The sequence below is a fragment of the Undibacterium sp. TC4M20W genome, assembly GCF_049340245.1.
Taxonomy (GTDB): Bacteria; Pseudomonadota; Gammaproteobacteria; order Burkholderiales; family Burkholderiaceae_D; genus Undibacterium.
Window position 1 is genome coordinate 1 of sequence record NZ_JBMPPI010000044.1, and the last position, 41,572, is coordinate 41,572.

At 50.2% G+C, this 41,572-nt stretch carries 35 protein-coding genes and 1 pseudogene; 16 read left to right on the top strand and 20 right to left on the bottom strand.

Going from position 1 to position 41,572, the window contains the following annotated elements:
* Nucleotides 1–620 precede the first annotated feature (620 nt).
* Nucleotides 621–2,252, top strand: coding sequence for an NAD(P)/FAD-dependent oxidoreductase (locus ACO0LL_RS28650; RefSeq protein ID WP_422954236.1), 1,632 nt, complete (start codon nucleotides 621–623; stop codon nucleotides 2,250–2,252).
* A gap of 68 nt (nucleotides 2,253–2,320) precedes the next feature.
* Here the strand turns inward: ACO0LL_RS28650 and ACO0LL_RS28655 are convergent, their stop codons facing one another.
* A complete protein-coding gene (locus tag ACO0LL_RS28655; protein ID WP_422954237.1) occupies nucleotides 2,321–3,148 on the bottom strand; it encodes an HDOD domain-containing protein in 828 nt (275 codons plus the stop codon).
* A 394-nt stretch (nucleotides 3,149–3,542) separates the two neighbouring features.
* Between ACO0LL_RS28655 and ACO0LL_RS28660 the strand changes: the two genes are divergently transcribed.
* The 4 genes from ACO0LL_RS28660 to ACO0LL_RS28675 all read left to right on the top strand — a co-directional run bounded on the left by ACO0LL_RS28660 (nucleotide 3,543) and on the right by ACO0LL_RS28675 (nucleotide 6,808).
* A complete protein-coding gene (locus ACO0LL_RS28660) occupies nucleotides 3,543–4,028 on the top strand; it encodes a CinA family protein (protein WP_422954238.1) in 486 nt (161 codons plus the stop codon).
* Nucleotides 4,029–4,030: 2 nt separating this feature from the next.
* Complete coding sequence (locus ACO0LL_RS28665) at nucleotides 4,031–4,828, top strand: response regulator (RefSeq protein ID WP_422954239.1); 798 nt, start codon at nucleotides 4,031–4,033, stop codon at nucleotides 4,826–4,828.
* A complete protein-coding gene (locus ACO0LL_RS28670; RefSeq protein WP_422954240.1) occupies nucleotides 4,825–5,844 on the top strand; it encodes an ATP-binding protein in 1,020 nt (339 codons plus the stop codon). Before ACO0LL_RS28665 ends, ACO0LL_RS28670 begins: the two co-directional genes overlap by 4 nt.
* 100 nt (nucleotides 5,845–5,944) lie before the next feature.
* Complete coding sequence (locus ACO0LL_RS28675) at nucleotides 5,945–6,808, top strand: EF-hand domain-containing protein (RefSeq protein ID WP_422954241.1); 864 nt, start codon at nucleotides 5,945–5,947, stop codon at nucleotides 6,806–6,808.
* Nucleotides 6,809–6,875: 67 nt separating this feature from the next.
* Here the strand turns inward: ACO0LL_RS28675 and ACO0LL_RS28680 are convergent, their stop codons facing one another.
* Complete coding sequence (locus tag ACO0LL_RS28680; RefSeq protein WP_422954242.1) at nucleotides 6,876–7,529, bottom strand: flagellar basal body-associated FliL family protein; 654 nt, start codon at nucleotides 7,527–7,529, stop codon at nucleotides 6,876–6,878.
* A gap of 328 nt (nucleotides 7,530–7,857) precedes the next feature.
* On the opposite strand from ACO0LL_RS28680, the gene ACO0LL_RS28685 reads away from it, so the two are divergent.
* Nucleotides 7,858–8,943 carry an acyltransferase family protein gene (locus tag ACO0LL_RS28685; RefSeq protein WP_422954243.1) on the top strand — a complete coding sequence of 362 codons (1,086 nt, stop codon included), beginning with the start codon at nucleotides 7,858–7,860 and terminating at the stop codon, nucleotides 8,941–8,943.
* Between the two features lie 42 nt (nucleotides 8,944–8,985).
* Here ACO0LL_RS28685 and ACO0LL_RS28690 read toward each other — a convergent pair whose 3' ends face one another.
* The 10 genes from ACO0LL_RS28690 to ACO0LL_RS28735 form a co-directional block, all read right to left on the bottom strand.
* Nucleotides 8,986–9,594 (bottom strand): lysophospholipid acyltransferase family protein, encoded by a 609-nt coding sequence (locus ACO0LL_RS28690; RefSeq protein WP_422954244.1) that lies wholly within the window; start codon nucleotides 9,592–9,594, stop codon nucleotides 8,986–8,988.
* A 137-nt stretch (nucleotides 9,595–9,731) separates the two neighbouring features.
* Nucleotides 9,732–10,346, bottom strand: a complete 615-nt coding sequence (locus tag ACO0LL_RS28695; RefSeq protein WP_422954245.1) for a ParA family protein — start codon at nucleotides 10,344–10,346, stop codon at nucleotides 9,732–9,734.
* Nucleotides 10,347–10,479: 133 nt separating this feature from the next.
* Entirely contained in the window at nucleotides 10,480–11,196 is a 717-nt protein-coding gene (locus ACO0LL_RS28700; protein WP_422954246.1) for a pseudouridine synthase, read from the bottom strand.
* 48 nt (nucleotides 11,197–11,244) lie between these two features.
* Nucleotides 11,245–13,239, bottom strand: coding sequence for an ATP-binding protein (locus ACO0LL_RS28705; protein ID WP_422954247.1), 1,995 nt, complete (start codon nucleotides 13,237–13,239; stop codon nucleotides 11,245–11,247).
* A 24-nt stretch (nucleotides 13,240–13,263) separates the two neighbouring features.
* Complete coding sequence (locus tag ACO0LL_RS28710; protein WP_422954248.1) at nucleotides 13,264–14,100, bottom strand: substrate-binding periplasmic protein; 837 nt, start codon at nucleotides 14,098–14,100, stop codon at nucleotides 13,264–13,266.
* A gap of 217 nt (nucleotides 14,101–14,317) precedes the next feature.
* Nucleotides 14,318–14,932 (bottom strand): glycine zipper 2TM domain-containing protein, encoded by a 615-nt coding sequence (locus ACO0LL_RS28715; protein ID WP_422954249.1) that lies wholly within the window; start codon nucleotides 14,930–14,932, stop codon nucleotides 14,318–14,320.
* Nucleotides 14,933–15,152: 220 nt separating this feature from the next.
* Nucleotides 15,153–16,346 carry a PLP-dependent aminotransferase family protein gene (locus ACO0LL_RS28720; protein WP_422954250.1) on the bottom strand — a complete coding sequence of 398 codons (1,194 nt, stop codon included), beginning with the start codon at nucleotides 16,344–16,346 and terminating at the stop codon, nucleotides 15,153–15,155.
* Between the two features lie 62 nt (nucleotides 16,347–16,408).
* The gene (locus ACO0LL_RS28725) at nucleotides 16,409–16,867 is read right to left on the bottom strand and encodes a RidA family protein (protein WP_422954251.1); all 459 of its coding nucleotides are present in this window, start codon (nucleotides 16,865–16,867) and stop codon (nucleotides 16,409–16,411) included.
* A gap of 253 nt (nucleotides 16,868–17,120) precedes the next feature.
* Nucleotides 17,121–17,993: a DMT family transporter gene (locus ACO0LL_RS28730; RefSeq protein ID WP_422954252.1), complete on the bottom strand. Its 873-nt coding sequence runs from the start codon at nucleotides 17,991–17,993 to the stop codon at nucleotides 17,121–17,123.
* Nucleotides 17,994–18,028: 35 nt separating this feature from the next.
* Complete coding sequence (locus ACO0LL_RS28735; RefSeq protein WP_422954253.1) at nucleotides 18,029–18,643, bottom strand: LysE family translocator; 615 nt, start codon at nucleotides 18,641–18,643, stop codon at nucleotides 18,029–18,031.
* A 183-nt stretch (nucleotides 18,644–18,826) separates the two neighbouring features.
* On the opposite strand from ACO0LL_RS28735, the gene ACO0LL_RS28740 reads away from it, so the two are divergent.
* Nucleotides 18,827–20,248 (top strand): PLP-dependent aminotransferase family protein, encoded by a 1,422-nt coding sequence (locus ACO0LL_RS28740; RefSeq protein WP_232063771.1) that lies wholly within the window; start codon nucleotides 18,827–18,829, stop codon nucleotides 20,246–20,248.
* A 32-nt stretch (nucleotides 20,249–20,280) separates the two neighbouring features.
* Here ACO0LL_RS28740 and leuE read toward each other — a convergent pair whose 3' ends face one another.
* Both leuE and ACO0LL_RS28750 read right to left on the bottom strand, forming a co-directional pair.
* A complete protein-coding gene (gene leuE, locus ACO0LL_RS28745; protein ID WP_422954254.1) occupies nucleotides 20,281–20,937 on the bottom strand; it encodes a leucine efflux protein LeuE in 657 nt (218 codons plus the stop codon).
* A 62-nt stretch (nucleotides 20,938–20,999) separates the two neighbouring features.
* Nucleotides 21,000–22,085 (bottom strand): GGDEF domain-containing protein, encoded by a 1,086-nt coding sequence (locus ACO0LL_RS28750; protein WP_422954255.1) that lies wholly within the window; start codon nucleotides 22,083–22,085, stop codon nucleotides 21,000–21,002.
* 371 nt (nucleotides 22,086–22,456) lie between these two features.
* Between ACO0LL_RS28750 and cysS the strand changes: the two genes are divergently transcribed.
* Complete coding sequence (gene cysS / locus ACO0LL_RS28755; protein ID WP_422954256.1) at nucleotides 22,457–23,830, top strand: cysteine--tRNA ligase; 1,374 nt, start codon at nucleotides 22,457–22,459, stop codon at nucleotides 23,828–23,830.
* A gap of 107 nt (nucleotides 23,831–23,937) precedes the next feature.
* On the top strand, nucleotides 23,938–24,558 hold the full coding sequence (locus ACO0LL_RS28760; RefSeq protein ID WP_422954257.1) for a hypothetical protein: 621 nt from the start codon (nucleotides 23,938–23,940) through the stop codon (nucleotides 24,556–24,558).
* A 79-nt stretch (nucleotides 24,559–24,637) separates the two neighbouring features.
* On the opposite strand, the gene ACO0LL_RS28765 is transcribed toward ACO0LL_RS28760, so the two are convergent.
* Both ACO0LL_RS28765 and ACO0LL_RS28770 read right to left on the bottom strand, forming a co-directional pair.
* Complete coding sequence (locus ACO0LL_RS28765; protein ID WP_422954258.1) at nucleotides 24,638–26,770, bottom strand: TonB-dependent receptor plug domain-containing protein; 2,133 nt, start codon at nucleotides 26,768–26,770, stop codon at nucleotides 24,638–24,640.
* 246 nt (nucleotides 26,771–27,016) lie between these two features.
* Nucleotides 27,017–27,778: a hypothetical protein gene (locus ACO0LL_RS28770; RefSeq protein WP_422954259.1), complete on the bottom strand. Its 762-nt coding sequence runs from the start codon at nucleotides 27,776–27,778 to the stop codon at nucleotides 27,017–27,019.
* 255 nt (nucleotides 27,779–28,033) lie between these two features.
* Here ACO0LL_RS28770 and htpG point away from each other — a divergent pair, with 255 nt between their 5' ends.
* Entirely contained in the window at nucleotides 28,034–29,941 is a 1,908-nt protein-coding gene (gene htpG / locus ACO0LL_RS28775) for a molecular chaperone HtpG (RefSeq protein ID WP_422954260.1), read from the top strand.
* A gap of 74 nt (nucleotides 29,942–30,015) precedes the next feature.
* Here the strand turns inward: htpG and ACO0LL_RS28780 are convergent, their stop codons facing one another.
* The gene (locus ACO0LL_RS28780; RefSeq protein WP_422954261.1) at nucleotides 30,016–30,528 is read right to left on the bottom strand and encodes a DUF3016 domain-containing protein; all 513 of its coding nucleotides are present in this window, start codon (nucleotides 30,526–30,528) and stop codon (nucleotides 30,016–30,018) included.
* 223 nt (nucleotides 30,529–30,751) lie between these two features.
* Between ACO0LL_RS28780 and ACO0LL_RS28785 the strand changes: the two genes are divergently transcribed.
* Nucleotides 30,752–31,339: a DNA-deoxyinosine glycosylase gene (locus ACO0LL_RS28785; RefSeq protein WP_422954262.1), complete on the top strand. Its 588-nt coding sequence runs from the start codon at nucleotides 30,752–30,754 to the stop codon at nucleotides 31,337–31,339.
* Between the two features lie 56 nt (nucleotides 31,340–31,395).
* On the opposite strand, the gene ACO0LL_RS28790 is transcribed toward ACO0LL_RS28785, so the two are convergent.
* Nucleotides 31,396–32,331 carry a hypothetical protein gene (locus ACO0LL_RS28790; RefSeq protein ID WP_422954263.1) on the bottom strand — a complete coding sequence of 312 codons (936 nt, stop codon included), beginning with the start codon at nucleotides 32,329–32,331 and terminating at the stop codon, nucleotides 31,396–31,398.
* 269 nt (nucleotides 32,332–32,600) lie between these two features.
* Here ACO0LL_RS28790 and ACO0LL_RS28795 point away from each other — a divergent pair, with 269 nt between their 5' ends.
* Genes ACO0LL_RS28795 through ACO0LL_RS28805 form a run of 3 tightly spaced genes read left to right on the top strand, consistent with a single transcriptional unit; the run spans nucleotide 32,601 to nucleotide 38,000 of the window.
* The gene (locus tag ACO0LL_RS28795) at nucleotides 32,601–33,419 is read left to right on the top strand and encodes a spermidine synthase (protein WP_422954264.1); all 819 of its coding nucleotides are present in this window, start codon (nucleotides 32,601–32,603) and stop codon (nucleotides 33,417–33,419) included.
* A 34-nt stretch (nucleotides 33,420–33,453) separates the two neighbouring features.
* Nucleotides 33,454–35,235 (top strand): GspE/PulE family protein, encoded by a 1,782-nt coding sequence (locus ACO0LL_RS28800; RefSeq protein WP_422954265.1) that lies wholly within the window; start codon nucleotides 33,454–33,456, stop codon nucleotides 35,233–35,235.
* A 23-nt stretch (nucleotides 35,236–35,258) separates the two neighbouring features.
* The gene (locus ACO0LL_RS28805; protein WP_422954266.1) at nucleotides 35,259–38,000 is read left to right on the top strand and encodes a CHASE domain-containing protein; all 2,742 of its coding nucleotides are present in this window, start codon (nucleotides 35,259–35,261) and stop codon (nucleotides 37,998–38,000) included.
* Here the strand turns inward: ACO0LL_RS28805 and ACO0LL_RS28810 are convergent.
* Complete coding sequence (locus ACO0LL_RS28810) at nucleotides 37,925–38,842, bottom strand: SDR family oxidoreductase (protein WP_422954267.1); 918 nt, start codon at nucleotides 38,840–38,842, stop codon at nucleotides 37,925–37,927. The genes ACO0LL_RS28805 and ACO0LL_RS28810 overlap by 76 nt on opposite strands.
* Before the next feature lie 12 nt (nucleotides 38,843–38,854).
* Here ACO0LL_RS28810 and ACO0LL_RS28815 point away from each other — a divergent pair, with 12 nt between their 5' ends.
* The gene (locus ACO0LL_RS28815) at nucleotides 38,855–39,880 is read left to right on the top strand and encodes a CDP-6-deoxy-delta-3,4-glucoseen reductase (RefSeq protein WP_422954268.1); all 1,026 of its coding nucleotides are present in this window, start codon (nucleotides 38,855–38,857) and stop codon (nucleotides 39,878–39,880) included.
* Between the two features lie 273 nt (nucleotides 39,881–40,153).
* Nucleotides 40,154–41,344, top strand: a complete 1,191-nt coding sequence (locus ACO0LL_RS28820; RefSeq protein WP_422954269.1) for an acetylornithine transaminase — start codon at nucleotides 40,154–40,156, stop codon at nucleotides 41,342–41,344.
* 110 nt (nucleotides 41,345–41,454) lie between these two features.
* On the opposite strand, the pseudogene ACO0LL_RS28825 reads toward ACO0LL_RS28820, so the two are convergent.
* Nucleotides 41,455–41,572 (bottom strand): annotated as a pseudogene (locus tag ACO0LL_RS28825) (IS701 family transposase); the annotation flags it as partial.

Genomic DNA, 41,572 nt, shown 5'->3' on the forward strand with positions numbered 1-41,572 from the left:
AACTATAGCAAACTTCCTCACCCCTTTGCAAGACCTCAGCGTAAATTATTTAGGGAATTGTTGGAGGATGCTGATTTTATAGGGGGAGCAGTGTGCTACTTCTTAGTGCTTATAGGGTCAAGGCTATCTCTGTATATATAAGAGATAGGGCAACGGTGCGCATGGCGCACCCTACTGCCCCTGGTGTTTGGCGTATGTCCTGGTTACCAGCTTCGCCGTTCATCACCGGACGACGCTGGGCTCCTGCCTGCGCAGGAGCGACGAGTTCGGGGGGCTATCTATATAGTGCTGATTTCGCTGATCGGCCGAAACCCATCCCCTTCCCGGCCATTTCACTGAGCCGCTCACAGGCGGCTTAGATTCTGTCGGCACAAAGCATGCTTTGTGAAACCCCGACGCCATCCCCTTGAAGGGGAAGGTGTTTGCAGGGCTTTGCGAAATTCTCTCAGTGATACAAAATTGATTTCGCATACCTGGTTAACATCGGCTTTCCTCACAAGGAAATCCATATATCAAGGCACATGCGGGTAAAATAGCGGATTCATCAAACCACTAATAGAACATCTGCCTATGTATATATATGCAGATCATTCGTCATTAGTGTTATCCGGACCGAATTTATGTTGCGCATTACCGATTTACAACTCCCGCTGGACCATGCCGAAGACGAGCTGAAAGCCGCCGTGCTGAAGGAATTGGGGATAACAGAAAAAGAATTGATTAATTTTACGGTGTTCCGCCGTAGCTATGATGCGCGCAAAAAGACGGCGATCATTTTGATTTACACGATAGATGTAGAAACGACGAATGAAGCTGCCTTGCTGGCCAGCCACAGAAACCGCACGAAATTATCCGAGACGCCGGATACGTCCTATAAATTTGTCACGCATGCGGATGGCAAGTCATTTAAACGCCCGGTTGTGATTGGCTTTGGACCTTGTGGTTTGTTTGTTGCACTGCTGCTGGCGGAGATGGGGTTTAACCCTATCGTGCTGGAGCGTGGCAAGACTGTGCGTGAGCGCACCAAGGATACCTGGGGCCTGTGGCGCAAACGTGAATTGAAGCCAGAATCGAATGTGCAGTTTGGTGAAGGTGGAGCCGGTACTTTTTCTGATGGCAAGTTATATAGCCAGATCAAAGACCCAAAACATTATGGCCGCAAGGTGCTGACTGAGTTCGTCAAGGCTGGTGCGCCAGAAGAGATCATGTATGTCAGCAAACCGCACATAGGCACCTTCCGTCTGGTGAAGATGATAGAAGAGATGCGTCACAATATAGAAGCGCTGGGTGGCGAGATACGCTTCGAGCAAAAAGTGACGGACATCGATATCGTTGATGGCAAGGTTCAGGGTGTGCAACTGAATGACGGTGAATATATAGAGACTGCCCATGTTGTGCTGGCGATAGGGCACAGCGCGCGCGATACCTTCCAGATGATTGCTGATCGTGGCGTGTATGTAGAAGCAAAACCGTTTTCCATCGGTTTTCGTGTAGAACATCCACAATCTGTCATCGACAAGGCACGTTTTGGCCCTAACGCAGGCAATAAGATATTGGGGGCGGCAGATTACAAGCTGGTGCATCACGCTAAAAATGGGCGCTCTGTGTATAGCTTCTGTATGTGTCCTGGAGGCACAGTCGTGGCAGCGACATCTGAACCTGGCCGTGTTGTGACGAATGGCATGAGCCAGTATTCACGCAATGAACGCAATGCAAATTCGGCTATCGTTGTTGGCATTACGCCTGCAGATTACCCTGGCAATCCATTGGCGGGCATAGATTTGCAAAGGGCGCTCGAAGAGAAGGCTTATGAAGTTGGTGGTGGTAACTATAATGCGCCTGGCCAGCTGGTTGGTGACTTTTTGGCGGCGCGCGCATCCACCGAATTGGGTACGGTAGAACCATCTTATAAACCCGGCATTACCTTGTGTGACCTGGCAACGGTATTACCTGAATTTGCGATCACAGCAATACGCGAAGCCTTGCCTGAATTTGAGAAAAAAATCAAAGGCTTTGCAATGAAGGATGCGATTTTGACTGGCGTGGAAACCCGTACATCTTCCCCTATCCGTATCAAACGTAATGACGACGACTTGCAAAGCTTGAATACCAGAGGCCTGTTTCCCGCCGGTGAAGGTGCTGGTTATGCAGGTGGCATCTTGTCTGCGGCAGTAGATGGCATCCGGGTTGCGGAAGCAGTTGCGCTTGATATGCAAGAAAAAATACAAGCAAAAATACAAGCAAACACTTAAAAGAAGGAAGCAAATATAAAAAATGGCAAAAACGAATTCGTTTTTGCCATTTTTCTTTTGCAGAGGCGTTAACCTAAAAGATCTTCCAGCCCCGCGCTCAACTCTGCCAACGGCGGCATTTCTTCAAGAATAAGCTCTGGCTTGATACCCAGTTTTTTTGCCACTTCTGTTGGGAAGGTGGCTTCGCGCTCTTCTTGCGAATAATGACTTTCCTCTCCTCTTGCACACCAGGAGGCAATGTGGACCACCGCACCTATCTGATCAAACTCTGATTGCTGCAGTGGTTCGCCACAGGCCTTGATGGCAGTGGCAAAAGTGTCAGGGAAGCGCCAGCGCTTGGACAACTCAGCACCCACATCAAAAAAATCATAACCAAAGGATGTGCGCTCGACATCTGGCCGGCGTGGGTCCAAAGGACCGGCAGTTTTATCGACTTGCAGCATTTGCTCTGGCATGCCTGCATGCATGACCAATTGGCCTATCGCATGCATCAAACCAACGGTAAAGGCAAAGTCCGAATTACAGTGGGCTTTTTTGGCCAGCCATTTTGATACGACAGCAGTATGCAGGCTGTAGCGCCAGAACTGCTTCAGGTCCACCCCAGGCATCGACTTGAAACCGCTGGTTAAACCGCTGCTGACCACCAAAGTACGTACGGTCATGAAACCCAGCATCAGCACAGCATCATCGACCGAACCAACCGTCCTTGAAGCATGGTAATAGGAGGAATTGGCCAGGCGCAGCAGTTTTGCGCTGAGGACCTGGTCTGCAGACAGCTTGCGGGCAATCTCGTCTATGGAAACATCGTCATTATTAAAACTATCGATGACTTCCTGGACGACTTTGGGTATCGATGGCAAAGCATTTTGCTGCTGAAACAGATTCTCGATTTTCATAGGGCATCTCCTTTGGGGATGTAGATACAAGAGGTCTATGTCTCTTATTATTTCCGGAAATTGATACACCTTCAGCAAATTCCCTTAACAAACAGGAAGAATGCGCATTGCTATCAAAAATCATACTCTGATATTGGTTTTTCAGAAATGCTTTTTTGTTGCTTGCAGCTCTTAACTCAAGATTGCTAACAATTGGCGTGTCAAACAATATTTGACTTGGCACTTTTCTACATGAGCAAATGTAATTTGTTACTTTCCTGTCAGCTTACTTTTTGACTTGTTTCTTTACTTCACTTCAGTGGGTACATGGTGGTAAAGTAGTTTAGAAGTAATGTAGGACAGGTTTTGGAACAGTTCATCCAGTCAGAGCCAGCAGCCAGCCAGGAGACGCATCATGCAAAATGCCATAGAACTCGCAACACAAGTCGGTGAAGAACTCAAATCCAGGAAGTTGATACTCAGCATTGCCGAATCCTGCACGGGTGGTGGGGTTGCCCATGCCATTACAGAAATTGCCGGATCGTCAGAATGGTTTGATTGCGGCTTTGTGACCTATTCCAATTCGTCCAAGACGGAATTGCTCGACATACCAGCAGCGCTGATAGCCCAGCATGGTGCAGTCAGCGAAGAAATTGCCGCCGCCATGGCGCAAGGAGCCCTGGCTAATTCTGAAGCCCATTTATCCTTATCCACCACTGGCATTGCCGGGCCTACTGGAGCTGTTCCTGGCAAGCCTGTAGGAACCATTTGCTTTGGCTGGGTGGTCGGTGGCATCCCCCATACCGAAAGGCTGGTATTTGCCGGTGACAGAAAATCAGTCAGGGAGCAAACTGTCGTTCATGCCCTGGATAAATTACTCAGGTATATCAAGGAGTTATAAAATTGCTGACTGCATTGCCGGCAACTATGGATGCGCCTCAGCATCAGTCATCAGGATCAGGATCAGGTTTGGCCGCGCATGGTAGTCGCCTGCATATCTTGCTGGTCGATGACGATGTAGAAATTGCAGCCTTGCTCAGCAACTACTTGGGGAAATTTGATATCAGTTGTGTTGCAGTGCAAGACGGCGTGGCAATGCGCGCAGCACTGCAGTCACATAATTTTGATGTGATTTTACTGGACTTGATGCTGCCAGGTGAAGATGGCCTGAGCCTGTTACGCCAGCTGCGCCGCCATGCCAGTACGCCAGTCATCATGCTGACTGCCCGCGGTGAATTTGCCGACAAGATACAGGGTCTGGAATCAGGCGCTGACGACTACCTGATCAAACCCATCGATACCCGTGAACTGGTCGCGCGCATACAAAGCGTCACCAGACGCGCCCATACATCAGCAAAACAAACGCAAGAAGCTACCGAGAGCAGAGCAACAGAAATACGCTTTGATGCCTGGGTATTGAATTTGCCAGCGCGACAATTGTGCAGCCCGGATAAACTGATTATTCCACTGTCAAATGCGGAATTCAGGCTGTTGCTGGCCTTTCTTAAAAGACCGGGGCAGATACTCAGCCGTGACCAGCTGATCGACTTTGCGCACAACAAATCGACTGAAGTCTTTGACAGGAGCATAGACTTGCTGGTATCGCGCCTGCGTCAAAAACTCGGTGATGATCCCCGCCACCCTACCCTATTAAAAACCATACGTGGCGAAGGCTATTTGTTTAACGCCAGCGTGCCATGAACAAGCTGCTGCGCGATACCATCTTCAGCCGTCTGTTTGGTCTGGCCATGGCTGCGGTAGTCATAAGTCACATCATCACCTTTATCCTGCTATTTGTTTTTCTGGGTGATCACCGTCCACCGCCTCCTCCTGCACATATGCCGCAACATCACCCGCACGGCATCTTGCATGGCCCTTTCCTGGGTTTTTGCCTGAGCATGGGCATACAATTGCTCTTGCTGGCGGTGGCGGCCTGGGCAGGCTCGCGCAGTCTGGCGCGCCCCATGCAACAACTGGCAGAAGCAGCAAGCAAGCTGGGCAAGCATAAAGAACCTCTGGCGATTCCAGAAACAGGCCCAGAAGAAGCACGCCAGAGCGCACGAGTCTTTAATCAGATGCAAGAGCGTCTGTTCCAGCAAATGGAAGAGAGAGAACGCTTCCTGGCAGCGGTGTCCCACGATTTGCGCACGCCATTGACGCGCATAAAGCTGCGCATAGAGCAACTACACAATGAAGCAGATGAAAAACTGCTCGACGATGTAGAAGAAATGCGCCTGATGCTGGACGCTACCCTGAATTACCTGCGTGGCAGCGAAGAGTCTTCGCAAATGCTGGATGTCACATCATTGGTGGCCGCCATTGTCGACAATATGCAGGATGAAGGCAAAGCTGTCAGCATGCATGGAGAGGCACGCCCTCTGATGGCTCTGCCAAATGAACTGAGACGCTGTATCAGCAATTTGCTGGAAAATGCGATTGCCTATGGCAAAACTGCACAGATCGGTTTGCATGATAGCCAACATGAATTGTTAATCATTATTGAGGATCAGGGTCCTGGCATACCGGAAGCAGAACTGGAAAAGGTATTCGCTCCGTTCGTCCGCCGGGCTGTTTCCAGAAATAAAAATACTGGTGGTGTTGGCCTGGGGCTCAGCATAGCCAGGGAAATCGCCAGACGTCACCAGGCTAGTCTGATACTAAAAAACCGCCCTGGCAATCAGGGCTTGCTGGTGGAATTGCGCCTGCCTAGGAACTGAGCGCCTCTTTGTGTCAAAGTCGATACAAAGCAGACACAAGCGGGCAACATGTGGATGCGACACTTCAGATCACAACAACGCATGACTGAAGGAGAGCGCGATGAGCAGCATCAGTGGAGTAAGTGGAAGTTCCGGCAGCTATTTCCCGCAAACTGGCGGCACCCAAAGACGCGAACGTGATACCAGCAAGATAGCGGAAAATGTATTTTCCAAGCTTGATACCAAGAACCAAGGCTATCTTGAAGTCTCGGATCTGGAAAGTGCATTTGGCAATATTGCATCATCCTCATCCACCAGCACCGCCAGCACTAGCAGCAGTGGCAGCAGCACAAATTCTACCAATGCCAGCATCAATGACTTGTTCAAAAAACTCGATAGTGATGGCGATGGCAAGGTCACCAAAAGCGAGTTTAGCGATGGCATCAAAAAACTCGGCGATGCCCTGGAAACACAATTCAATGCCAAACGCACCCGTGGCGCAGAGGGATCGAGACCGCCTCCACCTCCGCCACCAGGAGGTGGTGAAGGTGGCGATCAGGGCCTGGATAAAACCCAGTTGACGGATTTATCGACAGAAGTGGGCAAAACCAATAGCAGCGCCGGTGCGGCACTGAGCCAGGTGGCGCAGAATTTTGACGCTGCCGATACTAATCAGGATGGCAAGGTCAGCTTGCAAGAAACCCTGGCCTACCTGGAAAAAGCCAGTACTACACAGACGAGCAGCACATCCACGGCGACCAGTACAACCGCCACTGCCAGTACAAGCAACTCCAGCACAAGCAGCAGTTCTGGCAGCACTGGCAGCGCATCGGATGGAACGACCAGCTCGGTGACAGGTAGCATTAACAATAGTAGCAGTACGAATACCGACGCAGCCCTGTTCAAAAAAGCGCTGCAGTTATTGCGTGCCTACAGTTCGCCGCCAACCAGTTCCAGCAGTCAAAGTATTTCGGTCAGCGCATAAAGACAAAAGGCACATGTAGATCATGTGCCTTGTTTTTATGCGTCAGGGAGTTCTCACTACTCGCGAATCACTGCTCCCTGTTTTGCATCAATAATTCATTGATGAGCACAGACTCTATTTTGTCGGTCTGCAAGGCTGAATTCAAGCCGGATTTGAGTTGCGCCCTGACCGTGTCAAAGCCTTCTTCACTATGCAAATCGTCAGGGTCAATTTTGGCGAATTCGATTTGAAATATATTCGTCAATATTTTCTTGTTTTCAAATAGCCATTCCTTATCCTCAGTGCGGACTTGTATTGTGACTTGCATACGCACCACTTGCCCATTCAGATTGGCAACTTGCTGCGGCAAGACATAATAGCTAAGTCCAGCTGCATTGCTGCCTACACTACGGATATAGAAAAAAATCGTCAGCAAGATGGCAAAGCCAAACAGCACTATGATGGCCGCATAGAGGCCAAAACGATCTTTGGTCGCGCCAGGCTTTTTCGCTGACTTTTTGGCAAGTGCTGCTGTGCGGGAGCTGGATGCAGACGCAGCATTGATCGTAGAACTGGAGCCGGTACTAATTTTAGCCGCGCCCCCCTTCGCCTGGACGGCAGAGGTAGCTTGTCCTGCCTCAAAATCCAGAGCACTGCCTGTTTTTTGGGGTTCACTGCCATCTATCGCTTCAAAATCCAGCTGTGCGCTGAGCAAGCTGGCCTTTGACCTATCTTTAGACATAACTACCTCTTAGCTTGCAGATGTCCATACATTCAACACACTGATAGTGCATTTAATTTCCAAGTGGAAATTTTAAAGAATGGAAAGCATAGCCCATATTTTACCCAAATTCATCAAATTCCAAGGCAAGCTGGCGAAAAAAATGCAGCTTCAAGTTTTGTTTTTATGGCATGTTGAAGCTGGTTTTCTGCAATCAGCTTTCTACTGGCCGCATTGCGTTCATGTAACCCGGATACTGGAATTTAAATGCTTCGTTACAAACTAAGGGTGTAAATCGCCAGCCAACTTCGCTATCATGACGGCATTCCCCCGCATTAGCTTGACAGGCATGACCAATCCCACAACTCCCAAAATCAGAAACACCAGCATAGACAATATCAAGGCTGTCTTGATATTTTTAGTCGTGTTTGGCCATCTGATAGAAATTTACGTGGGCGAAGATCATGTTTTGCGTTCCATCTGGATTTTTGTTTACTCCTTCCACATGCCCATGTTTGCCCTGATGTCAGGCATGTTTTCGAAGGCCAGCTGGGATGATAAAAATGCCACACAACTGATATCGACCGTGCTGGTGCCTTTGATAGGCTTTGAAATTATTTATGAAGCAACCGAATTCGCCCTGAAGGGCACAGGCAGCGTATATGCTGGACTGGTCGCACCTTACTGGATGCTGTGGTATCTCCTGAGTTTATTGTGCTGGCGCCTGTTACTGCCCTTGTTTTCGCGCATGCAGTTTGGTGTCATGCTCGCGCTTGCCCTGTCTCTGGCAGGCAGTTATTCTGAGCATGCGGGGTATTTCCTTGGTATTTCACGCACCCTGGTCTTCTTCCCCTACTTTTTGTTAGGTTGGAAACTCGGCCCTGAAATATTCAATGTGAAGAAAAAAGAAAGACTGGTGATCAGTGCGGTAATAGTGATCGCTGCATTCATTGCTGCTTTTATGCTCAAGAGTGATTTTGACTACCGCTGGTTTTATGGCAGTTACTCATTGCACAGACTGGAAATGGCCAACCTGACGGGTAGCATGTATCAGTTATTGCAATATGCCGCCTCAACGGTCATCGGTTTGTCTGTCCTGTATTTGCTGGCGCAAAAAGACCTGCGTCTGGCACAGATAGGTAAACGTTCTATTTATGTGCTGGTCTGGCATGGGATGGCATTAATCATATTACAAGAAACTGGTGTATTGCGCGCCATTTTCAAGCATGAAAATACTGTAGCCCTGGCAGTTTCAGTTGTGGTTTCCATGGCTATCACATGGGTATGCGCGCATGAAAAAACTGAAACCCTGACCAAGCGCCTGATCCTTGATCCACTCGCTTGGCTGCTGATCCCTCAAACGTCCAACAAGCCAGCGGGGCTGGCAATAGACGCTCAGGATGCCCAGAAAAACCCTGTACAGCAAGAGCTTTGATCTGTATTGATACGCTAATCCGTGTCAGTGCTGCCCCCTTGCTCAGTCCTGCGATCTTGCCTGTGTTTTGCCCTCATCGAACTGTTGTGGATTCTTGCCTGAGATGCCGCAGTAGAACTCGCGTATCTGCACCATATCGGCTTCAATATCACCGCTCACGGCAAACATCTTGCCTATACCACCGGCCTTGCGTTTGAAATCAAGATAACCAAGCGCGATCGGTACACCAGCACCAAGCGCAATGTAGTAAAACCCTGTTTTCCAGTGAGTCACCTTACCCCGGGTACCCTCGGGTGGCACGATGACAGTCAGTCTTTGATTTGCATGGAAGGCATCAACCGTGCCCTGCACCAGATTGCCAGATTTACTACGATCAACCGGAATACCACCGAGCCAGCGCATGATATGCCCCAATACCGGCGGAAACAGGCTGGACTTACCCATCCAATAGACGCGCAAACGCAAGGCAAAACACACCATCAGGGTCACAGGAAAATCCCAGTTGCTGGTATGCGGAGCGGCGATCAGGACGTATTTTTGCTCGGCAGGAACGATACCTTCGACCTTCCATCCAGCCAGCTTGAGTCCTATGATGGACAACCAGCGCATAAAGGTATTAATGATGGGAGTTTCAAAAATGGTAAGATGCATGCCGTAAGTCTTTGATAAGAAAAGAGAATTCTGCCTTCTCTTCAAGCAAGCGGCATTATAGTGAGCAGTAGCAACTATAGGAAATAAATATCGGTTTTTTTTAGATTAATTAACGAAAGCGATATCAAAACGAGTTATCAAGTCTTGACCCAATTCACGATGTGCTCCCATTGCGGCAAGTCTTTTTCCACCCTCGATGGAGCGACATCCCACAAGGTAGCGCCATGGGCCGCCAGTTGTATGTAGTTTTGTGTATCCCGCAAAAAACCCAGGACGGGCAAGCCCAGTTGACCCACATAGTGTTCAAGCTGCTCGGCTGCCTTGCTGCGGGTATTCACGCGCATGCCGAGTATGCCGATCTGGTAGCCATTTTTTTTATGCTGGGACAGGCTTTTCAAGAATTCTTCAGTAGCCAGGATATCAAAAATAGACGCCTGCAAGGGCACGATGATCTTGTCGGCGGATTTCAACACCATGTCGAGCTTGCTGCCTACCAGTCCGGCGGGAGTATCCAGCACGACATGGGTAGTGCCTTTGGGCGGTTTCAAGACATTGCCATCAGCAATATCCCAGGGCTGGATTAGCGGCAAATTTTGTGGCCGTAATGTCAACCAGGTGCGGGAAGACTGCTGCACATCGGTATCGCCCAGCATGACTTTGTGACCATGCGCTGCGAAATAGCCAGCCAGGTTGGTAGCTACCGTGCTTTTACCGACGCCCCCTTTGGGATTGACAATTGCAATGACAGGCATGTCCGCTCCTTTTGACAGTGTAAGAACTACAGCATCTGATCAGATTATCCATATTAACCAGAAGATAGCAAGACTTCATCTGATACAGAGCATACACAACACCATCTGAAACCTGTCAACACCGTCAAAATATTCAGGCAGGCACCAATAAAGCCAGCTGCTCAGGAGTCAGATAACACCACTCACCCTCTTCCAGTTCCAACGAAGCCAGTGTCAATTTACCTATGGCAGTGCGTTGTAAGGCAGCACAATGATTGCCTGCGGCAGCCAGCATGCGTTTGACTTGGTGGTATTTGCCCTGCTCCAGTACGATTTCGAGCAGATGCTCCCCCAGCTTTTGGCAGTGTATGGCAGCCAATGGTTCTGGTTCATCGTGCAGCTTGACGCCCTTTAGTAACAAATTTACCAGCTCTTCAGTCAACGGTTCAGCGGTGGTGGCCTGATAGACTTTTGGCACATGACGTTTGGGTGAAGATTGCGCATGGATAAATGGACCATCGTCAGACATCAGCAACATGCCGGTCGTGTCATGGTCAAGCCGCCCTACGGGTTGCACATCGCGCCAGCTGAATTGCTCAGGCAAAAGTGTCAATACACCAGGATGATGGCTGGGCTTGCGCGAACATTCAAAGTTGGACGGTTTGTTGAGGACGATATATACGCGCTCGCGGTATTCCCAGTCTTCTTCAAAGATATGAAATTGCAAATCCTGGGTTTCAAAACTTGTTTTGACGTTGCGTATCACTTCGCCATTGATGGTAACTTCGCCATCTTCTACCAGATCGCGGCAATATTTGCGGGTTCCGAATCCTTGCGACTGAAGGATTTTATCTAAGCTTAATTTTGTCATGCCGCGACTTTATCAGATGTAGTACTAGCCCCGCTAGTGTCCGTGCTGTCAATGAACCTCGGCGACATCTTCATCGGCCATCTTTGGTTCCAGCGGCAAGCTGATTTTAAAGCAGGTTCCCTTGCCGACATCGCTCTCAACCACGACATTACCGCCCAGGATACCCGTCACCAGGTTATAGACAATATTGAGACCCAGACCACTGCCTCCCAGACCCAGACGAGTCGTGAAGAAGGGATCAAAAATGCGCCCCAGATTGCTTTCTGGTATGCCTTTACCATTGTCGCGCACGGTTATTTCGACGAAATTTTCATCAAAAATACGCGCCGTGATGCTGACCGTACCGCGATAATCACCATCAAAACCATGGATAAAGGCATTGTTGATCAAATTGGTCATGACCTGGCCCAATGGCCCCGGATAACTATCCATCATCAGCTTGGGTGGGACACTATGAACGACATCATGACGGGTCTTGCGTATGGTAGGCCCCATGGTCAGGATCAGCTCAGACAACATTTCATCCAGCGCAAAGACGCGGCGGTTGGCACTGGTTCTATCGACGGCAACCTGCTTGAAGCTGATCACCAGTTCAGATGCCTTGCTCAGATTACGCAAGAGTAAATCGGCACCGGTCTTGGCATTTCTTAAATATTCTTCCAGCACAGAGCGGCGCAAGCCTTTGTCAAATTCAACCAATACAGCATCTGTGTGCTGGGCCAGCGTGCTGGCCACGGTGACACTGGTGCCTATGGGCGTATTGAGCTCATGTGCAACACCTGCGACCAGAGAACCAAGTGCTGCCATTTTTTCAGTCCTGAGCAATTCGCGCTGGGCGCGTTGCAGATTTTCTAACACGATGGTCAGTTCACTGTTGGCCGCTTCCAGCGCCTGGGTACGCTCAGAAACCCGCCTTTCCAGCGTGGTATTCATATTGCGGATTTCCTGCTCATTCTGGCGTTTTTCGGTAATGTCTTCCTGCACCAGGATAATCAGGGGTTCATTACCGAGCCGTATCATGCGCCCGGATACCTGACAGAGGATGATTTTTTCTTGCTGGCCGCAAGTCAGCCAGGCTTCATAATCATGGATTTCACCATCGCGTTCTATGATGCGCAATATCTCCGCGAAATCAGCTTCGTTGCGCCACAGCGCTTTCTGCGTTTCGTTGTCCCCGAGAATTTCATCATGTGACCAGTAAAATTGCCTGACCCAGGCATCATTGACGTCGATCATGCTGTAGTGCTGGCTTTTGCGCAGCACCGTCATGGCGACGGGTGAGGCCTGAAAAATACCAATAAACTTCTCTTCAGTCACCTTCAGGGCCTGCTCGGCGCGCAAGCGCTCGTTGAGTTCTTGCTGCAGGGTGATATTTTGCGCTTCGCGCTCCGTAATCAAACGCCCCAGATTCAGACGCATCTTGTCCAGGCCTTGCGCCAGATTACCGATTTCGTCCTGTCTTTCCCATTCCAGCGGCTGATCCAGTTTGCCCCGCGCCAGCCGCCCGGTCGCCAACTGCAATTCCATGATGGGCCTGACGATCCGGCGCTCAAACAATAGCCAGATCAGGATAAAAGAAAACACAACCTGCACCAGCAAGGCCAAACCCAGCTTCAGGAAGTCTGCCCACAGTTCTTTTTCTATATGTTCAGTAGTCAGTTCCAGCATGACGCTGCCGATGACCTTGGTCTCCAGCAGAATAGGACGTTCTTCGCGCAGGAATTTAGCGCCCTCCTTCTTGAATTTACTACTGTGAGCAAAAATGGATTTGGATTCATCCAGCACTTCGACGCTGACCACTTCGGGGTTGCGCATGACGGCTTGTATGAATTGATTGGCGACTGCCTTGTCCAGCGTCCAGACCGGCACTGCCATGCCGCGCGACAGCATATCGGCATATTGCGACATGGGATTGCGTACGCGCAGTTGCAATTCCCGCTCATACCTGTCCTGCACCAGAAAGCGCCCCAAAACAATCGCAGGCAATACGATGCCAACTACAACGCCGATAATAAGAATTTGTCGGAGGGAGAGTGTACGCAATGGTTTACCTGTTATTTGCAGCGGTTACTTCGATTGTTGCTTGCGCCACAATTGTATATTTACCGCGATGAGTTTATTCATCACGTTTTGCTTGTCCAGTTTGTATACTGCCTTGGCAATGCGGCCACGCATTTCCGGCGTATTGCAGGCTGACTTATGGGACAGGGTCAAATATAAATTTTCGTTTGTAATCGGTGGCGTGACGGTTTTCAAGCCAGTGATATTCAGCTTGGCGACATATGCCAGACCTGGATCTTCTTCATAAATCAGGTAATCAGCACGAGACAGGCTGAGCATCTTCAAAGCCTGCTCAAGGCTGGGTACCATGGAAATCTTCAGTGACTCTTTGGCATAACGGTCAAAGTCTTCACCAAAGCTGTTGTTAATCACAGTAACACCCTGCTTGCCCGCCAGGTCAGCCCATTTCTTGTACGGCAGATTATAATTATTTCGGGTCCAGATGACCGTGCGTGTTTCACGAAAAGCCGGGTAGAAATAATCCATGTATTCCAGCCTGGGCAGGGTAAAAAATGCACCTGCCAGCAAATCTACACGTCCCAGCTTGGCCTCTTCCTGCACTCTTCCCCATGGGCCTACATATTTAATGTCTATAGGTATGCCAATTTCTTTGGACAACAACTGCATCCACTCTGCATTTGCCCCTATCAGACGGTTTTCATCTTCAGGATCACGCCACAGATAAGGTGGATATTCAGGGTTGCCAGTTGCCAGCAGGCTCTTGCAAGACTCATTGGCATGCGCTGCTGAACTGAACGTTGCCATCAACAACAATGCCGCACAGCAGAACAACTGCAACAGGACATTATTTGAAGGACTGGCTTCGCAAGTATCAAGCTTCATGGCACGACCTTCTCGGCAAGAACGTGGGGGGATAGATGCCTAAGTCTAACTGCTGGAATTAGGCTTGGCAAGAAAGTAGTTGTGAAGGAGGAACGGTTTCCAAAAAGAAAATAATTCCTCCAAATCCTGACCATAAGTGCAAGATTTTTACCACTTTGCAATCAGCCAGAATAAGGACTGCCCGGACACGGCAATCCTTTTCTATATGATATGGAGTTTAGCGCCTGACGACAGAATTACCACTACTTCTGACTGCATCGCCAGACAACAAGCCAGGGTCATGGTCAAAAGAATAGGTCTGCTTGTTGCCATTATCAAAAGCGACCGTTACATTCCATACCTTGGTTGTTTTCACTTTTTGTTCTATCTTGTGCCCGGCTAGCGCGCCACCAGCAGCACCGGCCAGCGTCGCCAGATCACGGCCAGTACCGTTACCGACCTGATTACCGAGCAAGGCACCGGCAACGCCGCCTGCAATCACACCGAGAGCACCGCCCTCACCTTCCTTGTCTTCCACAGATACGGCAAGCACCTTGCCGCAATCAGGGCAAACTGGCTCATTCCTGGCATTGGCTGGCGCAGCTACAGGTTTGCTACTCATATTTTGTTTGGCAACAGCCAGCGCCGTATTGTATTCAGTCTTGGCGTCACGCAGACACTGCATTCTGGCCGAGGAACTGCCAGCATCAGCACACAGCCTTTTATCGTCATTGTATCTTTGCGTGGCGCGCTTGCTGTCTGCAGCGTATTGCTGTTTGGTCGTCATGTTCTGTGCAAATGCACCTGTCACGGCAGTCAACATCAGGCTGGCCAGGAACAATTTTGTATTCATTTACTACTCCTCAATTGATCAAAGTTCAGTATCGCATTGCGAAACATACATGCATTAACGGTTCACACCCAAAATTGATGACGTAAATCACAATAGTTGACAGTTACATATTAGATGAGGTTGATTCGATAAGATTAATTCGATGAGACTGATTTTGGCTTGGCGCCATAAAAAAACCCGCCAGTGGCGGGTCTTGATTATTGCAATGTTAAGTATTTGATCAAATTCTGGCTTTGATCAGTTTGCCCAGTTTCTCTATACCTTCATTGATGCGCTCAGGCGACACCGTCACGAATGACAGGCGCAGGGTATTTTTCTCTGGATTGTTGGCATAGAAAGGGCCGCCAGGAACAAAGGCGACATTTTGCTGAATTGCTTCATCCAGCAATTGCTTGCTGTCCATGTGTTCTGGCAGGGTGACCCAAATGAACATGCCGCCTTCAGGCTTGGTCCATTGCACACCTTCAGGGAAATGCCTGCTCATGGCATCCAGCATGGCATTACATTGTTTTGCGTAAAGAGTACGTATGGTCGGGATGTGTTCACTCAGGAAACCATCTTTGATGACTTCATACACCACCATCTGCGTCAACTGCGCTGTGTGCAAATCAGCTGCCTGCTTGGCTTGCTCAAGCTTGCGTATCAGCGGTGTAGGGCCAACAACATAACCGAGGCGTATGCCTGGCGTCAGCACCTTCGAGAAAGAACCCATGTAGATCACGCCACCGGGGTTCATGTTCAGCATTTTTGGCAAAGGCTCGCCGCTGTAGCACAGATCGCCATAAGGATTATCTTCGACCAGCGGGATGCCCATGCGGGCGCAGGTTTCTACCAGTTCATAACGGCGCTCTACCGACAAGGTACGTCCGGTAGGGTTCTGGAAGTTAGGCAAGGCATACATCAAACGTGCACCTGCGCCTTTGGCGGCAACAGAAGCAGGGATCAAGCCATGATCATCAGTGTCCACCGATTCAAACTCTGGGCGATACACAGAAAAAGCCTGCAAGGCGCCGAGGTAGCTTGGTGTTTCCACCAATACCTTACTACCTTCATCCACCAGGACTTTGCCCAGCAAATCCAGGCCTTGCTGTGAGCCGGAGACCATCATGATCTGGTCAGGCAGGATTTTTGAATCATTGGTAGATAAAGAGTCGGCCAGAAATTCACGCAAAGGGGCATAGCCATCAGTGGGGCCGTATTGCAGTGCTGACTTGCCTTGTTGTGTCAGTACCTTGTCAAAGGCAGCGCGCATGCGCTCTACCGGGAAAGTTTCTGGAGATGGCAAACCGCCAGCGAAAGAAATCACTTCAGGACGCATGGTCACTTTTAAAATTTCCCTGATGGCAGAGCTTTGCAACTGCTCGGCGCGGTCAGAAAATTTCCACTCTATGGGGCTGGGATTCTCAAGTTTCATGCTGGTCTCACTATCTCTCGGTTGGGATTGCCATCTCGGGCAAGTTTATTGTTTTATAAAATTCAGGCGATCTCGACGATCATTTCAATTTCTACGCAAGCACCCATAGGGATTTGGGCCACGCCAAAGGCGGAACGCGCATGCTTGCCTTGCTCACCAAAGATTTCACCGATGAGTTCAGAAGCACCATTCGTCACCAGATGCTGCTCAATAAAATCAGGCGTGGAATTAACCAGGCTCATTAGTTTGACGATACGTTTGACACGGTTCAAATCACCGCCACAGGCAGCTTGCAAAGTGGCGATCAGATCAATCGCGACTGCGCGTGCTGCCAGTTTGCCTTCTTCAGTAGAGATATTCTTACCCAGTTGACCCACCCATGGCTTGCCATCTTTTTTGGCAATATGGCCAGACAGGAATACAGTATTACCAGTTTGTGCATACATGACGTAGGCAGCAGCAGGTGTCGCCACGGCTGGCAATTCAATATTTAATGCTTGAAGCTTTTCGTAAAATGACATGTCTATTTTCCAGGAAAAAGCGCAGCAGCCCTCACTGATGCACTAGAGATAATTGAATTTTTATTATTATTTTCTGCAAGTTTTAAAAGTTTGCAGAAATCAAAACTTTGTTCTGGCCGCTGCTTTTCACATCACGTGAATTTCAAGCGCAGATACCAGTCCTCTATTGTAAGCCCGCACCGATGCGATTAACACCCCCTAGTACGCAGCCAATGACAGATTAAATTTGGTCGGTCAGTGTTTTGCAAGAAAATCACCGTTGAATATTCATACGCCGCCCTAGCGCAACGACAATGATGACAGCCAGCGCAAAAAAGACTTCACGGCCAGTCAACACTTCACCCAATATCACAGCAGCACCCAGCAAACTCAAAAATGGCTGCAGCAATTGCACCTGGCCGACGCGGGCAACACCACCAATAGCCAGGGCCTTGTACCAAAAGAAAAAGCCTATGAACATGGAAAACACTGACACATAGGCAAACCCGGCCCAGGCGCGGCCAGAAGCCTGCATCCCATAATGCCAGCCCAGCCAGGTAGTAACAGGCAATAAAACCGGCAAAGCCAGCAACAAAGCCCAGGAGATTACCTGCTGCCCACCCATGCTTTGCGACAAGCGCCCACCTTCGGCATAACCCATGGCAGCAGCAATCACTGCAATGAACAAGGTCAGGTCGGCAAACTGGAAGGAGCCACCACCCTGCATCAGTGCAAAGACGATGACCAGACCGCTGCCTAGCACGGCCATCACCCAAAAACCAACAGACGGCTTTTCATTAAAGCGCAAGGCGGCGAACAAGGCGGTTGCCAGTGGCAAGATACCAAGCACAATAGCGCCATGAGAAGCGGGCACATAAGCCATGGCAACAGAGCTGAACAAGGGGAAACCGACCACGACTCCCAGTGACGTAATCAGCAAAGGTTTCATTTGTGCACGCTTGGGCAGGCTGGCACCCTGCATCCATAGCAGCAGACCAGAGCAGCATGCTGCGACCACAGCACGCCCCAGTGCAACAAAAACTGGATTGAGTTCCGCCACTGCCATGCGGGTAAATGGCAGTGTCAGGCTGAAAATCATGACACCAACCAGCCCAAGGGCCATACCCTTGTTTTCTTGTACCGGCATGACAGACCTGCCTGTTTTAATTTGCGTGCTCGTTGTCATTGTGAACTCACTAGCATAGGATAAAGCGACAAGACCAGCAGCAGGGCCATGCCATAATTAAAAATGCGCAGATTACGTTCCACCTTCAGCAAATGCCTGACTTTGGCCCCAAACAATGCCCATAAGCCTACGCTGGGCAAATTGATGACTGCAAAAACACCCGCTGCCAGGGCAACGATCCAGAAACCGCTGGTTGCGGGGATATAGGTACTGAAGGCACCAAGCGCCATGACCCAGGCCTTGGGATTGATCCATTGAAAAGCAGCAGCACTCAAGAAACTCATGGGACCAGCTTTATGCACACCATCTTGCGCTTTGCTTTCTATAGGCCCGGCATTGGCAATATTCCAGGCCAGGTAGAGCAGATATGCAGCTCCTGCCCATTTCAATACGGCATATAACCAGGGGAAAACCGCAAACAGGCCAGCCAGACCCACACCGACTGCCAGTACCAGTATCATGAAGCCTATGCTGATGCCCAGCATATGAGGCAAAGTGGCACGAAAACCAAAGTTGACACCAGAAGCCAGCAACATCAGGTTATTCGGGCCTGGTGTGATCGAAGACACCAGCGCAAACAGCGCAAAGGCCATGAGGGTATCAATTGCCATGTTGCCCTCCCCGTCGGTCAAGACTGGAATTCTGTCGTCCATCCATGTTGTTTCTCCCGTTTTTGCTTTAGTGTTGTGCTATCCTAAACGCAAAAACCGATACAGTACCAATACACTGCAAGCGATAATATTCATACTGTAATGGTCAACTATCCATTACAGGATACAGTCCGGAGACATGCAATGCTGACACCCACCTTTTTTATCTCGCGCGATTCTGGCGGCTCACTGGTAGAGCAAATCGTCAATGCCGTGGCCAATCGCATCGATGACAAATTGCTGCGTACAGGTGCACGCATGCCATCGATACGCCAGTTTGCCGACGAGCAGGAAGTGTCGCGTTTTACCGTGGTAGAAGCCTATGACAGGCTAGTTGCAAAAGGCTATCTGGAGTCGCGCCGGGGGGCCGGATTTTTTGTCCGTGAACGTGCGTCAATGCTGAACAATGTCCCGACCACGGCACAAATCGCCCCAATCACTCAAAACCTCGATGTGGTGTGGCTGGTACGCAATATGTTCCGCCAATTGCCACCGCAAAAAATGCCAGGCTCGGGCGTCTTGCCACATGACTGGCTCGATGGGGAACTGGTGGCGAATGGCTTGCGTTCCATCAGCAGGTTGAACCAGAACCTATTGCTGCATTACGGTACCCAACAAGGGTTTTTGCCACTACGCCAGCAATTGCAGTTGAAATTGGCGGAACTGGAAATTGCCGCCTCACCTGAACAACTTGTCATGACCAGTGGCGTGACGCAGGCACTGGATCTGGTGGCACGAGAATTTACTCAACCCGGCGACACCATCTTTGTCGATGACCCGGCGTGGTTCTTGATGTTTGGCTCTTTCGCTATCCTGGGTACCAAGGTGATAGGCATACCACGCCTGCATGACGGCCCGGACGTGGCCAAACTCGCTGAACTGGCAGCAGTACACAAACCCAAGCTGTATATCATCAACTCGGTCTTGCATAATCCAACCTCGACTTCGCTGTCTGCAGCCAAGGCTTTCCAGGTTTTGAAGGCGGCAGAAGAACATGACTTCATGATCGTTGAAGATGATGTGTATTGCGACATGCACCCCGGCCCGGCAGTACAGGCGGCCACCCGCATTGCTGCGCTGGATCAGTTGAACCGGGTGATCTATCTTGGTGGCTTTTCCAAATCGCTGGCAGCAAATTTACGGGTCGGTTTTATCGCGACATCACCTGAACTGGCGATACGCCTGGCCGACCGTAAGATGTTATCTACTCTGACGACCACAGAAATTGGCGAACGCGTGGTGTATAAAATCCTGTCGGAAGGTCATTACCGCAAGCATGTCGATCGCATAAGGGTAAAGCTCGATGGGGTGCGCGATGACATCACCAAACGTCTTGAGCAAATGGGCATGAAGGTTGATTACCGCACGCCTGCCGGCATGTTCCTGTGGACAGAGACGGGCTGTGACACTAACAAGCTGACCGAGAAAGCCATGGAACAGGGTTACTTACTGGCACCTGGCAGTTTATTCTCACCGAGCCAGCTTCCCTCCACCAAGATGCGCATCAACATAGCGGCGATGTCTGATCCTGGTGTCTGGGAATTTTTGAAACGTGAGATCAAGTAATCGCAGCATGCTTAGTACAAGCTAGTGCAACCTTAGTGCAGGCTGGCATTGGCCAGCTTGACGCCAAACCAGACAAACATGCTACCCACGCCACTCGACAAACTGGCAGACAGGCGACGACGCTTGCTGAAGTTGCGTGCCAGACGAGAGCCCAGGAAAATCAATACCGAAAGATAAGTGGTGCTGAACACCATCACGACGCTACTGAGTATCAGGAAAGGAATTGCCGGTGTCGGATAATTCGGATTGATGAATTGCACGAAGAAAGACAGCAAGAACAGGATAGCCTTGGGATTCAGCAAGCTGATCACCAGCGCACGCTTGAACGGATTTTTCATATTGACAGCTGTCGCCTGCGTTTCTGCAACCGTCACTGTCTTGTTACGCCATTTTTGTATGGCAGCCCAGATCAGATTGACGCCCACCCAGGCCAGATAAGCAGCACCCGCATATTTCACCACCATGAACAAAGCCGGATAAGTACGCAAGATACTGGCGGCACCAAGAGCCGTCAGCAACAGCAAAATACTGTCACCGACAAAAATACCCGCTGCCCCCTTATAGCCTTCACGCACGCCGCGTGTCGTGGCAACTGCCAATACATATAAAGAATTGGGGCCAGGCAGCAAGACTATGCCCAGTGCACCTAATACATAAGTCCATAAATCGGTGACGCCGTAAAACTCCATTTTCTACATCCTTAGCATTACTATTTAATCGTCGCTATCAAATTTGCCATCTGAATGGCAATTTACACTGGCACGAGATTAACATTTTGTGGAATTTCTTGCTCGCGCCCGTCTGCCCCCTCACCCGCACGGCGCAACAAGCTCAATGCAGTATCCCCTTCACGCAAGGTGGCGGTACGGACAGTGGCACTGACTTTCATTTCCTTGCCAGAGACAGAAATCGGCATGGCAACTACCGTAGCACGGGCACGGTCAGCAATTTTGACAGCGTCCTCGGCGGAGGCCTCAGGTAACAGCACAAAAAACTCTTCACCACTGAAACGGGCAACACAATCATAAGCACGCATCGCCCGTTTTACGCGGCGGCTGACTTCGACCAGGATCACATCGCCGACCTGTGGCCCATGCATATCGTTGATATGTTTGAAGTCACTCAAATCAAGTATCAGCATGGACAATTGCTTGCCCAGGCGCTGGTGACGCTGCAGCTCGGTATCTGATATGCGCATGAATTCTTTCCAGTTGGCGACGCCAGTGACAGGGTCGGTATTTGCCTGTCTTTCCAGTTCATGCTCGGCGCTCAAGAGCTTGCGCCTGTATCTATGCACATAGGCAGCAATGGCGTGACCGGTAATGGCTACCGCAGGCATGATCAGCAAAACACTGGCGGCCTGCGAAAAAGTGCCTGATTGCTTATACAACAGCAGCAAACAGGAAGCTGCGACAAACAGGAACAGCGGTATGCGCAATATGTTCAAAGCCAAAGGCAGGGAAATAAATGCCATCAGCACCAGCCATGCATCGACCATGTAATGGCCCAGATAATCGCGTGGCAAACAGACATTGCTGACGAATTGTATCGACAACACCAGAACTATCCAGTGCATGGCATAGCGGTCCAGCCTGGGTACATTCTCTTCCATGCCGTACTGCTTGATCAGCCACAGGGAATAAGAGAATCCGGCAAGCCGCATCAGCAGCAAGACAGCCAGGGGAATATCAAACTCATGGAAGAGTATATCGATCAGTGCCAGCGGCAAAAATGCCCACAGCATGATGCGGACAACACGGCGGACTTGTGCCCTGTCTTGTTTGGTGTAATGAGAGCGGTAATTTTCTTCGCTGACGTCTTTATAATTCGTTTGCATTTTTGCACCGTTTTATTTTTCAGCTGCACCTGGCTTTGCCAGTCTGGGGCCTGGTCAGGCAGTTCAATTTTGATCAAAAGTGCATATCTATGCTACATTCTCTCCCTGAACTTTTTAAATTCAGTCCTAACGGAACCAGTCAGACTTAATTATATGCCCCACTTGTACCTGCAAGATGTTAAAGATTGCATAGGCGACACATCAGTGTCAGGCATGTCTGCATCTATACAAATACAAGACTTCCACTCAGACTGTTGTTGTTGAGTCTGTAAGCTGCGCGCAGCAAGGGATGCCCTTGCCAGTCCGCCCACGCCGAAAAAATACCCACTTTCACGATCCACTACATTCACACTTAGCTATTTTCACAACAAATGGACATACTTCTCTACGATAACTGGGAACGCCGCCTGCGCCCCTTCAGCCCACTGAATAAAGACTGGGTGGGCTTGTATTGCTGCGGACCTACCGTGTATGACTATGCCCATATCGGCAACCTTCGTACTTATCTGTTTGAAGACCTGTTGCGTCGCGCCCTTGAATGGAATGGCTATACCGTGCGCCATGTCATCAACATCACCGATGTTGGCCATCTGGTGTCCGATGGTGATGATGGTGAAGACAAGATGGAAAAAGGCAGTCGCAAAGCCGGTGAATCTGCCTGGCAGATTGCTGACCGTTTCACGACAGCCTTCAAGGATGATTTGCAAAAACTGCATATCCTCGAACCCGCTATCTGGTGCAAGGCCACTGACCATATCGTTGAGCAAATCGATTTCATCGCTGCCATAGAAAAAAATGGTTATACCTACCGCACCAGCGATGGCATTTATTTTGATACCAGCAAGCAGGACGACTACGGTTTCCTGGCGCGTATCAAGCGTGATGCGATCAAGGCTGGCAGCCGTGTTGAGCTTGGTGAAAAACTGCATGCGACTGACTTCGCGCTGTGGAAATTCAGCCCGCCAGATGAACACCGTCAAATGGAATGGGACAGCCCATGGGGCCGCGGCTTCCCTGGCTGGCATATAGAATGCTCGGCCATGTCAGCCAAATACCTGACGCCATGGTTTGATATCCATTGCGGTGGCGAAGACCATATCGCCATCCACCATAGCAATGAGATTGCGCAAAACCAGGCTTGCCATGGCACCCGCCTGGCCAACTTCTGGATGCATGGCTATTTCCTGCAAATCGATTCGGGCAAGATGTCCAAATCCACGGGAGAATTCCTGCGACTGCAAACTTTGCTGGATCAGAATATTGATCCGCTGGCCTATCGCTACCTGTGCCTGACTGCGCATTACCGCAGCCAGATGCAGTTCAGCTTTGAGGCCCTGTTGTCCGCACAGACAGCCTTGCAACGCCTGCGTGAGACTTATCATGCATGGTCAGAAGGCGGTAATGTCAGTGCAGAATACCGCGAAAAATTCACCACTTTCATCAATGAAGACCTGAACGTACCGCGTGCCCTGGCACTGGTATGGGAAATGCTGAAAGCTGATTTATCTGATGCCGACAAAAAAGCCACGCTGACAGAATTCGACAAGGTATTTGGCCTCGGTCTGGCACAATGGCAACCTGCTGTGCTGGCTATCCCGGCAGAAGTGCAAAGTCTGGCTGAACAGCGTCAGGCTGCACGCAAGTCGAAGAACTGGGCTGAGGCAGACCGTTTGCGTGGCGAATTGCATGCGCTGGGCTATGAAGTGGAAGACAAGGCCGAAGGCATGCAAATCAAAAAGCTGTAATCAATTATCCTAGTGAGCAGCACAAGATTATTCAGAACTATTCAGGACTATTCAAGACAACTCAGGGGAAACTATGGTTTCCCCTGTTTTATTTTAAAAGGATCGCCATGCAAAGTATCAAGCTGTTCAAAAAAATCTCTGTCGTCGCCAGCGTGATGATATTACCCGGCCTCAGCCTGGCGGGTACTTACATAGAGGGTAAGGATGTTCCCGCAGATTTGCGCCCCTTCATCACCGCCAATACCAAATTACTGGCCTTTGTCAGTGCAGACCTGAATGGCGACGACAAGGCTGATTATGTCTTCATCCTCGAAAAACAAAAGAAAAACGCCACAGATGAAGATATGGAACAAGGACAACGTCCCCTGCATATCGCCATACGCCAGGCAGACGGCAAATTAAAACTGGTCAAGACCAATGAAAAAATCGTGCTGTGCTCAACTTGTGGCGGCATGATGGGTGATCCATTTGCTGACCTGACAGCCAGCAAGAAAAGTTTCACCGTATCCCACTACGGCGGCAGTGCCTGGCGCTGGGCGAATGAATATCAATTCAACTATTCGCGCAAGGACGATTCCTGGCAATTGGTGAAAGTGTCTGAATCATCCTTCCATGCAAGTGACCCGGAAAAAGCCAAGGAAAAAATTTATACACCACCCAAACATTTTGGCAAAATCGACATCGCTGATTTTGACCCGGAAAAATTTAAGGGTGTGGGTGCGAAATAATAAGCAAATAGTACAAATATAGTGAGCAAATAGTGAGTTAATAGCGACTAAAAAATGGGAGATTTTTTTCTCCCATTTTTTATAAACTCTTTTCAAGCTGCAGGCGTATCGTGGCACTACCCGGTGTTACAGAGCTACGTGATTTGCGCCCTTCCTGATCACTGAATTGCGAAGACTGTAGCACATCCTGATGCAAGAGATTGCTGACAGACAGGCGCAGTTGCATCTTGTTTCCCAGCTTCCATAATCCATACACATCAAGAATACGACTGACGCCCGTATAGTTGCGCAGACCAGGCGTGACCTGCACATTGCCACCTGTCTGCAGATTGAAATTAAAGCCAAATGACTGCTGCTCACTGCGCTTGTAATCCATGCCAAGATTGGCTGTCAATGGCACCTGATCGGTCAGGCGATTATCAGGCCCTGGTATTGCATTCAGTCTTGACCAGTTGCGCGCAGCATTCAGACGTATTTCTACCGGTATTGCGGCAGGCAGCAAATCCTGCAGGCTAAATTTGCCATCAAATTCCACCCCCATCACTCTGGCCCTACCGTTATTAAAAGGTGTCGTAATCCATACGCCATTTTTTTCATAAAGGTTTTGCACCGTCACATCTTGTACCCGCTTGACGTAGGCGGACAGGCTGAACATGCTGTTCCTGGCGAAATAAGATTCATACGCCAGATCAGCACCCCAGGCCAGTTCTGGCAAGAGTTGCGGGTTGCCCTGGAAGTCCGGGTTGTTCGGACCATTATCATTGTTTGCTGTGTAACGACGGGGTACCAGGCTACGCGTGGTGGGAGCTTTGTACGTACGGGACAAAGCGAAGCGCAACTGGTCCTTCTCCTGCTCAGGCAATTTCCATAATAATTGCATGACCGGGCTCCATACGCTGGACCGGGTTTGCACAGATGACATCAGCCTGCCCGTCGTTTCCGTATTCAGCCCCTCCCAGCGCATGCCCAGATAAGCTTGCAGGCGGTTCGTTACATCCCATTCATCCTGGGCAAACACAGCCACGCGGCGTACATTGGCTTTGTAGTCTTCAAACAGTGTGTCTATCTTTGTATCATGCGGCTGCATGTCATACTGCGAACGGGTCTCGCTGCGCTGTGTCTGAGTGAGATCCCAACCCAGTGCAAGACTATGATCATCACGGAAGCGGCTCAGGTATTTGCCACTGCTGCTGACACTGCTGTCTATGGCGTTCGACACAACATGGCGGTTGAAAGCCTGGTTCTCCGCCAGGGGATAGCCATAGAAGTTATAGTCAGTCTCGCGCTTGTTGTAGTTCAGGCCCAGCTTCGCATTCAGTTTGCTGTCTGCATCTATTCTGTGCGCCCAGCTCAGGTCTGAGCGCAACAAACCCGTATGTGAAGAGGCGCGATAATTATTATCAGGATATTGACTGGCATCTTCCGGTGCCGCTGTTTCATGGTCATGCCCCCAGTTCACGTTGCGGTAAAAATCAATCAGACTCTGCCAGCTCAGTGTGTCGCCATTCTCCAGGCTCCAGTTCAGACGGGGTGTCAGCGCCAGGCGCCAGAAGTCAGCCAGATTTTTTTGCTGTATTGATCTCAGTAACCTGGATTTGCCGGCAGGGCTCTCTACACTCTCGGTGACCGCGGGAGAATTTTCATAACCGGTTTTTGATAAAGTGCCAGTGACAGAGTAAGAAAAACCTGCGTGCTTGTCGGCCACTTCCAGAGATAGCGTGGGGTTCCAGTTATTTTCACTATGGGCGATTGCAAGCTTCAATTCTTTTCTGGCACTGCCTGCACCCTTTTTGAGAATGATATTGATGGTGCCCGCCACTGCCTGCGCGCTAAATTCTGCGGTTGTGGTGCGTAGAATTTCCACACGTTCTATCAGTGCGGGATCAATGCTGTCGATGGAAAATCCCGGTGCCACCGGATCACCATTCAATAATATCTGCGTATAGCCTGCGCCCAGACCACGCATGCGCAATTCATTTCCCACGACAGAAATGCCAGGTTGGCGTTTTAATACCGCAGACAATTGCGTGTCACCATATTGCATCAGCTCAGTGGTATTGACGATGATTTTTGCAGCAGTGTCATTCTTTCTTTGCGCTGTCGCTCCCGGCCCGGCTACCTCCACGGTTTGTATCGTATCTGCATTCTTCGTGGTTTCAACTTTGACCTCGCTTTTGACTACGTCAGCAGCTCGCAATGCGGTGCTACACATAAGTAACGAGGCTCCGATCCCGGCGATGCTGGTTTTCATGCATGCCTGGCGCACAAAGCCAGGCGAGAGGGATTTATTTTTTAAGGCGAACTTGGACATGTGATGGCAGAATTTTAGCGAGACAGTGAGCTGCCGTGCGCGGCAGGCAGGATTAGCAGAATTGAACAACAGGATGGATTTTAAGGAGGGCAGGACTCAGGCAATACAGGCTTGTGATAAAAGCCCGAAATCAGGGGATAGCAGGAATTATTTTGCGGCCGACAATCCAGCCTTGGGGTCTTTTAAAAAATCATCGAGTATGCGCGCGATGCTGCCATCATTTTTCATGGCCAGCAAAGTCGCACTAATGGTTTTTGAATTTGCACTCGCAGCGAACTCTGGCCGCACACGCATGACATGTGAACCATATGAAATAATCAGGCCAGGGCCCAGCAAATGTGGTGAAGCATTTTTTTCTGCCGCCGCCAGGATAGCCGGCTGGCTGCCAACAATACCCGAGATGCGTCCCGCCTCCAGCATGCGTATGCCGTTCTCCAGGGTATTGATTTCTACCTTCCTGACGCGCTCATCCTGGCCAAACGTGCCATAGCTGAGCCTGCGCATCATGCCTATGCCTTTTTCCATGGACAGGGCAATCAGGTCATCATAGTTTTTCAGCACGGCACCGCGCGGCGCAATCACCATGATCGCGAACTGGCTAACTTCGCTCAACAAAACACCGTCCTGGTCACTGAAATTCTCTGCCTGGGAAATACTGTAAGCCTCTTTATCCGCAGGGAACATCAGCACATGGCGGGCGCTGGGCACCACCACAAGTTCCAGCGCGACGCCAGATCGTCTGCGCAATTCATTGACTATGCGTACATTGATACCGTCATAAGCACCCTTCGTATCTTTGACGAAGGCGAAAGGAGCGACCTCAGTCAGATAGAGGTTGGCAGCCCGCAAGTCGGGTGCATACCCGTAAAAGAAAATGAAAGATAGCAAACCCGCTACTTTAAGCAACATGACGGCGACTCCATGTCCATGAAAAGATCAGAGAAACAGACACTACTGCAGTGAAGTCTAGTGAAATTTTGTAAAAACTACAAATATTCATGCCCGCTGGCACCTGCTGGCATGCTCTTTAAACAATCATCTTGAAATATGTCAAAGCGGCCTCACCTTCCCTGCTCAAGCAATGCTGCAAACAATGTTAAAAAACAGCAGCAGGCAAGTCATTGCCAATATTACTTAAAACCAAAGAAATCTTTGAGGGAAACCATGTCAGAAAAGCAAACCTTGGGCTTTCAGGCCGAAGTCAAACAATTGTTGCAGTTGATGATTCATTCCTTGTATTCAAACAAGGAAATCTTTTTGCGCGAGCTGATTTCGAATGCATCTGATGCATCCGACAAACTGCGCTTTGAAGGCATCAATGACGCCAGCCTGTTTGAACACGACCCTGATTTGCAAATCCAGGTCAGCTTCAACAAAGAAGCCCGCACCATCACCATCGCCGACAATGGCATAGGGATGAGCAAGGCTGATGCGATAGAACACCTGGGTACAATCGCCAAATCCGGCACCAAGGAATTCTTTGGTAAATTGTCTGGCGACCAGCAAAAAGACGCAGCCATGATAGGCCAGTTTGGCGTTGGTTTTTATTCCGGCTTTATCGTTGCCGACCGTATCACCGTAGAAACCCGCCGCGCCGGTTTGCCTGCAGACCAGGCTGTACGCTGGGAATCCGAAGGTGCAGGCGACTTTAGCGTCGAAGATATCGTTAAAGAAGGCCGTGGCACCAGCATCACCCTGCATTTGCGTGAAGGTGAGGATGAGTTCCTGTCAGCATGGAAGCTCAAATCCGTCATCCGCACTTATTCCGACCATATCTCCCTGCCTATCAAGATGCAGAAAGAAGAATGGGACGAAGAGAAGAAAGAACAGGTCTTGAAAGACGAGCTGGAAACCATCAACCAGGCCAGCGCCTTGTGGGCGCGCAGCAAGTCTGAAATCACGCCTGAGCAATATGATGAGTTTTACAAGCACGTATCGCATGACTACAGCGCGCCGCTGACTCACACGCATAATCGTGTTGAAGGTCGCAGCGAATATACACAATTGCTGTACATCCCGGCACGTGCACCATTTGACATGTGGGACCGCAATAAACGTGGCGGCATCAAGCTGTACGTCAAACGCGTCTTCATCATGGATGATGCAGAACAACTGATGCCAGTCTATCTGCGCTTTGTCAAAGGTGTCATCGATTCGAATGACCTGCCTTTGAACGTCTCACGCGAAATCCTGCAGGAAAGCCGCGACATCAAGGCAATACGCGAAGGCTCGACCAAGCGCGTACTGGGCATGCTGGAAGACCTGGCAGATGCAGACGGCGACGATGCCCAGGCGAAGAAAGACAAGTACACCACATTCTGGGGTGAATTTGGCCAGGTATTGAAAGAAGGCGTGGGCGAAGACAGTGCCAACAAAGACCGCATCGCCAAACTCTTGCGCTTTGCCTCTACCCATAATGACAGCGATATACAGAATGTCTCTCTGGCAGATTACCTGAGCCGTGCCAAAGAAGGCCAGGACAAGATTTACTATGTCACGGCAGAGAGCTATGCAACGGCCAAGAACAGCCCGCACCTGGAAATCTTCCGCAAAAAAGGTGTTGAAGTTCTGTTGCTGACTGACCGTGTCGATGAGTGGATGTTGTCCTATCTGACTGATTTTGAAGGCAAGGAACTGGCATCCGTCGCCAAAGGCGGCCTGGACCTGGGTCAACTGGAAGATGAAGCAGAGAAAAAACAGCACGAAGAAACCCAGACAGAGTTCAAGGACCTGGTCGAAAAAATGAAGACAGCTCTGGCCGACAAAGCCAAGGATGTACGCGTGACGTTCCGCCTGACTGACTCACCAGCCTGTCTGGTAGCGGACGAGCACGATTTGTCCGGCAACCTGGCGCGCATGCTGAAGGCTGCTGGTCAAAGTGCGCCAGAATCCAAGCCTATACTGGAAGTCAATCCTGACCATCCTTTGGTACAGAAACTCAAGTATGAAGAAACCAAGTTCGACGACTGGGCGCACCTGTTGTTTGATCAGGCTTTGCTGGCAGAAGGCGGTCACCTCACTGACCCTAGCGGTTTTGTGAAACGTCTTAATGAGATGCTATTAAGTAAATAATTTCGCTTATAGCTCTGCATAATGAAAAACGGACTCAATATTGAGTCCGTTTTTTTTATGTGATGTGAACAACTTCAGCGTGAGGGGAAAACCTTTTCGCGCTGCTGTTTGGCAAACCAGTCGCGTAGCATCTGTTCTTCATAGCGGAAGCTGGAATTGCCAGTCGCCAGGCCAGAACGCATGAGGAAGTTCATGTCCTTGATATTTTCTGTACCCGCAGCAATGCTTTTACCTTTTTCGTCTTTCAAGTCAAAAGTCAAGGTCATGCGTGGCCAGAACAAATCCTTGATAACCCGTATGTCACCAACGGTATTACGGTAAAACGGACGCACATCACCAGCCAGATCAAGGTCAGTGACGGTCACCTCCCATTGGTAAGCATCAGGCAGTTTTTTTGCGAGATCGGCAAATATCTGGTCAAAGTCCTTGATCATGCGTTCCTGGAAGCCTGATTTGGATTCATTGCCTGGGCGAATATCTGTAAATTTCTCAGGCTCTTGCCAGGTCACTTTCACTTCGCCAGCCTGAGCCTGCACCTGTGTCAGCATCGCGCCTGCCAGCAATATTGCACTTATCATCAATTTCATCACTCCACCTCCTGTCCCATTCTACTGCAAATCAAATTGAAGCTTTTGTCATGCTTCAAGAATAGCCCAGCAAGACGTAAACAGCCAGACAGCTTTGTCATCAGTTATCATGAAATTTGTCACAAAGTTTATCCACTACTGCGGTCGCCGGATCGCTGCTGCCGCACAAGGACCGCAAGCACTGTGCGCTTGCAATTGACCAATCTGCCCAGATATCAGTTTTATGAAAGCACCAAAGTCATATGCCTCAGATACCTTAAATGCCCCGGATGTCTCAGACTTCTCGAACGCGTCAGGCACGCCTGCGCAAGTCCCTGTGCAAACACCTGTTCTGCAGGGCTTTCCTCCTGTAATAAACGAGCACACGCATACCCTGATACTGGGCAGCTTCCCTGGTGCAGCCTCACTCACGGCAACGCAATATTATGCTTACAGGCAAAACCAGTTCTGGCGACTGGTCTCTGCCTCTGTGGGAACCGATCTGACCGGTCTTGATTATGAACAGCGCCTGCAAGGCTTGCTGGCGCATGGCATAGGTTTATGGGATGTATTTCATTCCTGCGTGCGGGAAGGCAGCCTGGATTCGGCCATACGCGAGGGCAAACTCAATGACTTCAGCGGCTTGCAGGCAACACATCCGCATTTGCGCAAGCTATGCTTCAATGGCCAGACTGCAGGCAAAATGGCGACTTACTTCCAGCAGCGTGGGTATCAGACGCTGATACTGCCATCGTCCTCACCAGCCTACGCAACGCGCAGTTTTGCTGACAAACTGAGCGACTGGCAAGCTGGCTTGCAATCTTATGACTAGCTTCTGACTAGCTGAAAAGCGATATCACATCAAAATGCGCAGCAGATTTTAATGAACTAAGCTCCTGGTTTGCTGGCATCACTGGCGACAGGGGGCTTCTGCTTTTTCATTTCACCGGCATTTTTTACCAGCTCTTCAGCAACCGGGCTGGCGTTTTTCAAACGCTGGTCCTTGCTGGCCTTGTAGGTATTGGCTGTATGCACAAAATAAGTATCATGCTGCCTGGCTGCTGATGGCGGCTTGTCTCCCTCCGGTTTATTGCCTGTGGTGCTCAGCTTGACGGTATAGTATTCATCAGTGGCATTCTGCAGAAAACTGAGTTTGCCGGTGTTTTCCCAGCATGCCTGCATCAGCGGCCCCTGCTCTTCCACATCGTCGGTGCAGGCACCATTATTACTCTCACCCATGTTCAATTCCAGCGCGATGACGGGTTTGGCGTCGCTCAAAGACACGATGAAGGCATAGTCATTGGTATAGCCCTGATGCATGTCTCCGCCTTCGAACAAGAGGCCAAATTTATCCTGGCCCAGACGAATCAGGCTGGCCATCGGTGCCATGCCATTTGCTCCATAGGTAGCAACTTCTTTCTTGCCTTTTTCGAACAGCCATTGTTTGCCGTTATAGGCAAAAACATACACAGAAACGACCGGCGCGGTGGCATGGCTTTCTTCTACCACACCGCCAAGAATTTGCTGGCGTTGCACGACCAATACTGCTTTCTTTTTACCGGCCTCAGTATAGGTATCTGCCAACAGGGCCGTGGCCAGGATATCTGCCTGCCCTATATCCCACGTCGCTGTATTTTTTTCAGGGAGTAATACCCCGTGTTGTTTTTCGTTATATGTGCCAAAAATCGCCAGCATGGCAGTGTCTGCATTGAAAACTTGCGGTTTGGCAGGATCGACTGGTTCGCGGCCAAACAGGAAAAAAGCGGACAGGCCGAGCAAGGCGACAAAAATGAAGGCAGCAAGGGCTGGTTTTTTATATTTCATGTGAGAAGCGGAAAAATAAATAAGTAAAAGCTATCGGACAAGTGAAAAGATATGTGTCAATTTGAGCAACATGCGATTTTAACTCAGGCAGCTCATTATGGGCCCGGCTGACAATACAATTTCCGCAACAGAGCTAGCAGGTGGTCGCATGCACGTATAATTGCGTAAAAGCAATTTCTCTTATGGTTTTTTCCGTCAGAATTGATTACAACTTGTATGGAAAATGTAAATTTGCTTTCGATAAACACTATGAAGGTTAAAATAAGCGGATGCTGATCAAACGAAAATCCATAGAAGCCGAGGCCAATCACCGCTCTGGCCCCACAGCCGCTGCTCCGAAGAAGGCCAACCGCAAACCCAAATTTGCTCCTGTCACCCTGTCTGAAATGGATGGGGTACGTTTCCTGCATTTCGGTACCGAATGGGTGCAGGGTGCGATGCGCCTGCGTAAGCCTGACGCCATAGAACTCGAATATGCGCAACAGATGATGGCCTGGATGCTGTTTATCGACGCTCCACAAAATCTGGTGCAATTGGGCCTGGGTACAGGTGCATTGACCAAATTTTGCTATCGCCAGTTTGAAGAAGCGACAGTAAGGGCTGTAGAACTAAACCCCTCCGTCATTGCCATCTGCGAGAGCATGTTCAAATTGCCGGCCAATGACGAGCGTCTGCAAGTACTGGAAATGGACGCCATGGACTTTGTCAATGATGAAAATAATCATGGCCATATCGATGCCATGCAAGTCGATTTATACGATGCCACTGCCCGTGGCCCTGTACTCGACAGCGCTGAGTTTTATCAGGCCTGTGCAAATTGCCTGAAGGACGATGGCATCTTGACGGTCAACCTGTTTGGCGACCACCCCAGCTATGCACGCAACCTCAAAGCCATGCGCTTTGCCTTTGATACCGTGTTATGCCTGCCAGAAGTGCACGATGGCAATGTGGTTGCCCTGGCCTTCAAGCGCAAGCCCGAATTGAATTTCCCTGAGCTGTACGAAAAAGCTGAACAGATCAAAGCCAGTAGCAAATTGCCTGCAAAATCCTGGGTCAATGGACTCAAGGCAGCCTGCGATCCAAAATAATGTCAAAATAATTTGATGGAAATGGTTATACAGTATGAATAAACCCGCACACCGCAGCCTGAACCTGCAACAAATTTTTACCTGGCTGATGGCTGATGGCGTCATCCCCAAGGAAGAAGCCAAGACCCAGTTTCACGCAACCCAGGGTTTGTTGAAAAACGGCCCGGCTAGCATGCATCCCCTGACTGCGGTGGCGCAGGCCAGATTGCATTCGGCCATTTCACCGCATATTTTGCTGACGCTGGACTGGCTGACGGAATGGGCTGCGGCCAAGGTAAATTTACCTTTTTATCGCATTGACCCCTTGAAGATTGACTTCACCAGCGTATCAGATGTCATGTCGGCCTCTTATGCGACCCGCTTCAACATTTTGCCTGTGGAATCTACGGCCAATGTCATTGTGGTCGCAACATCTGAACCATTCAATACCGAATGGCAAGATGAAATACTGAAATTCAGCCGCAAGGAAATTCGCCTGGTGGTGGCGAACCCGCTGGAAATTTCACAATATATCGTCCAGTTTTTTTCGCTGGCAAAATCCATCAAGGACGCGCGCAAGTCAAACAAGAATGACGCCAATCTGCGCCAGAACTTTGAACAACTGATAGAGATAGGCAAGACCAATAAGCAGGTTGATGCAAATGACCAGCACATCGTCAATATCGTTGACTGGTTGTGGCAATTTGCCTTTGATCAGCGTGCTTCAGATATCCATCTGGAACCCAAGCGCGATATTTCTGTCATCCGTTTCCGTATCGACGGTGTCTTGCACCAGGTGTATCAGGTACCAGCCACCATCATGATCGCCATGACGGCCCGTATCAAATTGCTGGGCCGCATGGACGTCATCGAAAAGCGTCGTCCTCAGGATGGCCGTATCAAGACTCGCACCAGCGAAGGCCAGGAGGTGGAATTACGTCTGTCCACCCTGCCTACGGTGTTCGGCGAAAAAATGGTCATGCGTATTTTTGATCCGGAAGTCGTGGTCAAGACCCTGCCCGAACTCGGTTTCCCCATCAATGATGCAAAACGCTGGGATCATCTGACCAGCAAACCGCACGGCATTATCCTGGTCACAGGACCTACCGGTTCCGGTAAAACCACCACCCTATATACCACCCTTAAAGCGCTGGCGACACCCGACGTGAATGTCTGTACTGTCGAAGATCCTATCGAGATGGTAGAGGGCTCGTTCAACCAGATGCAGGTGCAGTCTGCCATCGACCTGAGTTTTGCTGACGGCATACGCGCCCTCATGCGTCAGGATCCTGACATCATCATGGTTGGTGAGATACGCGATTTGCCGACTGCCGAGATGGCCATACAAGCCGCACTGACAGGTCATTTGGTTTTATCTACCCTGCATACCAACGATGCACCGTCTGCCATCATGCGTCTGCTGGAACTGGGTGTCCCCTATTATTTATTGGAAGCAACCATTATCGGCATCCTGGCCCAACGCCTGGTCAGAACGCTATGTATACACTGCAAATCACCAGAAGGTGAATTGCAGGATGCAGTCTGGGATACCCTGACCGAAGGCTGGGGTATTAGCAAACCCGAGAAAATTTATAAGCCTGTTGGTTGCCCTGAATGTCGCCAGACCGGCTTCATGGGACGTACCGGTTTATATGAGTTGCTGACAGTCACCCTGCCCTTCAGCAAACTGATTACAGAAAGTGCCGATATCCATGCCCTGCGTGCACAAAGTATCAAGGACGACATGAAACCCTTGCGCATTGCAGGCGCATATAAGATCATCGAAGGTGTTACCACGGCAGATGAGGTTCTGAAAGTCACTTCATCTCTGATCTAGCTTAGTCTTCTGGGAAGGCAGGGATGCGTTCGACACCGGAAAGTGATACGCGACAACTACTATGGCAAATGCTGGTGCTTGCCATCTTGTATGCGGCACTTGGACGTCTTTCTCTCATGCTGGCCATACCGCCGGGCTACTCCATCGCGATCTACCCTTCTGCCGGTGTTGCGCTGGGCATGGTGCTTACCGGCGGCTACCGTCTCATGCCTGGGGTGGCAGTTGGCGCATTCGTTGCCAACTTGCTCATTAACCTGAATATCTTTGGCAGCATCAATACCAATGCCCTGATTGCCTCTACTATCGTCGCGGCTGGTGCCAGCCTTCAAACCCTGGTCGGTTGCAAGCTGGTCCTGAAAAAATTGCATGACAACCTGGCACTGGATACAGACAGGGCGATTTTTCAGTTTTTCATCTATGGCGGCGTGGTTGCCTGCCTGATCAATGCCAGCATCAGCGTTACTGCGCTGGTCGCCCTGGGTGTCATACCCTGGCAGGATTTTTTCAATAACTGGATAGGCTGGTGGGTAGGCGATACCTTTGGCGTGCTGACGATTACCCCCATCATCATGGTGATCTATGGCAAACCACGCGAAATCTGGTATGCCAGGCGCTGGAGCGTGCTGGTACCACTGCTGATCTGCCTGATGCTGGTGATTACCGCATTTGCGTTTACCCGTTACCGCGAAGAACAAAAACAGCAACTTGAATTTCGCCTGAAAGCCGAGCGCATAGGCCAGAACCTGCAAAACAAGCTTGATACGCATGCTGACATCATGCGCAATATTGAGCGCCTGTATGCCAGCTCCCTGCAAGTCAGCCGCAGTGACTTTGCCACTTTTGTCAGCCACACCCTGCAAAGCCAGAAAGCGATTTCCTTCCTGTCCTGGGTACCCAGGGTAGATCTTGAGCAGCGCCAGAGTTTTGAAGTGACTGTATTGCGCGAAGGCTTTGCCAATTACCAGATACAGGAGATGAATGAGTTTAATCAACTCGTGGAAGTCAGCGTCAGGGATGAATACTATCCCATCCGTTATATAGAGCCATTCTTTGATAATCATCAGATGTTTGGCTATGACATGGGCTCTACCACTGCACGCAAGATTGCCATAGAGGACGCCCGTGACAGCGGCCACCTGACAGTCACCGACCCTCTGATTTCAAACGAGACCGATGGCAGGGAACAATTACATGTACTGCTGTTCGCACCAGTCTATGAAAATGGCAAACCGCAAGAAACCATGGAACAACGGAAAGCTGCTTTTTCCGGGACAGCTGTCAGCATGATACGTATGGCTGACGTCGTCAGGGAGATACTGTCGAATGAAGACATGCGCAGTGTGCGCATCAAATTTTATGATCTTTCCTACCCAGGCAAGAAAGGTATATTCATCGATGAAATCAGCGGGCTGACTCCGACTTATTTATTCCAGTCCACCATCAATTTTGGTGGCAGACAGTTTGCATTACTGGCACAACCTTCATCAGAATACTGGCGCACCCATGTCGCCTGGATCACCTGGATCACCATGATAGGTGGCCTGCTGTTCACCGGCTTGCTCGGTGCTTACCTGCTGGTCGCGACCGCTCATACTTTTGGCATAGAAAACCTGGTTGCACAAAGAACCGCAGAGCTGCACGACAGCGAAGAAAGGCTGCGTACCATACTCGACAATGCGGCAGAAGGCATATTGACCACGAATGAACATGGCATCATCGAATCAGCCAACCGTTCTGCCGAGGTCTTGCTGAAATATACGCATGGCAGCCTGCGTGGCAGAAACATGTTCAGCCTTTTCCCTGACCCTGAGTCGCTGCAATTCCTGACCACCCATTTGCACACGACCAATCGTGAAAGACAATTTGAGGTTGCGGGAAAAAGTGAACGCAAAGAATTGCTGGCCAGACAGAAGGATGGTCACGACGTACCGGTAGAGCTGGCCATTACCCGTGTGCGTCTGGGCATGCAGGTCTTGTATGTCATCATCGTGCATGACCTGTCGGAGAAAAAACGGGTAGAAAAACTCAAGAATGAATTTGTCTCTGCGGTGTCACACGAGTTGCGCACGCCGCTGACTTCTATCCGTGGCGTGCTGGGCCTTTTGGCAGGTGGCGTTGCCGGTGATATACCGGAAAAAGCACAGTCCATGCTGGTCATGGCCAACGATAATGCCAAGCGACTGACTGCACTCATCAATGATTTGCTGGACTTTGAAAAACTCGAATATGGCAGCATGCAGTTCCATTTCGAGACCCTGCCATTGGCTGAACTGATAGACAGCAGCTTGCAGTCCAACCTTGGTTATGCGCAAAGTTTTGACATAGGCATACAGTATGACTCACCGGTAGATCCTGCTGCCCAGGTCAGAGTAGATTCACAGCGTTTTGTACAGGTCTTGTCCAACCTGCTGTCGAATGCCATCAAGTTCTCGCGGCCGCATGGACAAATTGATGTGCGCGTCACGCTGAACCACGACCAGAATCAGGTACGCATAGAAGTACAAGACTATGGCATAGGCATTTCAGAAGAATTCAAGAGCAGCATCTTCCAGAAGTTCACCCAGGAAGATGCCAAGGCAGCCCGTAAATACGCAGGAACCGGCCTGGGTCTCAGCCTGACCAAGACCATGATAGAAAAAATGGGCGGGCAGATCGGCTTCACCAGTACAGAAAACCTTGGCTCCTGCTTCTATATCACCTTGCCACTCGTGACTGCAGTGACCGTCGCCACCGCTGCCGCGACGCCCTCTGCTACCGAAGCATAGCGCAGGCGCACACCCAGCTCCAGTTTGATGCGCTGGTTTTGCATGCGCCTTGATTCTGACATGAAAGACAATAATACAGGGCTGACCTGCTGCGCCAGTTCGGCACGCGGCAAGCGTGGCGGGCGCGGTAAGGCAAAGGCATCAGCGACCAGGTCAAAATAAGCCGCCATCTTCATGTCGCTGTCATCGACAGCATGATAAACACGGTTGGGCAGCGCCCGGAACAAGGCCAGTTTGATCAATTGTGCCAGATCATCTGCATGGATGTGGTTGGTATATACATCGTCAGCTTCTACTAATGCGGGTGTGCCCTTGTGCAAACGCTCCAGCGGCAGGCGCCCAGTCGCATAAATACCAGGCACGCGCAGTATGGACAGGCAGGATTGACTGCGCCTGGCCCAGGCCCGCAGGCAGTTTTCTGCCGCCACGCGGCGCAGTGCGCGAGCGTTTTGTGGCTTTACGCTGCGGGTCTCATCAAACGAGGCTCCCGCACAGTCACCATACACACCAGTAGTACTGATATAAACAAGGCGGCCCTTGTCAGGTAAAATGGCGGTCAAATTTTGTGTGCGCCTGTCAGCCTTGCCTTCTGAGGGTGGTGGTGCCAGATGAACAACGCGATCTGCCAGACCTTTGAGGCGGGCCAGGGTATCAGGCTGGTCAAGGTTACCCAGCAAGGGGGTAGCGCCGGCAATGCGGAGTTCTATGCAGCGTTCAGCCTGGCTGGTCAGCGCAAAAATGCGGAAATGCTGGCGCAATAATGGCAAGAGGCGCATGCCCACGTCGCCACAACCTATGATAAGCAAGCGTGGCTTGCCAATTTGTTTAAACTGTTTATTCATGTTCAGGATAGTATGACTTTTCAAGTAAGCGTCACCCCCAGTGGCCGTCAATTTAGCTGTGAAGAAGATGAAACCGTATTGTCGGCAGCGCTGCGCGCAGGCGTCATCTTGCCATATGGCTGTAAAAATGGTGCATGTGGTTCTTGCAAAGGCAAGATCGCCAGTGGAACTGTGCAACATGGCCCGCACCAGCAACGTGCCCTGACCGAGCTGGAAGTAACCCAGGGCATGTCCCTGTTTTGCTGTGCCAAGCCACAATCAGACCTGACCATAGAAGCGCGCGAAATCGTCGCCGATGGTGATTACCCGGTCAAGAAAATGCCCAGCCGCATTGCGAAGCTGGAGAAACTGTCGCACGATGTCATGCTCATCGCCCTGCAATTGCCTGCCAATGAGCGCCTGCAGTACCGCGCCGGTCAATACATAGAATTCCTGCTCAGGGACGGCAAGCGCCGCAGCTACAGCATGGCGAATGCCCCGCATCTGGATGAGCATATCACCCTGCACGTACGCCATATGCCAGGTGGCCTGTTCACTGACCAGGTATTTACTACCCTCAAAGAGCGCGACATCCTGCGCTTTGAAGGCCCGCAAGGCACGTTCTTCCTGCGTGAAGATAGTGAAAAACCAATTATCCTGCTGGCTTCCGGCACTGGCTTTGCACCGGTCAAGGCTTTGGTGGAACATCTGATCCACCTGGAATCCAAGCGCCCGGTCAGCCTGTACTGGGGTGGCCGTCGCCCTGCAGACCTGTATATGCATAGCTTGTGCAAGGAATGGGAAAAACAAATACCTGGCTTTAGCTACATCCCTGTGGTTTCTGATGCCTTACCTGAAGATGCATGGACGGGCCGTAGCGGTTTTGTACATCAGGCAGTCATAGCGGATCATGCGGACTTGTCAGGACATCAAATCTATGCCTGTGGCGCACCAGTCGTTATTGACTCAGCCAAACGTGACTTTACGGCGCAGTGCCAGTTGCCTGCCGACGAATTCTATGCGGACTCGTTTACTTCTGAGGCTGACCTGGGAAATTGAGACAAATAAACTTTTTGTGTCAGTGCCAAAATTTATTTTGACGCATTGCAAAAAAAGTCCTACTATCCGTTTTATGAAAATTTTTACTGACATGTCCTCACCAAATATTGCACGACGTCGCAACTCGCCAAGCGAGCCTGGGCCGATGTAGGAGTGAGCGTGCGCGTAAAAAGCTGCACCACGAATATCCAGCCACAGGTTCCGCCCTGTGGCTTTTTTTTACCTTGATTTTTTGTCTACCCCACCCACTGTAACGACCTTAGGAGTCTTGAAATGGAATTCAGTCAGTACAACGTAAATTCCCTGATGTACATCACCCCACGCCCCGAACTCGTGTTCGTTGAAGGCAAGGGCATGTACTTGACTGATCACAAGGGCAAGCGATACCTCGATTATCTGCAAGGCTGGGCGGTCAATTGCCTCGGTCATTGCCCAGATGTGATACATGACGCACTGGTAACGCAATCGAAAAAATTGCTGAACCCCTCCCCGGCTTTCTACAATGCCCCGATGGTGGAGTTTGCTGATCTGCTGACGAAGAACTCTTGTTTTGACCGCGTGTTTTTCACCAACAGCGGTGCAGAAGCCAATGAGGGCGCAGTCAAACTGGCGCGCAAGTGGGGTCAGTTGAACAAGAATGGCGCATTTGAAATCATTACCTTCGACCATGGTTTCCATGGCCGTACCCTGGCGATGATGTCGGCCTCCGGCAAACCAGGCTGGGACACTATTTTTGCCCCGCAAGTCAGCGGCTTCCCTAAAGCAGATTTGAACGATATCGCTTCAGTAGAAAAACTGATCACCGACAAAACCGTCGGCGTCATGCTGGAACCGGTACAAGGCGAAGGCGGCGTGATACCTGCCAGCCCTGAATTCATGCAGGCCCTGCGTGAGTTGACGAAGAAGCATGGCTTGCTGCTCATCGTTGATGAAGTGCAGACTGGCATGGGCCGCACTGGTGAATTGTTTGGCTATCAATTGTCCAATATAGAGCCTGACATCATGACCCTGGCCAAGGGCATAGGTGGCGGCGTACCACTGGGTGCCCTGCTGTGCCGTGAAGAAGTAGCCTGTTTCGTGCCCGGCGACCAGGGCGGCACTTATAACGGTGCGCCCTTGATGGCTGCCGTCGGCAAAGCGGTATTCAATGAATTGAACAAACCTGGCTTCCTGACCTCGGTCAAGGAAAAAGGCGAATACCTGAGCCAGCAACTGGAACAACTGTCTGCAGAGTTTGGCATGCAAGGTGAGCGTGGCTTCGGTTTGCTGCGCGCCCTGAAGCTGGGTGACAATATCGGCGGCAAGCTGGTGGAAGCTGCCCGTGATATGGAACCGGTTGGTTTGCTGATCAATTCTCCCCGCCCAGACTTGCTGCGCTTCATGCCAGCACTGAATGTAACGAAGGAAGAAATTGATGAGCTGATCAGCATGTTGCGTGTGGTGATCAAACAAGTCAAAAACTGATATCAGCACTGTTTGAAAAAGCCTGCACAGCAAGCGCTGTGCAGGCTTTTTTTACGGCAAGAATATTGCCTCTAAAGCATGTTTAACATTTTTTATATGTATATTAGGACTTACGCAAAACGCATAGAAATAGAAGGATTTCTGAGTTGCTGACATAAGTAATGGTCCAAAAGGCCGTGTTTAATGCGATAAGCGGTTTGTTTGGTAGTTCTGGCAATGTCGGTGAGG

Bases quoted from the DNA above. Each gene is read 5' to 3' on its own strand.
- ACO0LL_RS28760 (WP_422954257.1), top strand. From the start codon at position 23,938: ATGCAAAGTATCAAGCTGTTCAAAAAAATCTCTGTCGTCGCCAGCGTG.
- ACO0LL_RS28655 (WP_422954237.1), bottom strand. From the start codon at position 3,148: ATGAAAATCGAGAATCTGTTTCAGCAGCAAAATGCTTTGCCATCGATA.
- ACO0LL_RS28800 (WP_422954265.1), top strand. From the start codon at position 33,454: ATGAATAAACCCGCACACCGCAGCCTGAACCTGCAACAAATTTTTACC.
- ACO0LL_RS28820 (WP_422954269.1), top strand. From the start codon at position 40,154: ATGGAATTCAGTCAGTACAACGTAAATTCCCTGATGTACATCACCCCA.
- ACO0LL_RS28785 (WP_422954262.1), top strand. From the start codon at position 30,752: ATGAAAGCACCAAAGTCATATGCCTCAGATACCTTAAATGCCCCGGAT.
- ACO0LL_RS28730 (WP_422954252.1), bottom strand. From the start codon at position 17,993: ATGCCGGTACAAGAAAACAAGGGTATGGCCCTTGGGCTGGTTGGTGTC.
- ACO0LL_RS28790 (WP_422954263.1), bottom strand. From the start codon at position 32,331: ATGAAATATAAAAAACCAGCCCTTGCTGCCTTCATTTTTGTCGCCTTG.
- ACO0LL_RS28695 (WP_422954245.1), bottom strand. From the start codon at position 10,346: ATGCCTGTCATTGCAATTGTCAATCCCAAAGGGGGCGTCGGTAAAAGC.
- ACO0LL_RS28795 (WP_422954264.1), top strand. From the start codon at position 32,601: ATGCTGATCAAACGAAAATCCATAGAAGCCGAGGCCAATCACCGCTCT.
- ACO0LL_RS28715 (WP_422954249.1), bottom strand. From the start codon at position 14,932: ATGAATACAAAATTGTTCCTGGCCAGCCTGATGTTGACTGCCGTGACA.
- ACO0LL_RS28805 (WP_422954266.1), top strand. From the start codon at position 35,259: ATGCGTTCGACACCGGAAAGTGATACGCGACAACTACTATGGCAAATG.
- ACO0LL_RS28720 (WP_422954250.1), bottom strand. From the start codon at position 16,346: ATGAAACTTGAGAATCCCAGCCCCATAGAGTGGAAATTTTCTGACCGC.
- ACO0LL_RS28710 (WP_422954248.1), bottom strand. From the start codon at position 14,100: ATGAAGCTTGATACTTGCGAAGCCAGTCCTTCAAATAATGTCCTGTTG.
- ACO0LL_RS28725 (WP_422954251.1), bottom strand. From the start codon at position 16,867: ATGTCATTTTACGAAAAGCTTCAAGCATTAAATATTGAATTGCCAGCC.
- ACO0LL_RS28700 (WP_422954246.1), bottom strand. From the start codon at position 11,196: ATGACAAAATTAAGCTTAGATAAAATCCTTCAGTCGCAAGGATTCGGA.
- ACO0LL_RS28770 (WP_422954259.1), bottom strand. From the start codon at position 27,778: ATGTTGCTTAAAGTAGCGGGTTTGCTATCTTTCATTTTCTTTTACGGG.
- ACO0LL_RS28670 (WP_422954240.1), top strand. From the start codon at position 4,825: ATGAACAAGCTGCTGCGCGATACCATCTTCAGCCGTCTGTTTGGTCTG.
- ACO0LL_RS28735 (WP_422954253.1), bottom strand. From the start codon at position 18,643: ATGGCAATTGATACCCTCATGGCCTTTGCGCTGTTTGCGCTGGTGTCT.
- ACO0LL_RS28685 (WP_422954243.1), top strand. From the start codon at position 7,858: ATGACCAATCCCACAACTCCCAAAATCAGAAACACCAGCATAGACAAT.
- ACO0LL_RS28740 (WP_232063771.1), top strand. From the start codon at position 18,827: ATGCTGACACCCACCTTTTTTATCTCGCGCGATTCTGGCGGCTCACTG.
- ACO0LL_RS28815 (WP_422954268.1), top strand. From the start codon at position 38,855: ATGACTTTTCAAGTAAGCGTCACCCCCAGTGGCCGTCAATTTAGCTGT.
- cysS (WP_422954256.1), top strand. From the start codon at position 22,457: ATGGACATACTTCTCTACGATAACTGGGAACGCCGCCTGCGCCCCTTC.
- ACO0LL_RS28680 (WP_422954242.1), bottom strand. From the start codon at position 7,529: ATGTCTAAAGATAGGTCAAAGGCCAGCTTGCTCAGCGCACAGCTGGAT.
- ACO0LL_RS28765 (WP_422954258.1), bottom strand. From the start codon at position 26,770: ATGTGTAGCACCGCATTGCGAGCTGCTGACGTAGTCAAAAGCGAGGTC.
- ACO0LL_RS28690 (WP_422954244.1), bottom strand. From the start codon at position 9,594: ATGCATCTTACCATTTTTGAAACTCCCATCATTAATACCTTTATGCGC.
- htpG (WP_422954260.1), top strand. From the start codon at position 28,034: ATGTCAGAAAAGCAAACCTTGGGCTTTCAGGCCGAAGTCAAACAATTG.
- ACO0LL_RS28750 (WP_422954255.1), bottom strand. From the start codon at position 22,085: ATGCAAACGAATTATAAAGACGTCAGCGAAGAAAATTACCGCTCTCAT.
- ACO0LL_RS28675 (WP_422954241.1), top strand. From the start codon at position 5,945: ATGAGCAGCATCAGTGGAGTAAGTGGAAGTTCCGGCAGCTATTTCCCG.
- ACO0LL_RS28810 (WP_422954267.1), bottom strand. From the start codon at position 38,842: ATGAATAAACAGTTTAAACAAATTGGCAAGCCACGCTTGCTTATCATA.
- ACO0LL_RS28780 (WP_422954261.1), bottom strand. From the start codon at position 30,528: ATGAAATTGATGATAAGTGCAATATTGCTGGCAGGCGCGATGCTGACA.
- ACO0LL_RS28660 (WP_422954238.1), top strand. From the start codon at position 3,543: ATGCAAAATGCCATAGAACTCGCAACACAAGTCGGTGAAGAACTCAAA.
- ACO0LL_RS28650 (WP_422954236.1), top strand. From the start codon at position 621: ATGTTGCGCATTACCGATTTACAACTCCCGCTGGACCATGCCGAAGAC.
- leuE (WP_422954254.1), bottom strand. From the start codon at position 20,937: ATGGAGTTTTACGGCGTCACCGATTTATGGACTTATGTATTAGGTGCA.